Here is a 57,671-nt window from a genome sequence, read left to right as displayed (position 1 = left end):
GAGCGGTTCGTCGGTCGGCTGTATGACTTCGCCGTATTCGGATAGCGTGCGCAGGAATTCGGCCGCTCCGACGTCGGCTGCGTTGGGTAAGAAGACGATGACCGCTCCGAGCTCGCTGATGCGTTGCGCTGCGGCCGCGTAGGCCTCGTGGGACAAGTAGTGCGTGCTGGAGTGGGCACCAGCGGAGGCTGCGTGCACGCGGAGCATGTCACGGACGAGCGGTGTGGCATCCGGAGCCTCGGGGTTCGCTACCGAGCCCAAGGTGCGCGACGCTGCAGCCAACGCCTCGGCGGTAATGGGTTGGTCTGAAACACCTGCGAACACACCCGGGTCGTCGATGAGTACCTTCTGCACGGAGGCATCCAGCAGCGGAAACGGTAGCGCCAGTCTGGGTGACAGGGCAGGTGCTGCGAGCTTGGCGACAGCAAGATCCACAGTAAGAACCCGGACGTTGGCGACGCCGCCGTGTCGTGCGAGGTGTTGGATGACGTCACGTATCGCGCCGCGGGTGGGGACGATTATCGTGACCTGCGCCAGCGGTGCCTCGGCTTTCGCCCTAGACACCGCTCCGGAAAGTCGCAAGTAAAGGTCGCGACTCATTGTTGATTCCTCACCTGAAACGCGACTCAGAACCCGCTCGCGGCCGCCACGAGGCTGTCATCCTTGATGCAGGTGAACCCTGCGGCGTTCATCTCGGCAACGATCTTCTTTTCGTCGGCTGCGTCGAATTCGAGAAACTGTCCGTTCAAGACGCTGTCGACTTTTTTGCCGTATTTTTCGACGATCGAATTAGGTACTAGCGTCAGCATCAACTGAGCCGGCCATTCGGGCCAGTCTCCGTCCAAGTGCCCGGGAATGTCGTCCAGTGCGAACAACTGATCATCGTCCGGCACAGAAATTTCGACGTCGGCCAGCTTCTCGGTAATTTGCTGCCAACGGGTTGAGTTCAGTTTTGCCTTTGCCTCTCCCCAGGTTGCGACCCCGGTGCGAAGCAAGACGAGCTCTTCGGCAAGAGACTGCTCGACGAAGACGAGCTGATCGGCTTGAACTCCGTAGGTGACGTCAGGATTGGTAATTTGTGGGCTCCTAGGTCGACTCGACATGTGCGTACTTGGTTATCTTCACCAAGCTGCAAAGTGTTTCATCGCGCCATGCGGCGGCGGGCTGTGACGGCTGCGATCAGCGACTACCGAACTGCTTCACGCATGAGCCCACAAAACCGATGCTCAAAATTGATACCTAGCTCGCGGGCGACTTCGGCGATGGTGCGGCCCGAATCGATCACCCGACGTGCGGCCTCGACTTTGCTTTCGGTCGTGAACGACCTGCGTTTGCGGGACGACATGAGAACATCCTTCCAGCGGAACCATAGATCCCGCTATCTCGGTGTCCACCATCCGGGGTCAACCTCATATCGCGCCTGACGGGTCCGACGCACGAGCGATTGGAGGTAGTCATAGATCTGGGAGTCAGCCGAGGACTATTGATCAAGATTGCTGAGATATATCGAGCTGGTTCATAATGGATGCCTCCGAGCGGCGTATATGCCCCCGGTGTCGGAAACGGTCCGACTGGGGAATCGAGATGTGTCGCAGGTGTTATAAAGCAACGAAGGTCGAGCGTAAAGCGACGTTGCAACGACGGTTGCTTGACAACGCGCAAGAATTGGGAATTACTGCTTCGGCAGCAAAACCGATCGGACGCAGACCGCCGAAGGAGCCACCCAGCGACGCAGTCCGACCGGCTGAACGTGGAACCGCGGTAAAGCCACTCTCGCCGAGGATTTCGCACCACTCCAGGATTCAGTTAGCGCGAGAGTCGATCCTCGCCCGGTTGGGCGGTCTGGAAACACGTACTCCAGTCAGGACTCTGCGCGATCAGGTGGGAACGATTGCCCGTGACTACCTGGCCTCACTGTCCGACGACCAAAGACAGCAACTGCTCGACGAGCTCGCTGAGAAGGGCGATCGAGGGCCGAACACAATCGGTGCCCTCGCACAGTCCGTTGCTACCCGAATCATCATGAGCAGATCGTCTTTTCACAGCATCACGTCGGGCGGGCTACAAGGAGGATAGGGTCAAATTCTCCATCCCATGTCACAAAGAGATGAAAGGAAATTCACAATCCATGGCCCGTATCAGATCAATTGAACCCGGAAAACAGCGGATTCAGGCACACACGACGGAGGTTGACTGCCACTTCGCGGTCGTCGATGATGGCGATGGCTCCCGGCTTCTTCATCTGACCACCTTTGGGTCCGACCACAGAAGGTCTGCTCCGAAAAGCAGCCAATCGATCCAACTCAGCCTCGAGATGGCGAAGAAACTCATCGACGTCATCAACGAAGCCTTTCCCGAAACGCTAACGCGGAGACCACAGCGACCCTGAGCTGCCGATGTCCCGGTTCATCGGCAGCCAAAGAAGTTGACGTGCATAAGTTCAGGCCGTAATCAGCAGCGGCACCAACTCGTCGGCCGTGGTGTTCTCGACCCCGACGACGGTAAAACCTTCGACTGCCAAACCGCTGTCTCGGTCGTCGTCGCTACCTTCGACCAGCACAACCTTGGGGTCATTCCACAGGGCCTCGACCGGCCAATAGTGTTCTCCAAGGTCGATTCCGAGCTCCGGTTTCACGACGCCGCGAAGAGATAGCTCCAACAGTAGCTCGATGACAGACTGCGAGGTACACGGGAGGGTCTCCCCCCAGGGGCCGTCGACAACCTCTGGCGTCGCCTCAACCTTGAGTTCGGCGAAGATCGAAAGCGCACCCTTCCGCGACAACTGATCGTGGTAACGCTCGTTGCGGAATGACCGCAGGCAGCCGTAGCACGACGTCTCCTCACCACAGTCGCATCTGGTGACGCGATCGACCGCGAACAGGATGACCTTTTCAAGATTCTCTGCAATCTTCTTCGTGGCGCCGGCGCCGGCGGGAACCGTATCGAACAAGACAAAACTCCTGCGGCCATCTGGTGTCCACGACAGTGTTCCATCGATATCGTCACGGCTGATTTCCAGCGCTTCTGAGGCACCCTCGAGAAGCGCGTACAGGACGGACAACCAACGACCGACCGAGTCGTTGTCGTAAGCAATTGATCCGAACGAGAATTCTGCGACGTCCGTCTCGTAGCGGTGAGCCAACGAGACTATGCGAGTAGTGCCCTCGCACGATTTGTCTGTGACTGGGTGCTTATGGACGCTCTTGCTCGACTTCTTGTCCATCGGAGCTGCCCAGCCGCACCAGCCACAGAGTTGGAAACCGACTCCGCCACCATCGGAAATGACCACCATCTGAGCACGTGTGCCTGCCCGGGCCAGCACCTCGACTCCTCCCGTGGAATGCCAGGGGAACGGATCACTGATGTCGCCGAGATTCTCGACGTAGCTACTCCCCCCCCAACGTCGCTGCGGTGGTTCGGGTTTTACATCCTCGACCCTGCGATCGGCAACGAAGCCGAACTCGGGTACAACGAATCGCCGAATCTTTCCGAATTGCTGTTGGCAGCTCGGACACACCTCCTCAACGTCAAGTTCGTTGCCGCACTGAAACTGCTGACATGCCGCGCATGTGCGGTACTTGAGTTCGACGAGTTCGCGTTTTGGAAGTTTCTGCAGGCCGCGCGAAGTCCAGAGTTTACCGCCTGCGACCACCTGGTTGCCCGGAGCGTAGTCGTAGATCGCTTGGCTTAGATCACGAGAGAGCTGGAGCGACGCACCCACATCACCCTCGCAGTGGGTGGTACGCAATTCGACCGTGTCAACGGGAAACCCGTACTTCGGCAAAATATTCTTGTTCGCCAGGTACCCAAGAAGCTGACGGCTCTCGATGGTTTTCAACGTTCGCTGAAGGCGGGCACCGAGTCCAAGATTCTTCGACCCAATCGCCTGGTCGATGAGTTCCTGGTACGTGTCGATGTCGTTACGCATTTCTTGCTCGGCAAACGACAAGCGTTCACACAACCGATCCACCCAGCTGTCGTCTTCGATCCCGACCACTGACGCGATCGACGGCGGGATGACTTCCTCAATTGCAGATTTCACGCGGTCTGGAACCGGGGTCAGGAACATCCGTACTTGTGCTCCCGGGGAATCCTGGCCGTCACTGCTCGGCGAAAAGAACTCACCCGCGTACTTCCAGGTCACGTCATCGTTCTCATAGCGGTGTCGGAAGTACGCCGCCAGGGCGATCGAATGTGCGTGGCGCCTAGCGATCCTCTCGTTCTCGATGGGAATCCACGGGATCCGCATCTCACCGGCGATCATCGACTCCGGGTTCTGATATTTCGAGAGATCGTGGGAACTGCGCTTAGCGTAGGTCAGAACGAGTGCCGCCGAGGCGGCACGACGACCCGCGCGGCCGGCGCGCTGCACGTAGTTCGCCGTCCTCGGCGGCATGTTACGCAATACCACTGCTTGCAGGTCACCTACGTCGACACCAAGTTCGAACGTCGTCGAGCACGAGAGCACGTTCACCTTTCCATCGATGAAGTCCTTCTGAATTGCGGCTGCTTTCTTGGATTCCCACTGCGCGGTGTGTTCCATTGCAGACAGTGGCGCCGGACGCAGCGTTCGGTACATGTTCCGGTAATGGTTCGTGTCGTCTTCCGGTGCCGGCACCACGAACTTCCGCAAAGTTCCGTCACATCCGCCGAACGGGCAGACGCCCCGGACATTGTTGATGGTGAGACGCCGACACGCCGAGCACTGATGCCACTCGCAGTCATCTCCGGCGACGATACGGAGCTTCTCGTGGTCTACCTGGTAGACATCCCCTGCAGTCTTGTGCGGAACCAGGCGGATGTAGCCCTCATCAAGCAGAAATCTCCAGCAGCCTCCTAGGAACTTCTCGACAGGCATTGTCGTATCCAGCGCGGCGAGGACCTTGCGAGCCAGCAAAATTCGGTTGTTCGTTGTTCCGGGTCGACCGGCCGGCAACCAACTAATGATTCGTTTGGTTGCATCGGAATTCATCGACCGGACGTAGATCTGGGTGTTCCGGGGTTCAAATATTTCTTGCTTGATGTCGACGCTGTCGAGAAGGGTCATTGCGCCCTGCAAGCGAACGGCTTTGAGCAGTTCGCTTAGAAAGCCCCATGCTTCTTTTGGGTTCATTCCGAGCTTCTCGAAAGCTGGAGGCAGCTCCGTGCGGCGAGAACGAAACATTCGCACACCCATCAATCCGAGGCCTTCCAGCGACTGGCGCGTGTCCAGTGCCATCAACTCGGCCATCACCCACGGGTTGACTGTGCGTTCGATTGTCCGACGGGTGACTGATTCCTCGAAATGATAAGCGTCGCGCGCCTTTTTGGAGGCGTAGTCCGCAAGGTCCTCCGCTGACAACTCGTCGTCGCGGTATCTCGGATCGGTAAGCACCATGGTCAAGTAACGGCGTTCGAGCATACGGCCGTAAGTTTTTTCGAGGTACGGCGCAGCGAATGCAGCCGCTTGGCGGGAGTCCGAGAACATCAGGAGCTTGCGCCCTTCGCCGACCTCCTTAACGGTCTTGTCGACCGCCGCTGGAATGTGTTGGTAGAGCGCCGTGGTGATTACTGCCGGAGCCGCGTTCGTGTCGGTACGGAGCCGACGGATCACCTGACGCGACCGGGCACCACATTCGGTGCATTTGCTCATGACCGCCGATGTTCTCGTGTGTTCACGCACACCAAGCGACGGTCCACCCGGGCATTTCGTATCGATGCACGCACCGGTGCCGAGTGCACCGCACCCAGCGCACAAACGCCGAATACTGGTTTCAGTCTCCTCGGCACCATCCTCCGAAAGGGTGGCTTCGTCTTCGTCGATGAGTCCGTCACCTGTGGTGTCTGTCAATACAAGCCACCGGACGCGGTCTTCACGCTTCACCGGACGAAAATACTCACGCCCTTTGACGGTTTCGCGGTCTCCTGCCAGGTGGACTGCACCGCATCGCTGGCAGGTTCCGAACTCGAACACCGCGCGACCAGTATCCGGGTCGACCTCGTGACGACCCAAAACTACAGAGGGCCCGTCATCGGTGAACACCACGAACGCACCCTCCGTCGCGCGGACGAACAGGTGATATCGAGCGGACAACACGGGGTTACCGCTTCTGTCGTGCACGCGCGAGCCGAGTGCAACCAGCGCCTCCAATTTCCGAATGGCATTGGGATCACCCGGCCACATGCGACTTTCCAGCTCGCGCACGGCAACAGGCCCACGCGCGAGTATCGACTGGAGATCAGCTGTGCGATGTTCAGCGTGCAATGCGGTAGCAGGATCACCATTCGAGTGATGTGCAGCAACTGCGTCCAATGGGGCGTCGGGGTCAACGAGGCCAAGAAGGAGTTGGTCGTCGATCGTCCAGTCGGGTGTGTCCCGGCGCTTCAGCCGGGTTGGGGTGACAAGGTCCTGACGGCTGGATTCGCCATCGATGAACTCGAACGGAACATCGAATAGGTTGTGGGCGAATGTCGTCGCTTCGATGCCCTGGGTCTCGGGCGTCCGGCCAGTGAGTGATGCAGAAGTTGCGATGCACTGCAGCGGTCGCGCTCGGCCGACCCGCTCACGCAGCCGCCGAAGTAACAACGCAACCTCTGCACCCTGTGCACCGTCGTACACGTGTGCCTCGTCGAGGGCAATGAATTTCCATGTGCCCGAGTGTTCACCGTCGAAGAGTTCGAGGTCGGCCGGCCGTAAGAGCAGGTACTCGAGCATCGCGTAGTTGGTTAGCAAGATATGCGGGGGCGCGATGCGCATCTGGTCGCGGCTGAGCATTTCGTTCGGCAGCGGTTCCTGGCCTGGGTTCGAGGATCGGAACCCCGATTCGGCATCTCTTGTGCTTTGCAGTGTTTCACCGGTATAGCGGCCGAAGGTAATATCGGGCATGCCGGTGAGCAGTCCGCGTAGGCGCTTGAGCTGATCATTGGCGAGTGCATTCATCGGATACAGCAATAGCGCGCGCACCCCCGGACCAAGCGTGCCGTTGGCCCGTTCCTGCATCAGGGAGTTGAGGATTGGCAACAGGAAGCTCTCTGTCTTGCCGGATCCGGTTCCAGTGCTGACGACGAGGTTACGACCAGCAACCACCTTTCGAATCGCGGCCTCCTGATGCTTATAGAGGGGCCGATCCATCGGGAGGGCATCACTTGCCAGCTGTGGGAAGTCGCGATGCAAGGTGCCGTCTGCAACAAGATCCGCAAGTGAGACGCCGGGCGCGTACGGCGGCGTCAACTCCAGAAGTGGGCCTTTGGTCAGCAGTGTCGACTCGTCGATCGCAGTGTCGAATGCTGCTGCTAGCGCTGGATCACGTGGTGCAAGAAGCGTTTTGAGATACCGCTTGTATCCCGCTTCGATTGCGGCACCGGCAGCGAGTGGGTCGAGCCGATCTGTCATGCTGTTTCTCCGATCAGATCTCCGTAAGCGAGATGCGCAGCAAGCGCCTCCGCAACCAACAGGTCTCCGGCGACCATCGCCGGGAAGTACTCGGCCATCACAGCCCACGCGTCCCGAATCTCCGCGGTCATCGGCGAGTACTCGAACTCACCTAGCGCTTCCAGGCGCGCGACGCCGGCAAGCGCGAGAGACTGCATCGACAGCAGCATCCACGGGTGGGCGGCGGTGTCGACACCGTGCAAAACCTCGTTGCGCGCCACAACAATGTCGTACAAGGCCGGGGACGCCTTCTTCAACGCACGTAGAACACGGCTGACGTGACCAGGCAGATCTCGACATGCGTCTTCGAGCATCCAATCAGCTCGTCGATGAAATGCATCCACGGTGGCGCTGGTGCGGGTGTCGACGTCGAGCAATGCGCCGGGCACAAGCCGAAAGTACTCGAACAGCTCCTCGACCTGTTCTGGCGTCATTCCATGCACCGTAAGGACATTCGGATCGAAGACTCCGGATCGCGGGTCGGTCATCTTCCCGGCGCGTAGCAAATCCATGAGCTCTTGCCCACCCTGTGTCTCGAGGTAGGCCAAGGTTTCGGCCTTCTCGCCCGCAACCGCACGACCACGATCTCGCAAGGACGGCAGGTCAGAGATTTCGATCATGCAGCCGACCCACGCGTTCGGGTGTAAGTCGTTGAGGGTCTCGCTCGACGAGAATGGGCGGTCGACAAGTTGCGTGCGAATGAGCAACGCCATCATCTCGTTCTGGGGAATCGTGCTGCTACCTAGCGCCTCCAACGCGGCCCGTGGATGGCGACCAAGAATCCGGAATAGGCCGCTGCGAATCCGCTGCGAGGTGGAATCGGAGGCGTTCCATGGCAGTGTCGCGAGCGCTGCCCAACCCCCGTCAGTCGCTCTTTTCATAAGTGGCGGTTCCCCGGCACCCGACAAGAATCGTGCCAAACCGTCGAGACCGGGATCGGTATCCCGCATCCAGCCGGCTTGCGTCACTCGAAGCGCATCAAGGTCGGGGCGGTTAGGTCGGGTAATAACGGCAAAGGGATCGTCTGCGAATACCGTGACAAGTAGGTCTCCAGAGTTTTGGAGTCCCTCCGGCAGAGCGGCCTTTCCACCTTTTATGTTGAGCCTCGAAACCGGCTGCCATGGCGCGGTTGCCGCCCACACCCATACGCCCGGGTCGTCGAGTTCCGCTATTTGCTCGAAGACCAATTCTGTGCTCTCGAGCCGAACCCGCTCGCACAATCGTGCGGGTCTCACATCGGCGATGGTGATTCGCCGATTCTCGCCGGTTTCATCGACGACGAAGGCGACCAGACTGCACACACCCACTCGACGCGCGGTGTCTACGAACCGCCGACTAGAGACTTGGAAGACGTTATTCGAAGGGCTTTCCGGTTCTTCTTGCTGTACCGGTTGCTCGCGTTCGTCGAGCAGAGAAATTGTGGCGCGGACTGCCCCGGGAACCCGAACCGCGACGATCGCGTGTTCCTCGAGGTCCCGCGGGCTCACCGCGCGGGGCGAGGTGCGCCACTGTGTGGGTGTACCCACCTTGTCGATGCGCGTCTCAGCGTACGGCGGGCGCACTACCAGCTTCTGAGCACGATCGCCTGAGCGCACGCGAATTTCACGCTCCCGATCGGAAATATCAAACGCGAGCCTGGTCGTATCGACGATGAGCCCGTGCTCGGACGTCAACTCGGTCACGCTGCTGGCGAGACCGCCGCTAACCGGAAGACGGAAGGCATTTCCGTGATCGACTCCAATGCCTTCGGCTAGCAATATTGTGAACTGTTGATTCGAACCGTGCCCATTACCTACTTCGATTTCGAAAAGGCCTAGAAGGCCCTGCTCTACACCGTCGAATGGGTCGAGTGTCGTCTCCTCCGTACCGGACTCCCACTCACAGTCGACCAGCAACCGCCTATCGCCGGACCTGTGCGCGCGCACCTGCCACAAAACAGGCTCGTCCCCGACGTACGCCGGCAAGTCCACACACGGTCGTTCGGCGTATACACGCAAGCCATTCGGGGTGAACAGACCGGGAATAGGATCCGATGGCACAAAACTCGGTGAACCCAGCGACCGAATGCCTCGCACTGGACCGTCCGGACGGCCGCTGCGCCGCAACAGAATTGAGTCGTGCCCTGTCAGATCGACAGTCTCGACGCGCCACCCGGTCCATCCGGACGGCACCCTCGGGTCGTCGACCTCGCGTACGACAGCATTCGATACAGCATCGACGACCTGCGCGTCTCTAGGGTGCATTGCAAGAACGAGCCCCCGAGGCAAGGTAGCGGAACGTCGCAGTAACCTGCCGTCGACTGTGAAGAGCAACAGCGGGTCAGCAGAATCGAAGACTGGAACATTGTGGTTGGCGCCGGAAACATCGTGGACGAGCAGTACCTCGCGGGCTGGTGTTGTAACGGCAGCGGGAGTCGCGGGGTGCTCACCGTCGTCGACGCCCCATCCGCTCTCTGCATACACGTCACGGGTACTTCCACCGACGGTGAGCTTCCACGGCTCGTCGGCGCCCATGTCGGGGTATGGGACGCCGATGAGAATCTCGTCATCCTGCACCGAATAGCTGACCAGGGGAATACGCCGATGACGTATCCCGCGCGGTGTCGCAACTCCATCTCCGGCCGCAAGAAACGGCCGTTCGTGCAAGTGCTCGATCAGTCCACTGAGGAGGACGCTCGGCAACCCGGTAGTCGACGTGTCAAGTTCGAGGTCGTTCCAAGAGTCAGGGTGCTCAAGCGTGTACGCCAGAAAATCAATGATTCGGTCGAGTACGTCTACGGCGATCTCACCGCCGTACGTGAGGAAGTTGCGGACCGGTACATCGAGGCGGTTCAGACGATAAGCCATACCCGGTGCAGTCATCCACTCGACCAGCGCCGCGCCAGTTGCGTCGCGGCCCTGCCGGATGTGTCCCTCGATGGTCTCAACGAGATCTCCGAGGCAGTGCACCGGGATTCCGGCGTGCATAGCCATCGTCATGACGTAGTTACGACCTCGAAATTCTGGAAAATCGCGAAGGCGAAATTTGTCCAGAAGGGAAGCGAGAGCCTTCCGAAGTGCGTTCTCGAAATCCTGGTCCCGTTCGAGACCGAGCTCCTCCCAAAAGCTCTCCCAATACCGGCCCTGTTCGTACGCCAGACCTGCATGTCCGACGAGAGTAGCGAGCGTGAGAGCTGGGTATCGCTTGATAAGCCTGGAGGAGTCATCCACCCGTATGGCGTGAACAGCGACGCGGCCGAACAGCTCTTGGCATCGTCGCAGCTCGTCTTCGTCGAGATTGAACTCGAAGAACAGATCTACCTTCTTAAGGCCTTGACGGATTCGGAACTCCTCGTCATCCGCCTGTTCCTTCAGGAACGATCCCACGTCAATCCTCTCGGTGTCCGAATCCTGACTGTGCCACAGACCTCGGACATTAAGGTGAGGGATGCTTTCTGTGGTCATCCCACTTGAATGACCACAGGCGCAAAGGCAGGACCTACGTCACATATCGCCCTCAACGGACGATAACGTTTCAAAGCACACACAATTAATCGGAGGGCCGCACGATTTCTGCACCGATCACCGAATTGAACGTCGCCCCTGGATCGATCGTGGTGGTACGTGACGAGGAGTGGCTTGTCACGTCCGCCGAGCAGGGTTCGGACGGCTGGTTGGTCAAAGCCCGTGGCCTCACTGAGTTGGTGAAGGACACGACCGCGTCGTTCTATTCGAGCCTCGACCGAATCGAGGTGCAGAACCCGCGGGATGCCGAGGTCATCGCCGACGCGTCGTCGGGCTACCGTGATTCGCGGCTGTGGCTGGAGTCGCTGTTGCGGAAGACCCCTTTCCCTTACGGCGACCAGACCTTGACGGTCTCGACGCAGATGCTGGCCGACTCGCTCGGCTATCAGCGCGCTGCGGTTGCGAAGGCCCTCGATCCACGGCACATTCGGCCCCGAATCTTGATCGCGGACGCTGTGGGTCTCGGCAAGACCCTCGAGATCGGCATGATCCTGTCGGAGCTTGTCCGGCGAGGCCGCGGCGAGCGCATCTTGATCGTGACGCCAAAGCATGTACTCGAGCAGATGCAACATGAGCTGTGGTGCCGGTTCGCGTTGCCATTTGTTCGTCTGGATTCGGCGGGCATCCAGAAGGTGCGGCAGAAGCTGCCTGCTACCCGTAACCCGTTCACTTACTTCAAGCGGGCGATCATCTCGATCGATACTCTGAAGAGTCCCCGGTACAAAGCGCACCTGCAGCGGCATCACTGGGACGCGGTGGTGATCGACGAGTCGCACAACTTGACGAACGTCGGCACCCAGAACAACGAGCTGGCCCGTGTCCTGGCCCCCAACACCGAGGCGTTGATCCTCGCCTCTGCGACGCCGCACAACGGCAAAGAAGAATCCTTCGCGGAGCTACTTCGCTTACTCGATCCGACAGCGGTTGCACCGGACGGCACCTTCACTAAAGAAGATGTCGACTCACTACTGATTCGCCGCCATCGTCACCACCCCGAGGTCGCGGCCGAGGTCGGTAGCGACTGGGCCGAGCGTGCAGAGCCGATACACAAGCTCGTTGCCCCATCGATAGCGGAAGATGCTGTTGCTCAGGAGCTCTCGCAAGTGTGGTTGCACCCCGCTGACGGCGGCTCTCCATACTCGGGTGAGACCAAGGCATTGTTTCCATGGACGCTGGCGAAGGCGTTCCTCTCCTCCCCCGCGGCGCTTGCGGAGTCGATCAAGCTGCGTCGCGCCAAGCTCGATGCCGGTGTCCCGGCCCAGGCTCGCGAGTTGACCGCACTGACTACCTTGGGCGAGCTGAACGCACAGGCCATGGGCGAATCCGCCGGCAAGCAGGCCGCCCTTGTGGAGCGTTTGAAAGAAATCGGCGTGGGGGCAAGGTCGTCGACGCGGGCTGTGGTGTTCGCCGAACGCGTGGCGACATTGCGCTGGTTGAAGGAGCATTTGCCGAAGGCGCTGGGCCTCAAAGCCGAAAACGTGGCAATGTTGCATGGCGGGTTGTCCGATGTGGAACAACAAGAAATAGTGGACAGCTTCAAACTGCAGACTTCCCCGATCCGGGTGCTGGTGACTGGGGACGTTGCGTCCGAGGGAGTGAACCTTCATGCGCAGTGCCATCACCTGATCCACTTCGACATACCGTGGTCGCTGATTCGAATCGAGCAGCGTAACGGCCGTATCGACCGCTACGGGCAAAAGCACCCTCCAGTGATCTCGTCACTCATCCTCGAACCGTCGGACCCGGACTTCTCCGGCGACCTCAGGGTGCTGTCACGGCTTCTCGAGCGAGAGAACCTGGCACACGGCACCCTCGGTGACGTCGCGTCGCTGATGGGCAAGCATTCGGTGACCGACGAGGAGAATGCCATCCGCGATGTCCTGATCGGGAAGTCAACCCTCGACGATCACATTCGCGACGTCGATGATCTGACCGCCGGTGACGACCTGGACGCATTTTTCGCCCAGTTCGACTTGGACGAGACCACGAAGGACGCGCCGAAAGCCGGACTGCCGCAAGCCCCTCGGCAAAGCCTCTACGTCGATGACATGACCTTTCTCGACGAGGCCCTCAGGGCTGCTTTCCACGACGTTCCACATGCCACGCTTAAAGCCGGCGGAGTCGGCTGGAAAATACATGCGAATCATGCAGTGGCGGAACTGACGCCACCACCTGACCTGCGCCAGCGCCTCGGGCAACTGCCGCAGAACTACCTCCAACACGGCAAAGTTCTGGAACGCCTGACTCTTGCGACGTCGCTGGAAGTAGGCAATGCACAGCTCTCGGCCGCCCGAGAAGGCAAGGGCGTGGCCGGGACGACGTGGCCCGAGGCGCACTATCTCGGTCCGTTGCATCCAGTTCTGGATTGGGCGAGTGATCGCGCGTTGAGCGCTTTGGGCCGAAACCAGATCTTCGCAATCCTCGGCGACGTCGACTACCCTACGGTGTTGCTGATGGGCACGTTGATGAACCGTCGAGGACAGCTAATTTCGCGCGTGTTCTCGACAGCCGAGTTCCCGAACCCGAACAACCCATCGTTCTGTGTAGTGGAGACCCGCGCGGAACTCGACTTCCTCACATCCACCACAGGACTGAAGCCAGGTTCCGCCAATCCCGGGCAAATACACGCGGCCGCGCAGTATCGCGCACTTGTGCCGATTGCCGTAGACGAGGCGAAATCAGCAATGCAGATGGTCCTCGATGCGCAGGAGTCCGCTGCGACCGAGCGGCTGGACCGTTGGGGTCAGCGCGCAGACCGATGGTACAAAGGCGCCGAACAGCTCGAATTGTTCGGCGGAGAACGCAAGAAAGTTGATTCGCTCTCCCGTCGGATCGCGGAGGAGCAGCGTCTCGCTGAGACCCTTGCCCCCACTCAGCAGCTTGTTCGTCCACTGCTTGTTATCGTTCCCGCTGTTCAGAGCTCAGGAAAGGAACACTAGGTCGTGGCGTCTTTCGATTCCATCGTCATCGGCGAGGACTGGATCAGCGAGCACTACTTCACCACCGATTCCGTGAAAGAGTCGTTCCACGGCAAGGTCATCGAGCTTCGCAAGTATTGGGATACGGAGAAGAAGGAGGGTCGGACAACGGTCCGCGACGACGTGCTCGCAGCGGCAGGGACTCTCCAAACGACGCTTGCCGGACTATCGGAGAATGCGGACGCAACACCTGCAGCCCACGCCTTGACCCGGACCACATTCGGATACCCAACTGAGCTTTCTACGTTCACCGCAGAGCGCGCTGGCTCGGAGCTTCAGATACCCAGCGCTCAGCTCGACGGCATTGCGAATGTGCTCTTCTTACAATCTATTCCCGTCGCTTCGATCGAGGATCTTCTCGATGCGGAGACCGGACTGCTGATCGCGCCGGCCACCGAGGACGGCAAGCTAGTCGAGTCAGCATCGAAAGCTGTCTCCGCAGCATTTCGCTCGGATACACCGCCCGCGTTCATAGTCGTGCAGGCCGGACAATGGCTATTGCTCGCAGAGGCCGAGCGTTGGGCCGAAGGCCGGTACCTTGCCGTCGATTTGCTGGTCGTCGCGGAACGTCGACACGAGGCGCGGGGTGGCGAAATTGATCGCGTTGCAGCGATGTTCGGCCGCCACGCCCTGCTTCCAGACGCCGATGGCAACATCTGGTGGACCGGAGTGCTGGAAGATTCGGTCAAACACACTGTCGGGGTCTCGAAAGATCTGCGCGAGGGTATCCGGTTGTCGATCGAGATCATCGCCAACGAAGTGGTGCGGCGACGTACCACTTCCGGCTTCACACTCGACGGCATCGACGGACAAGACCTCGCCAAACATTCCCTTCGGTTCCTGTATCGGATCTTGTTCCTGCTCTACGCAGAAGCGTCGCCGGAAATGCGTGTTCTCCCAACGGGTGCCGCCGAGTACGAGGAAGGCTACGGCCTCGACAGGCTGCGCGAGCTGACGCTCACCGAGCTAGTATCTGAGCAGGCCCGTACCGGAACTCACCTGTACGAATCACTGGCGACACTGTTCCGGCTCGTAGACCTAGGCCATGTCCCGGCAGTCCGTGAGCACGTTGCGGACGACGCAGCGCCCGGTCTCGAATTTCAGCCGTTACGAGCAGATCTATTCTCTCCCGCCTCGACTGCGCTGATCGACGAAGTCGGTCTGGGCAACGAGGCTACACAGCGAGTCCTCGAACACCTGCTTCTGTCGAAGAAATCCAAGGGCCGCCGCAAAGGTGCCGATCGTGGCTTTATCTCGTACGCGGAGCTCGGCATCAACCAACTTGGCGCGGTCTACGAGGGACTGATGTCGTACACCGGTTTCTTTGCCAAGGATGATCTGTACGAGGTCGCGAAGAACGGCGACCCGGGGAAGGGCTCGTGGGTAGTTCCAGTGCATCGCGCCGATCACCTGGATGCGAACGATTTCGTGCGCTTGGTTGACGACGCGACTGGTGAGGACAAGCCAGTGCTGCACCAGAAGGGCACGTTCGTGTTCCGCCTCGCCGGTCGCGAGCGTCAACAGTCGGCGTCGTACTACACACCAGAGGTATTGACGAAGTTCGTGGTCTCGCAGGCCCTTGAGGAGTTGCTGGATCAGAACGACGATCGGACGACACCTGAGCAGATCCTGGAGCTGAGTATCTGCGAGCCGGCCCTCGGCTCGGGTGCGTTCGCGATCGAGGCAGTTCGGCAGCTCGCCGCCGAGTATCTGAAGCGCAAGCAAGAGGATCTGGGCGAGCTGATCGACGCCGACCAGTACCCAGTCGAACTGCAGAAAGTGAAGGCGCACATTGCGCTTCATCAGGTGTACGGTGTCGACCTCAATGCAACCGCTGTCGAGCTAGCGGAAATCACGCTGTGGCTCGACACAATGGTCGCTGGCCTGCAGGCCCCGTGGTTCGGCTTGCACTTGCGTCGCGGCAACTCGCTGATCGGCGCGCGGCGGTCGGTGTACGCACCGAGCATTCTCGCAAAGAAGCAGTGGCTAAAGGAGCCTTCGAAGGACGTGCCGCTGGGTGAGGAGATCGGCGCCGGCATCCACCACTTCCTGCTCCCCTCGGAGGGCTGGGGCGCGGTGATCGACACCGCCGAGGCGAAAACGTATGCGCCGGAGAAGCGTGAACAGTTGCGGCTCTGGCGTAACGAGATCCGCAAATCGCCGAGCAAAGCAATCGTGAAGCGTTTGCAGGCGTTGGCGCGGCGGGTGGAGGCGCTATGGGACTTCACTCTGCGGCGTCTGACGATCGCGGAGTCGGAGATCCGCCGCGACATCCATCTGTGGGGCTCGGATCCGGTTGAGCACACCCCGGTGGTGACGCGCGAGGAGATCGAGAACGTTTTGAGCAACCCGAACGGTGCGTACCAGCGGCTTCGTCGAGTGATGGATGCCTGGTGCGCAATCTGGTCGTGGCCGCTCACGACGGATGTTGAACCGCCGGATTGGGATCAGTGGGTCGGCGGACTCGAGTTGGTGCTCGGCGTCGCAGTGAAGGAAACTGCAGCCGAGCGTCGCGGTCAGATGAGCATCGGTCGCGACACCAGTTGGCAGGAACTCGGCTTCGCCGAACAGAACGACCTGCTGCTGTCGCGGACGATGCCTGTCCGCTATGCGTACCACCAGTTCCCATGGTTAGACGTCGCGCAGCAAATCTCCAAGCAGCAGGGATTCTTCCATTGGGAGCTCGACTTCGCGCCGATTTTCAAAGCAAGCGGTTTCGACCTGCAGGTTGGTAATCCACCGTGGGTCCGCCCCGACTGGGACGAGGCCGGAGTACTGGCCGAGTTTGATCCCTGGTGGCGACTCACAGACAAGCCCGCCGAGTCGATCCGACGGCCAAAACGCGCTGAAACCTTGTCCGTCACCGTAACGAAGGCAGCATTCCTAGACGAACGAGCCGAGCAAGCAGGCGTAAAAGAGCACCTCGGATCCGGCATAGACCGGCCTGCCCTGACAGGGCTACAACCAGACCTGTATCGCTGCTTCATGGAGCGCACATGGAGAGCAATGGCAAGCAATGGCATCGCTGCACTCATTCATCCCGAAAGCCACTTCACCGAGATTCGAGCAAGAAGGCTTCGTGGGGAGACGTATCGAAGATTGCGACAGCACTGGCAGTTCCGAAACGAGAAGCGGCTTTTCGAGATTCACAACGCCAAGGAGTACGGCGTCCACGTATATGGCGCCGCGTCCAATGTCCGATTTCTGCAAGGGTCTTCGCTGTACCATCCGGAAACGGTAAGCCGGTCGCTCAGCCACGACGGATCAGGCGCCGCGCCGGGTGTGAAGGATGACGAAGGCAATTGGGATGTGCGACCCCACGCCCAGCGTGTCATCACGGTGACCGACGAGGAATTGGCAACCTGGGCAGCACTCATTGATGAGCCGGGGACCCCACCAAGCGAGGCTCGTATGCTGTACCCAGTGAATCGTGCGAGCGCAGCGGTGCTCAATGGAATTGCGGCAGCCCCGCGGCTCGGCGATATCAGTTTCCAATGGACTCGTGGTTGGGAGGAAGACCGCGATCGTGAACTCGGCTACTTCGAATCTCGCTCGGGCATACCGAGAGAATGGGACGAGACCATTCTCCAGGGCCCCCATCTAACGGTGGCGACACCTCTTAATCAGCAGCCGAACGAATCGATGCGGAGCAACAAGGATTACTCTCAGGTCGACCTCGACTCGATCCCCGCAGACTTCATCCCCCGCACCAACTACCAAGTGGCCAAGCCGCTCGACCAGTACATTGCTGCATACCCGCAGTGGAGCGGCCAGCCAAGCTCAAATTACTTTCGCCTTGCTTGGCGAGCGATGGCAGATTCCGCCACTGTCCGAACCCTCCATTCTGCGCTTCTTCCACCTGGTCCCACTCACATCTCAGGACTGTTCTCCATGACAACATCGGATCCATGTGATCTGGTCCGAGCCGCAGCGTTCACCTCGTCGCTCGCAGCGGACTTTCTGACAAAAGTCATGGGGGTCGCCAACATCAAGATCGGTGTGATCGAGAAGATGCCCGTAATCCGCGACCATCCACTCGAACGCCAACTTATCCTCCGCACCCTCCGATTGAACTGCGTCGTAAGCGCTTACGCGCGACTATGGGAGGAGCTATACGCGCCGGAGTGGCAACGGGATTCGTGGGTTCCAGGCGCAGGAGTTGTCTACTCCGGTCGCGAACCGCTCGGGGTTGTTGTCCCTGAATGGCAATGGACAACGCCTCTCCGTCGCGCTATCGACCGCCGCCAGGCCCTCGTCGAGATCGACGCGATCGTCGCGATCATGCTCGGCATCACAGCGGAGGAGCTGCTGACGATCTACCGCACCCAGTTCCCGGTTCTGCAGAAGTACGAGCGCGAAGCCGTATACGACGCAACCGGCCGCCAGCTCCCGACGAAGCTCGCGTCCGAGTACCGCAAGAAGGGCTCCCTCAAGCTGGCCGAACTCACTCTCGACGGCATCACCTACCACGAGCCCTTCACCGGCGTCGACCGCGAACGCGACATGATGGTCTCCCACGAACACTTCACGAAGCTTCTGCCCGGATGATGCCGAGCACCCTACACACTTCGGACAATCACACTCTGACAAAGGAACGTAGTGAGCAATAACGTCAGCCTTGATGGCCTGGCACCACATACGGCCGAGATGCCCGCAGTCGCCCTGTCGGATCCAGCAATAATCGTTCTTGCTGAGGGGGATTCGACTTCTGCTGTCAACAATGCGCGTGGACACATTTTTGAGAAGTTCGTTGCTCAGCTACTTCATGCGTTTGGATACTCTAAGCCCACTCGCGAGAGCCTGAATGTAACTGCGAATGGTATCGAAATCGATGTCGTCGCAACCCATGAACTCTCTGCACACACGGCACTTGCAGAGTGCAAGGCCTACACCAGCGCAGTCAGCGCCGCCATGCTTGGGACGTTCCACAGCAAGGTCGTCACACGTCGATACACAGATCCAGCCACACAAGGGTTCTTTGTTGCCATCCCCCGCCTAACATCGAATGGACAACAGCTTGCCGACCTGATCACAAAGAATGACAATAGTTTTCGCTGCCTCACCTCAAGATCCATCGTTGCATTCCTGAAGGAACGCCGGACGATCGTCGACTGCCCAATTGACGGTATTCTGCAAAGCGACCCTGCGGTTATCGTTAGTGCTCATGGTGTCTACTCCGCCTGCATCGAGTTAGACAGGGACAAGCGTACGCCACTCCGCGTACTCGTCTGGGGAACCAACGGAACCGTTCCAGAACCGCTCACAACTGCCCTGTCAATCGATCCGTACTCTCAAGAGAGACCCGTCGTAGACGCTCACGGGCCATCAGAGGCACAAGAGCCAGCTCAGGAACCCGTTGATATGATCGTCACGGTCAACGGGAGTCAATCAGACTTCGAATATCAGTTGCCGGCTTCGCCAAGGTTCTTTGTCGGACGCAAATCACTAGTCCGCCAGCTTGAGAATGCGATTGACGACAAAGCGGGCGTAGTGGTGCTGAATGCGCAATCGGGATGGGGGAAGAGTTCGGCCGCACTTCGACTCCAATCTATCGCATCAGAGCGCTCCGGCTGCTCGCTAATTATTGATTCGCGGACCGCAACACACCGCAGATTTGTCACTGATTCTTTACGAGTTGCCGCACAGAAAGCCCATACCGAAGGCGTTCTCATGTTACCCGCCAACGCTAGTTGGGGCAGTCTATCAAGCGCGGCGAAGACACTAGCCGACGCCGCATGGACGGGCGGTCCGCTAATCGTATTCTTCGACCAGTTCGAGAATGTCTTCAGAGACGAAAGCCTTACCCGGGAATTTCGCGACCTCGCACTTACCGCACGTGATCTATCCGATCGAATCCTGATCGGATTTGCCTGGAAGACCGATCTCGTCGGCTGGACGGAGAGTCATCCTTACCAACTTCGAGACGACATTCGATCAAACGCGACAGTACTTACGATCGGTCCTTTAGGCGCGTCCGAAATTGACACGCTTCTTCGGCGTCTTGAGAAAGAAATTGATAAACCGCTTGCGAAAGACCTAAAGACTCGCCTTCGCGAATACAGCCAGGGCCTCCCATGGCTGTTCAAAAAACTAGCTGGACACTTGATCCGCGAAATAAAGTCTGGAGCATCACAAGAAAGGCTTGCGAGTGAGGCACTTAACGTCCAGGGATTATTCGACGCAGATCTCGCCGAATTAGGTCCAACTGAACAAGAAGCTCTTCGACATATAGCCCGGTACGCACCGATCGCCATTAGCGAGGTAATGGAGCGAGTGACTGCGCCCGTAGTGGAATCGCTTGTAAACAGGAGATTGGTTGTACAAGTCGGCGAGCGCCTTGATACTTACTGGGACATTTTTCGCGACTATCTAAATAACGGTCGGATTCCTGTAGAGGACTCGTACATTCTTCGACAGAGCCCCAACTCAGTTGCAAGGTTGCTCCGCGAGGTTCGTAGAGACGACGGGGACAGTAGTGTGCCCGATATTGCTGGTCGACTGGGCACCAGCGAGAATGCCGTCTTTAACCTGAGTCGTGAGCTTCGACTTCTAGGTACAACGACCTATGAGCCAAACCGGGTCCAGCTGCTTTCTGAAATTTGGAACTCGGCGGACCAAGAAGCCGAGCTTCGCCGCCGCGTCTCTTCATCTCTGCGCCGTCACCGTTCCTACTCAGCTTTTCTTTCACTGGCAGAACGACTTGGAAACGTTTCAATCAGCTCCTTCTCGAAGGAGCTACCCAGTGCATTTCCCGCCGTAGAAGTATCAGAATCGACGTGGACTTCGTACGCACGAGTGCATCTTCAGTGGTTTGAGTATTCCGGCCTAGCGGAGACCAAGTCTGGAATCTCGTGGACTGCACCGCCTGAAGGGACTTCGGGAAGTGGCAGCCTACTCGGAGCCAAACTTGGCCGAAGATCGCGCGGCGGATTCCCCCATGATGCCCCGCGCCCATCAATGGAGCTGCTTCTTGAGGTCTCGAGCGGCGTCGTTGTAGTGGAAGAGTCTCGAAAACGGGCACTCAGGCCGCTGCTGGTTCTAAACGCTGTTGAAGTGGCAGAGGACGGAACTATCACGCTCGCCAAACCCAGCCTCATAGAAGACGGCAGGATCGATTCGGGTGAACTGCTGGCATTGATGAAAGCGGTCCCCGGCGTTCAAGCTGGCTTGAACGTTCTCGAGCAGAACCCATCAGCGCCTGGCTTCGCAGTAGGCAGCGCCGTCCGCTCCACGATATCCGCTCAGTGGACAGACTCCACGACAAAGGGTCTTGGTGGTCACCTCCGGAGCTGGGCACGATTCGCGGGTGTAAAGACGTTGCCCGTTCCGCGAAAGTCGAGCAAGGATGCCTGATCACGCTCCAGCCTGACCCAACCAGCTCCGTGTGCGTTTGGACGAGATTAAGAGATTCGACAGATCGACAGGAGAAGTTGAGCGTGGGAGCACTACTACCGACCATTCAAGCCAACAACCTGCGCGAAGGATTGACCGACTACCTCGCGACGACGTTCGCCTTGACGGACCCCGACGCCCAGGGCACCCTGTCCGACTTTGTCGGCCATTCCGACACTGGCATGTTCAAAGGCCCCTACGTGCGGCTCCGACTCCCCTTTGCCCCAGCTGTGGGCAACTGGGGCATGCACCTTGATTGGTGCCCAGCCGGATTCATCCCCTACGGCCATCAGGCCTTCGCATTCGAACGGTTGTCCACGAAGTTCCAAACGCGTCCCCAACCAACGCTTGTGACTACAGGCACCGGATCTGGAAAGACCGAGGCCTTCCTGTATCCGATCCTCGACCACGTTCTGCGCGCCAAGGCTGCCGGCGTCACCGGCATGAAGGCCCTCATTCTCTACCCAATGAATGCGCTCGCCAACGACCAAGCCGAACGCCTTGCCAGTGTGATTGCCGAGAATTCTGAACTATCAGGTGTGTCCGCCGGCCTCTACACCGGCGAACAGTCAACCGGCGGCCGAACTAAGGTCAGCGACGAAGGCCTTATCACCGACCGCTCTTTGATGCACTCCGCTCCACCTGACGTCCTGCTTACCAACTACAAGATGCTTGACCACCTCCTTCTGCATCCTGATCGTTCCGACATCTGGCGACTCTCAACCGAATCGTTGCAATACGTGGTCCTCGACGAGTTCCACACTTACGACGGCGCGCAAGGTACCGACGTGGCCATGCTTCTGCGCCGGCTCGGCCTCACAGTCAAGGCGCACTGGACAGATTCATCACCCGTCACCGACAAAGACCGAGCCCGCCCGCTCGGGCGGATTACCCCCGTCGCGACATCCGCCACGCTCGGCTCCAGGGCCGAGCCAAGAGCGATGCTGAGCTTTGCGCGCACTGTATTCGGCGAACCGTTCGAACCCGACGCTGTCATCGGCGAGACGCGCCTCACCGTTGCGGAATGGTTGAGCGACCGCGACACGTCCCTCGATCGGTTATTCGAGGCGAAGGCCCCGGAATTGGTCGAATCCGCGGAACGTCTCGACGCGTTCACGTCCGGGTCACCAAGCAACGCGGCCGTGACTGCGGCAGTGCTCGCCGAGCTGTTCCAGCGAGCCGAGGTGTTCGAACGCACCGAACTGTTCACCACTGCAAATGACCTGGACACAGATCGCCGCCTCAGCGTCAACGACGTACGCCGCCTGAGTTCGGACGAACAGCTACATCTCCTCAAGGGCCATCCGCTGCTGGCCCAACTGCTCACTCACGCGAGCATTGCAGTTTCGCTTGCCGATCTTGCAGCAGCCGTGTTCGATATTCCGGCAATCGAACGCGACACGCGCCGTATTCGAACGGCGCAACAACGATTCCTCGATTATCTATTCGCGGCGCTATCCCACCTGCGCGCTGAAGTGGGGCGCTCGGCACTGAACGTAGATGTGCATCTATGGATCCGGGAGCTCTCCCGCATCGACCGTGCCGTTGCCACCAACACTTCCTATCGCTGGTCCGATGACGGAGTGCAAGAAGACGGCGACGTCATGCACCTTCCGGCGCTGTACTGCCGACACTGCGGCCGCTCAGGGTGGGGTGCTCGCCTGGCCCCCACTGGCCATACCCTCGATGTAACCGACGAGTCGATTCGCGCCGACCACGCCTCGGGCGCCTCGCGCTTCCGCGCTTTGATTTCCGCGCCTGCCGAAGCGCTGCGCGTCCAAACCCGTCCCGACGAACAAATCGAAGGACTTCGTTGGTTCCGCATCGACGACCGCGAAATCTCCGATAACGCACCCGGGGCCGACAGCACCGACGACCTCGAGGGAAGAGTTCTCCCGGTTCTCGTCCTGACGGGCGAGAACGTCGAAGAAGGATCCAAGAATGACACCTGCCCCGCCTGCGGCGTCGCCGACGGCATCAGATTTCTCGGAAGCGCCGTCGCCACGCAACTCTCGGTTACGTTGTCGAACCTTTTCGGTGATGCCCGCCTCGACGCTGACGAAAAGAAGGCGTTGATGTTCACCGACAGCGTGCAGGACGCCGCCCATCGCGCCGGCTTTGTCCAAGCGCGCTCCCACACTCTCAGCTTCCGCTCAACCCTGCGCAGCGCTATCGCTGGCTCGTCGCTGACCCTGCCAGAAGTCTGCGAAGCACTTATCGCACGCGCCGGTGAGGATCCCGCCCGGCGCTACCACCTCCTCGCACCCGACATCGTCGACCACGACGAGTTCGCACCGTTCTGGAAGCCTGGTTCACCCACTTCGGCGCGAACCAAGGCAACCGCAAAGGTGCTGCGGCGGCTTGAGTTTGACATCGACCTAGAGTTCGGTTTGCAGTCCAGGCTTGGCCGAACACTCGAACTCACTGGCAGCGCGGTCGCCGAAGTCGGATTGGGTGGTCCCGACCGCCCCGTCCGCCTTGGACGGGCCGCTCTAAACGCCACAGAGCATCAGCTGACGCTCAGCACGCCAGATTCAGCGGCAGTAGCCCGCTGGGTTCGCGGTACCGTCGAACGTGTCCGTACCCGTGGTGCAATACATCACCCGTGGTTGCGCAAGTTCGTCGAGAAAGACGCGAACCGCCGCTGGGTGTGGGGCGCTCGCCCGAAGGGCGAGGGCATGCCTGCATTCCCCAAGGGGCGGCCTGCCCCCGCGTTTCCAGCAGTCGGATCACGTTCTGTGCCTGAAGGATTCGATGCGTTTACGTCAGCATCGTCCTGGTACGCCCGATGGGCGTCGCAGTGCCTGGGGGTGTCGCCGTTTGACGGCAGCTTCCTAGCCCGCTCGTTGTTTTCGGTCCTTGCCGAGCAACGGGTACTCACGGCAATACTGACCGAGAGCGGCCTCACCGCATATGCACTCCCTGCAGCCGCCGTGATTGTCTCCGCGCCCGCCGACGCCGATCTCGCCGATAAGCGTCATCTGCTGGTCTGCAGCGTCTGTCAGACCCCGACCCCCGGCAGCATAATCGTCGTCGATGAGCTGGATGGTGCACCTTGCCTGCTCGTGCGCTGTCCAGGCACGCTCGCCCGCGCACCAAAGGCGCAGAACTTCTATCGGCGGCTCTACGACAGCGCCGAGATGAAACGCGTCGTTGCTCGTGAGCACACATCGCTCCTACCCACCGCAACCCGACTGGGCTACGAGACCGCGTTCAAGCGTGGCGGTGCAGACCCACAGGCTCCGAACGTTCTTGTCGCCACGCCCACGTTGGAGATGGGCATCGACATCGGCGACCTCTCTACCGTGATGCTTGGATCGCTGCCGCGCACCGTCGCCTCATACCTTCAGCGGGTGGGCCGTGCGGGGCGTCTTACCGGAAACTCGTTGGTCCTCGCCTTCGTCCGCGGCCGTGGTGAGCACCTACCCAAACTGTATGACCCGACCTCGGTGATCCAGGGCGAAGTTCGCCCGCCAGCAACCTTTCTCACTGCCGAAGAGATCCTGCAACGCCAGTACGTTGCCCACGTGATCGACCGCCTTGCCAGAGATTCGAGCACCGTTGCGCCGCGCGGCGCACGCGCCGTGCTCGGAAGTTTCGACCAGGGGAGCTGGATGGCAGAGCTACTCGCTGCCGTGGACCTCGACGCCAAATCGCTCGTCGACGGGTTCCTGGCGCAGTTCGACGAGGTGCTCGACGAACACACCCGTATGTCGTTGCGCGCATGGGCAACACCAAGCGACGGTGGAGGCCCAGGCGGACTTGTAACCAGTTTGCAGGATGCGGTACATCGCTGGAACCGTGACCTCACCGAGCTGACCGCCCGGCGTGATGCTGTTGATGCGGAGATGGACGAGTTCGAGCGTCGTGCGTCTTCCCCCGCCGCCACGGACGACGACCTCCGCGACCTACGAACCGCCAAGGGCTCTCTTCGGTTGGTCGGCGGACAAATCCACGATCTCACCGACGACTACTGGATCAGTGTCCTCGAACGCTACGGCGTGCTGCCCAACTACACATTGCTCGACGACGCTGTCACCCTCGACGTCGGCGTCACTTGGATCGACCCCGATACCAACCAGTACATGGGCGAAGCCACTAGCTACCAAAGGGGTTCTCGGGTTGCCCTGACAGAATTGGCACCAGGCGCCACGTTCTACGCACAGGGGTTGGCTGCTCGGATCGATGCCGTAGACCTGGGCGCCGGCGAATCCAACATCCACACCTGGCGACTGTGCCCCCAGTGCGGTTGGGCAGGCATCACACTTGCAGGCGAGGAACCACCGTCGGTGACGGCATGCCCGCGATGCGGCACCGGTGCGATCGCGGACGTGAGCCAGCAGCTTCAGGTGGTTGAGATGGCCCGCGTCTCTGCCGAGGTCCGCCGGGACGAGGCGTCAATCAACGATGCACGCGACGAGCGGCACAAGGAGTCGTTCACGGTCGTCACCGCCGCGGATATCGATCCCGTCAACGTCGAGCGCGCGTGGTTCGTCGACAATCACGAGTTCGGCGCGGAGTACCTGCGTCGCATAGACGTTCGGTGGCTCAACATGGGACGCCGGACTTCTCAGGGCGGCACCCGCACCATAGCTGGGCAGGACACAACTACAGGCTTGTTCCGAGTGTGCTCGTCATGCGGGCAGCTGGATCGGTCGGCGGGCCGCAATAGTCGTTACGAGCACCGAAGCTGGTGCCGGCACCGGAACGCAGCAACCGAGCATGTCCGCGAAATCGCGTTGGCACGTACTCTCCGCACGCAGGGTGTGCTGCTGCACCTACCCAAGTCGCTGGAGTATGACCTCTTCGCTCACCCCAGCCTCAGTGCGGCAATTCTGTTGGGCCTGCGACAGGTCATCGGCGGCTCCCCCGAACACCTCGACGTCGCGACTATCACTGACGCCCTGTACGCCCCCAGCCAGCGGGCTCTGCTGATCCACGACACTGTTCCGGGCGGCACCGGATATCTCGCCGAGTTCGCCGATCCGGCGAAGGTCTGGGCGGTACTCGACGCAGCCCGGGCGGTAGTGCGAGATTGCGATTGCGCCGGACACGACCGGCTCGCCTGCCACAAGTGCCTGCTGCCGTTCTCGCCGCCACATGAGCTGGACAAGGTATCCCGCATGACCGCGCTGCGTGTGCTGAACGATCTTCTCGATGTGGATGACGACGTCGAACCGAATCGCGATGAGTGGGTCAAATCGGTCAGGGAAGGACCTCGCGGGAAGCCGATCGGCGGCGACGAGTCACCGCTGGAGAAAGAGTTCTATGTTGCGTTCGTCGAGCGTTTGCGCACGATGGGTGCGACCGTCAAGGAAACCCCTGGCACCTACGGACCGTCGGCGACGATTGTTTTGCCTGGCAAGAAGATTCGTACATGGAAACTCACTCCCCAGGTGCATATGGCCAACTCGAAGCCCGACTTCGAGCTCGCGACAAATGATTCCGATGTTCCCCGCATCGCGATCTTCGCGGACGGCCGAAAGTTTCACGCCACGCCTGGCCACAACCGTGTCGCCGACGACGCCACCAAGCGAGCAATTCTGCGCGACAGTGGACATCTCGTGTGGTCGTTCGGCCACGAAGACTTGCAACGCTTCAAGACCCATGAATTGGTCCAGCCCCCATGGCTGACCGACAGTGGCTCGTCGACTGCAATGAAGGCTGGTGCGCTGCGCCCGGCCATCGTCAAACAGCTCGCTGCAGACCCCGTCACCACACTGGTTGCTTTCATCACGGACCCTGACCTCGACGCGTGGGAGTCGGTAGGCAAATGGTTGCCAATGGCGCTGGTGCGATCGGACAACCGTGTCAAAGGTGACGGTGAGACTGTCACCGCAAATGCCGTCAGACTTCTTGATGGCGCCTCCGCCGCGTTCGGGGACGGAGTCGATATGTGCTGGTTCCACGTTGACGGGCCACTTTCAATAACAGCCGCAATGCATCATGACTCGCGAAAGATCAAAGCTGTGCTCGTCGTCGACGACCGGGATGAGAAGCTTGAGGTTCACGACGGCCGTGCGTGGAAGGAGTGGCTCCGGTTGTCGAATTGGCTGGGGCTGAGCAGAAATCACCACATCACAACGCGCAGTCTCGTCGAGGCTGGCGCTAGCGCGCCTGCTGCGGCCCCGGTAGCCGAACTAACGGCAGAGTGGCAGGCGGTCTACGACTCGACTGTCTCCGATGCTGAGAAGAAGTTCGTGATCGAACTCGCAGCGACAGACTTGCCTGTGCCGATCGTTGGGTTCGAGACCGACGACGGCGAGGTCGTCGATTTCGCGTGGCGCGACATGCGCATCGGCGTGCTGTTTGCTCCGGACGACGCGACTACAAATACGATGTCTGAGGCGGGTTGGACCCTGTGCACACCTGATATAGAACAGATTGCGGTAGCTCTGCGGAGCGCGTCATAGTCGGGTCACATCGTCATTGCGACGCCGTAGGAGCAATGCAGGACTGAGAGAAGAGGTAAGCAGTGCAGGGCAGCATCAGTCGAGTCACCGAACTGTTCGATGGCAACAGCAAACACCTCTGGATTCCTGTCTACCAGCGCAACTACGACTGGAAGCTCAAGCACTGCGCCAGACTATTCGACGACCTGATCGACATCATCCGCGAGGACCGCAAAACGCACTTCTTCGGCGCGATTGTGGGCAACCCGGAGACATCGTTCAAATACGTTGTGATCGACGGTCAACAACGGCTGACCACCACCAGCCTGCTGATGCTGGCACTGGTCCACGCGCTGGACGACGGCATTACTTCCTCCCAGGATCCAAACCTGGCGTCCGACATCCGCGACAGTTATCTCGTCCTCAAGGCCAGGAACGACGCGGTAAAGTTCAAGCTCAAGCCGGTCAAGAACGACAACGATGCCTATAGCCGACTCCTGCGCGGAGACACCCTGATCGAGACGTCCGCTATCACCGCCAATTACCGATACTTTCGCCAGCGGATCGCCGAGGGAGAACTCGACGGGGACCAGATCTGGACAGCCATATTCCGTCTGCAAGTTATGGCGCTGGACTTAGAGCAGCAGGACGATCCCCAGCGAATCTTTGAGAGCATCAACTCCACTGGCCTTGAGCTCAGTGAAGCCGACAAGATCCGCAACGTGGTGTTGATGCACCAACCAAGTCATGAACAAGAAGATTTGTACGAGAACTACTGGAACCGTGTCGAGAAGGCCGTCGAATACCGCACCGACTGGTTCATCCGCTTCTATCTAGTTTCTAAGACCGGCAAGACGCCTCGACAGGATGGCGTTTACGAGGCGTTCCGCGAATACCAGAAGAACTCTGTGTCCACTACTCGCGAAATCCTATCGGAGATGCGCGATTACGCCGACTACAGTCATGAGCTCAACAACGCATGCACGGGCATCGCCCATGCCGACAGTCGGCTGCGCCGATTCAACATGGTGAAACATGACGTCACGCTGCCATTGACCATGCCGCTTCTCGGCGAGGTGAAGACCGGAGCGGTGTCACCTGAGGACTTCACGAGGGTAATCGCGATCCTTGACTCCTACCTTTTTAGACGTTTCATCAGCGGAGTCCTTACCAGCGCCCTCAACAAGATCTTTGCAACCCTGTACTCCGAAATTCATCGCCTTCGCGGCGAAGGTGACCGGTTCTCAGACGTGCTGGCATATTCTCTGCGACGAAGGGCCGCCTCTGGTCGATTTCCTACTGACGCCGAGTTCAAGGAATCCTTCGCCACTCGCAACCTCTATAACATCAACCGCGAGAACCGCAACTACCTGTTCGAGTGCCTTGAGAACAACTGGTCCAACGACACCCACGACATCGCCGGAGCATTGGAGAGCCAGTCGATCAGCATTGAACACATCATGCCCCAAACACTGACCGCTGCGTGGCGTCACGACCTCGGTGTCGACGCCGACGCGATACACGCCACCTGGTGCAATCGCATCGGCAACCTGACGGTTACCGGATACAACTCTAGTTACTCGAACTCCACGTTTGCGGAAAAGAAGAAGCGCGACAACGGGTTCGATGACTCGCCGTACAGGCTTAATTCACTGCTGAAGAACTCTGATGTGTGGACGGAAGCGCAGCTCAAGGAGCGCACGCAAGCACTGACCGACGTCGCGCTCGCTTACTGGCCGCTGCCGTCTACGGTTTTCGAACCTTACGTGCCGCCGCTGCCCTCCCTGCCAATGGGCGACGACGAATCCTTCACCAACCGCACAATCGTGTCGTTCGAGTTCGGGGATGCTAACAAGACTGTAACGAGCTGGAAGGACGCGTTCGTCGAGGTCATCCGGACCCTCGTGGACCTACGCCGCGAAGAGATCTTTGCTTATTCGGGCGAGTCAAGCGACTTTGCAATAGCTGAGTATCCGAACGAGATCTCCCCCAGGGACTCTTTGGTAGTGCCAGGGTTGACGGTCGTGACCGCGACCTCTACTCGCGCAAAGCTTGCGGTTTTGCGGAAGCTGTTCGACCACCTCGACGTGGATACCGACGACTTGGTCTTCACACTACGCAACACTGACGCTGCCGAACCCGAGGACGAAACAACTGAAGCCAGCCCGTTTGCGGAGTTAATCAAGTTCTTGCCCAAGATGGAAGAACTTGCGTCAACCGCCGTGACAGAAGAAGACACTCGTCATCTTCGAGACGAATTCACCCAAGCGTTCGCCGCCTTCACTATAAGCAACCCCCAGGCCACGATACCGGGCAAGAACCTTACACACCTGGAATCGGCAGACTTCATCGAGGCCGCAACGACCGACGAAGTCCTCGCGGCGCTGAGCATGATGCTTCAGATCGAGACCATGATGCCTCAGTTCCACCGGCTGATCGCCGCAGGAACAACCGTGAAATGGCTGACCACATTGACCTCGAATGGAGTGCACTAATGGCGAACTTGGTCATCGCGTCGAACACCAAGGCGATGCGAAAGCTCGACAAGGGCACTAAGGACAAGGTGTGGGCCTTCATCGAGAAGCTCTCCGTCAACCACACCACTCCGGGCCTGCATATCGAACCGCTCAACGCTGCGGTCGATCCGCGCGTCCGCACCGGACGAGTGGACCAACATTTCCGTGCAATTCTCTTCAAGGTCGATGACAAGCTCGGCGACGACCCAACATTCATCTACATGGGGACATGGCCGCACGACGAGGCCAACAAGCTGGCGGAGAGATCTCGGCTACGTGTAAACCCGATCAACGGCGTTCTCGAGGGCATCATCGGCGAACTCGACGGTGAGGACGATCGCAAGAAGCGCACAGTTGTTCCCGACCCGCGGGGTGAGCTGGACCGCGCGCTGAAAGCTCAGGCCAAGGGGTACCTCGCAGAACGATTCAGTCTCAGCGATCTCACGGATCGACTCGGTCTGGAACAAGAGCTTGCGGAGCGCGCACATGCCGCTGCAAATGAAGACGTCCTCCTGGACATCGCGGCAAACGCCGTCGGTTGGCAAGGCAGTGCACTTCTCGACTTGGCAACCGGCCTACACATCGACACCATCCGCGAAAAGCATGGCTTCACAGAGAACCCCATCGACGAAAACCTCGACGAAGACGAGAAGATCCTCAAGGCTCTCGAACAACCCGCGTCGAAGATGCAGTTCACCTTCGTCGAAGACGACGAGGAACTACGACGCGTTATCGAGGGCGGCGACTTCGCCGCGTGGCGCACGTTCCTGCACCCCGAGCAGCGAAAGTACGTCGAGCAGAACCACAATGGCGCCTTCAGGCTCTCCGGTGGAGCCGGGACGGGCAAGACCGTCGTGGCGATCCATCGCGCTCATCGCATCGCCAAGACTGATCCGACTGCCAGGATTGTCTTGACAACCTACAACAAGACGCTGGCCGCCGACCTCAAGACTGCCCTTCAAAGTCTCGACCCCAACGTCGTGATCGCAAACCGTCTCGGCGACCCAGGAATTTACGTCGGTGGAATCGACGCTCTAGGAAACGCCGCCATCAATCAGGCCGGTGATATAGCAGATGCTGCCGAGTACGTTCTCGGTTACCGCGGCGTGGAACTGACCAACAATCGAACCAACACCGACAAAGTCTGGCGAGATGTGGTCCAAACAGTCAGTAGCGGCCTAGACGTCAAACTTGCAACACCGGGATTCCTGGAAAACGAGTATGTCGCAGTAATTCTCGCAAACAAGGTGACGACACTCGAGCAGTATGCGAAAGTCGCCCGCCCTGGCCGCGGGGTTCGACTCAGCCGTCCGCAACGGATCGCGGTCTGGAAAGTAGTCGAGGCGTTCCGTCGACAGAGCCGGATGGACGGCAGCCTCAGCTTCCCTGAGATTTTGGCACTAGCCGCGGAGCAGCTTCGACTTCGTGCCCAGACAGGTAAGGGCTTTTTCGCCGATCACGTACTCGTCGACGAGGCACAGGACTTGCACGCCACACACTGGGCGTTGCTGCGAAACCTCGTCGCCGAGGGCACAAACGACCTGTTCATCGCGGAGGATTCACACCAGCGCATTTACGGTCAGCCGATTGTGTTGTCGCGGTTCGGGATCAAGATCGTGGGACGGTCGCGGCGCCTGACATTGAACTACCGGACCACCGCACAAAACCTTCACTTTGCAGTCAGCATTCTGTCCGGCGCTAATTACAGGGACCTCGAGCAGGGTGAGGAGTCGACCGATGAGTATCGGTCGGCTCGCCTCGGCCCCAACCCCGAGCTTGTCGAATGCTCGGACGCTGCTGATGAACTCGACAAAGTGGCGGGCTTAGTCCGGAACTGGATCACACCACAGGAGGGCACTGATTTGCCCGCAGTCGCCCCTTCAACGATCGCAGTCCTCACTCGAGGAGTCAACGACCGCAGCCAATTCGTACGCGCCTTGGGAGAACGCGGAGTTGAGGCCCGCGCTCTCGACAACAACCCCGCATCCCCCGATCACGTGCAGGTACTCACCATGCACCGAGCAAAGGGGATGGAGTTCTCGCGGGTCGTCCTCGCCGGAATCGACAACACTCACGTCCCGTCTGCGGCAACTCTTCGTTCGGTTCCGACAGAGGAACGTGATGAAGCTATGTTGCGAGAGCGCTCACTCCTGTACGTCGCCGCAAGCCGGGCGCGGGATGAGCTCGTGGTGACCTGGAGTGGCCGCAGGTCGGAGCTATTGAATTCGTCGACGATCGAGTGAGAGTGCGACGTCAGTCATCCAATAGTCGCGTTCTTACGGAAAGGTGCTCGTGGCTTGGATTTGCGGTAGCGATTGACCACAGAAGCTAGGAACGACAACGGGTGAGGTTCACCCAGGACGGTGGACACCAAGATAGCGAGACCACGGGTTCTGCTGGAAGTATGTCCTCATGTCCCGCAAACGCAGGTCGTTCACGACCGAGTACAAGGTCGAGGCCGCCCACCCGGGGGGAAAGATTCCGGCCGGACAATCGCCGAAGTCGCCCGTGAACAGGTCATCAACGAAGCACTGCATGGGCGTTGGGTCGCCAATGAGCGCCGACGTATGGACGCCGCAACTGCCACCGGCGACGAACCGTTGACTGCTGCCGAGCGCACCGAACTTTCCCGTCTCCGCAAGCAGGTCGCTGAGTAGGAGAAAGACATCTCGTTCCTGAAAAAAGCACCCTTACAATCAAAGGGTTAGCGCAACAGCGCCGGTGAAGGACGACAAGGGTATCGAAGATCGGTATGAGGTTCCCCCCGAAAAGTGGACAGTGGTCACGCGGCCATGATGGGCGCGATCAGTGACTGTTCGTACGTGGTGGGGCTGAGCATCCCGATCGTGGAGTGCCTACGGCGAGTGTTGTAGAAGTTCATCCAGTTGTCAACTGCAGCAACCAATTCAGTGGCATGAACGAAGGTGTGCCGGTAGTAGTACTCGTGCTTGAACGTCGACCACAGACTTTCGGCGCCGGCGTTGTCCCAGCATTGACCGGTTTCACCCATCGAACGCCGCAACCCGTATCGTTCACACGCCTGCTTCATGATGCCAGCTGTGTATTGAGATCCTCTGTCCGAGTGCATGATTGTGCCCGCAACATCGCCGCCACGTTCGGCGACCGCCATCTCCAACGCTTCGACAACCAGCTCGGTGCGCATGTGATCGGCCACGGCCCATCCGAGAACCTTCTTCGAGTGCTCGTCCTTGATCGCGCACAGGTACATATCCCCCTCCCCGCAGGTCAGATACGTTATGTCCGAAGTCCACACCGCATCGAGTTCACCCTGATCGAAACGGCGCTGGACCAGATCATCAGGGAACGAGGCGAACGGATCGACCACGGTGGTGCGGACCTTGAACGTGCGCGGACTGATGCCGACGACACCGAGCGATCGCATGATCTTGGCGACAGTTTTCTCGGTGATCACCTCGCCTCGGTCGTGGAGTTCGGCGGTGATGCGCGGTGCCCCGTACACGCCTTTCGACTCCTGGTGGATCGCGAGGATCTTGATCTCCAGATCGGCTCTACGCTGCTCTCGCTCTGCCAATCGGGTTGTCACACTGCGTCCTTGGTTCTTGTAGAAGCCGGAGGTCGACACCTCGAGCAGGCGCGCCATCCGGTGAACTGCGGAGTTCGCGTACTCCGCGGCCATCAACGTGTAGAGCTCTACTTTTGTTGATTGGCTGCGAAGTACGCGGACGCTTTTTTCAGGAACGCGATGTCTTTCTCCTGCTCGGAGACCTGCTTGCGCAACCTGGCGAGTTCGGTGCGCTCGGCGGCGGTGAGCGGTTGATCGCCGGATGCTGCGGCGGCTTCGATTCGCCGGCGCTCATCGGCGACCCACCGACCGAGTAGGCCTTCGTTGATACCCAACTCGCGGGCGACCTCGGCGATGGTGCGGCCGGAATCGATCACCCTGCGGGCGGCCTCGACCTTGTACTCGGTCGTGAAAGACCTGCGTTTGCGGGACATGCGGACATCCTTCCAGCGGAACCATCGATCCCGCTATCTCGGTGTCCACCATCCGGGGGGAGCCTCAGTAGACCGGGAATGCCGGATGAGAAGAAGACGGAGTTGTGAAGCCGGTGGCGTTCCGGGGAGTCGATCAGCGTCATATCCCGCGCAGTCGGGAAGGCGCCGGGATCGGTATCCACCCCCTTCTGAAGTATCACGGCGGCATTGCGCCACAGCCACGACGGGAGCGGGTTAACTCATTGACTGTTGTTGAGCGTGACGTTATTTCGCGGCCGAAAGTCGTCAAATTGCGAGGAACGATGGTCGTGGCAGCTATCGCGCTGCTGCTGCGCAAGATCGTGCTGGTATGCGGGCCAAGAGGCCCGAACAGTGCCTGCTGCAACGGCACCCACTCCTACGCGCACGGGTCGTGTCGATGCTCGAAGACGAGTGGTCACCTGAGCAATTCGTGGGACACCTGAGACTGCTCCACGGGGGGTAACAACGAGCTGGCGATCAGCCATGAAATGATTTACCGCTCGATCTACATCACTCGCTGGGGTGTGATTCCCCAGAAGTTGCGCAAACGCTTGGGAACGCGACGTCCGATACGAAAGAACAAGCGATACAGCGTCAAAGGCCACTGGCGCTCGCAAATTATTGATGCGCGGTCGATCGAGGATCGACCCGCTGATGCAGAGGATCGCAGCGTCAGCGGTCACGTGGAAGGGGACTTCGTAATAGGTTCGAAGAATGGTCAGGTTGCCACACTGGTGGACAGCAAGGCCCGCTATCTGACGGTTGTTCAAACACCGACCCGACACACAACCTCGGTCATTCCTGCGCTGGTGAGGGAGTATGGGCGGAATGAATCCAGCGTTTTGTCGGACTCTAACCTGGGACCGCGGGATGGGGTTGGTCGGTCACAAGCTGCTGAGCGCCGCGACCGGCATCGAGATATTCTTCGCTGCGCCCGCAGTCCGTGGCAGTGGGGTAGCAGTGAGAACACCAATAAGCTGTTGCGCCGATATCTTCCGAAGGGAATGTACGTAAGAAATCTGAGTCCAGCGCCTCGGTCATCGACTCAAGCCGCATGTGGTCCGCCACCGACCACCTCAGCACTTTCTTGGAACGCTCATCCTTGATCGCGCACAGGTACATGTCGCCGTGTTCAAAGGTGAGAGAGTGATAGGCGAAGTCAATACGGCATCGAGCTGGCCCCGATAGAACCGACCTTGCAACAAATAGTCGGCAAATGAGGAATGGATCGACCGCGATGGTCCGTACTCTGAACGTCCGCAGACTGATCACGACGATACCGATCGCGCGCATGAGCTGGTCGACCGCCATCACTTGCGGACCGAGCTCGTCGCTGCGCCGTTGACGAATACCCCTGCAGCACCCTTCGTCGAGCCGGAAGCGATTTTTCACTCCGACCTGGACAGCGTGTACAAATTTGGGCTTAGCGGTCTCCCTTGAGCCTCCGGGCCTGCTGTCCTCGATCGGACGAACCGGTCAATGTGATCGGCCCAGGGATTTCGGACAGTGGACCCGCTTAGAATAAGGGATCTACCGAAATGAGCCAGTCCAGCATGAGCAGATCGCGTCGATCGTTCAGTCCCGAGTTCAAGGACGAACTGTGCCGAGAGGTCATCGACTCCTCCAAGCCGATCAGCCAAGTCGCCAAGGCCTACAACGTCGGTGACGACAGTCTGCGCCGATGGTTGGTGAAGTACCGTGACACCCACGGCGGCGGCCCGGACACCGAACTCACCCTCACCGAACGAGCCCGCCTCGCCCAACTCGAACGGGAGAATCGAGAACTTCGAGCCGAGGCAGCCTTCCTGAAAAAAGCAGCCTCGTACTTTGCACGGGGAGCCACGGTAGTGGCGAAGTACGAGTTCATCGATTCCTATGTCGCGGACGACTCCGCGGTAGTACCGATCACCTACCGCTGCCGCTCGCTCGAGGTCTCCACCTCCGGGTTCTACCACTGGAAAAGCCGGCCACAATCAGCAACCGCAATCCGCAGAGATACTCTAGCACAACGCATTCGGGTGTTCTTCAGGCTCTCGCACGGCACGTACGGATACCGCCGCATCCACGCAGATCTGCGAGCAGCCGGCATCCAGTGCTCCCCGGAACTGGTCCGATCGATCATGCGCGACGAGGACCTCGCGCCGTGCCAACCGCGGCCGTTCCGGGTCACTACCGACTCCGACCCGAACAGCGCACCGGCAGTGCCGGATCTGCTCATGCGCGACTTCTCCGCTAATCGCCCAGGAGCGAAGTTCGTCGGCGACATCACCTACATCCACACCTGGCAGGGGTTCGTATATCTCGCGACGGTCATCGACTGCTACTCCCGCAAAGTCGTGGGCTGGTCGATCGCAGACCATATGCGCACCGAACTCGTCGCGGCGGCGTTGACGAATGCGGCATCGACGACCCTGATCGAGTCGGGAGCGATTTTCCACTCCGATCGCGGCACTTGCCGTCTACACATCGCGGGCCTACCGGGCTTTGGTGAGCTCGCTGCGGATGCGGTCGTCCATGGGGCGGACCGGGGTGTGTTGGGACAACAGTATGGCGGAAAGTTTCTTCGCGGCCCTCAAGAACGAGTGCGTCTACCGAACGATCTATCCCACGAAAGACAAAGCGCGACAAGATATCATCAGATATATCGAAGGGTTCTACAATCCACGACGCCGGCATTCGGCAATCGGGTACCGATCCCCGAACGACGTCCACTACAGTTATCTGCAGCCCGCGATCGCGGCCTGAGAATAGTCATCTCCATTGTCCGAAATCCTCGCGGCAGATCAATGCTCGCACAACTGCATAGCCGAAAGCTTCTTCCCCGCAACGAAGGAAATTCGTATACCTCACCGCGTAATCCGCCAAATATCCAGCACCACAGGACATGAACCCATACCAACGAGAATTCCTACAATCCGCGACGGGGGACATCAGCACTCAACTATTAGGCCCCAAACGACGTCCGCTACTGTTATCGGCATCACGTCACTGAGTCCTGAAATTGGCCATCTCCAGTGTACGAAATCCCCGCGGCAGATCAGCATTCTTCTACGCCGAGAATCAATGCCAATTGAAGGATGTCACCCACATCGGGACAGATCTACATCTATGCCCGGTACTCCCGGTCGAGGAGGACATGCCACTGGGACCGAGGTGGTCGGCAGCATGGAACCAGCAAGCTGTCACCCCACATCGATACGCTCGACAGGTTGCGGTGAGTCAACCGCGACGTAAGACAGTTAGAACGGACGCGAAATGAAGTTCAAGAGCGAGCAGTCCTACGACAAACTGCGGGGCGGGTACTACACGCCCGACCATGTCGCCCGGTACCTGACACGGTGGGCTTTGGCCGACGGTGCCACCTCGGTTCTAGAACCTAGCTGCGGCGACGGTGCATTCCTCAAAGCCGTCGTGGAGCTCGACCAGCCACCCGCCACTGTCCATGGTGTCGAACTCGACCCATCAGAGGCAGCCAAAGCGCAGAAAGTCCTTGGTCGCCCCAGTAAAGCACGTAAAGTCTTCGCAATGGACTTTCTGTCCTACGCGCAGATGCCAGGACGTTCGCGATATGACGCAGCAGTCGGCAACCCGCCGTTCATCCGCTACCAGTTTCTCGAACCCGAAACACAGATCCTGGCGCGCGACTTGTATGCACGTCACGGACTCCCCTTCACTAAGCACCTCAACGCGTGGGCTCCATTCGTCGTCAACAGTCTCGACCTCACGGCTCCCGGCGGCCGAATCGCAATGGTCATCCCAGCCGAGCTGTTGAACGTCATACACGCCGGCGGTCTTCGGTTATTCCTGCTCCAGCAATGCGCCAAAGTACTCCTGATCGATCCTCAAGAACTGATCTTCGACGCGGCACTCCAAGGCACCGTCCTGCTGATGGCGACAAAGCGCTCTGAGGAGACGGATGGCTGCGGACTAGCCGTTGAGCATGAGCCAACCAACGATTTTCTCGACCGCGACCCCGGTGCTAGGTTCGATGCAGCACGCTTCATCCAGACTCCTCCTACAACCACGAAGTGGATGTCGTCGCTGCTCACCGCTGAGGAGCAAGAGACTCTTGCTCGGGTGCGCGCCCTGCCGGCTGTGCACAGATTCGACGAGGTCGCCACGGTCAGTGTCGGAATTGTTACCGGAGCAAACAAGTTCTTTCTCGTGCCAGACTCAGTGGTCAAGGAGTTCGACCTCTACCAGTACGTCAAGCCGATGTTCGGTCGCAGCTATCACGTGCCGGGTGTTATTTATGACACCACCACCCACGCTGCTAACACAAGCAAAGGACTCGCTACAAACTTCTTGCACTTCGGTTCAACTACCTTTGATGATCTGCCAAGTGGGGCTCAGAGGTATATCCAGAAGGGCGAAGCAGAGGAACTGCACCTGCGGTACAAGTGCCGCATCCGCGACCCCTGGTACGACGTACCCTCAGTACGGTCCGCCACCATGAGTCTGTTGAAACGGTGCCACGAGGCGCCGCGCCTCATCAGCAATACAATGAACGCTTACACGACCGATACGGCCTACCGTGTCGCGAGTGAATACCCACCCGAGGTACTAGCCGTTGGATTCTTCAACTCTTTGACCGCATTGACCGCTGAGATGTCCGGCCGCGCGTACGGCGGTGGGGTGCTCGAACTCGTGCCATCCGAGATCAGGTCGTTGGCGGTTCCAGTCATCGACATACAACCTGATGTGCTCCGACAACTCGATCGACGCTTCCGCGATGGCGACAGCGTGGAACAGATATTCAGGGCCCAGGACGAAACCGTACTCGGGCAAGCAGGTGTCTCGAGCGACGACATACGCGTCATCCAAAACGCTCGTCTGCGTCTGATGAACCGTCGACTCCGCGAGGTGACTACCGCATGAGGTTCGATAGCACTGCGGTCGTCGAGCAGTTGGTTGGAAAGTTTGCGTCTAGCGTTGACCAGTACACGGCCACCCACGGACACTATCTTGAGGCGGATGCACGGAGTGAGTTCATCGACCCGTTCCTTCGGGCTCTCGGTTGGGATGTCGAGAACCTCCAAGCACTAATTCCATCTCAACGAGAAGTTGTCCGCGAGCAAAGTCTGCCGCAGGAGGTTGGCGCCAGTAAACGGCCCGATTACACCCTCCGGGCAAGCGGAATCAGCAAGTTGTATGTGGAGGCAAAAAAGCCGTCGGTCAACATACTTACCGACATGGAGTCGATTCGGCAGACGCGAGCGTACGGCTGGACCAAGCAGCACCCCATCGCCGTGCTTACCAACTTTCGACATATCCGCATCTTTAGCACTGTTGTGCCAATCAGCCTCAGCGATATTTCGACGACAGCACTACTTTTCGAGTGCGAGTACCTGGACCTGGCCACGAACCTCGGAAAGATCGCAAGCTTGATCGGCCGCAGCGCAGTCAATGAGACCGGCTGGGAGGCGCAGTTCGGCACGCCACTCGCCACAGCACCACTCGCAGCGGACAAACGATTCATCGAGCAATTTAACGGGTGGCGGCTTCAAGTGGGCCACGACCTCGTAACCAACAGTGCGGCGATGACAGAGGACGAGGTCAACGACGCAGCACAGCGGATCCTCAACCGGCTAGTGTTCGTCCGGATGTGCGAGGACCGCGGCATCGAGGGTGAAGGCGTACTACGCGAAGCATTCAATGGAACAATTACTGACGTCGTCGAACTCTTCAAGCGGCTGAACGACCGTTACAACACCGGCATCTTCCGTACCGCCGCCCTAGCCAACGACCCCGTGGTCCTGATAAATGCCGCCACGCTCAAAGCAATCGTCGAGAACCTCTACGCGCCCTTCTCCCCATTCTCATTCGCCGTACTCGACGCTGACTTCCTGGGGCTCGTCTATGAATCGTCGCTCGCCGAGCACCTGAGCATCCGAACCACAGAAGGTAAGCGAACCGTTCGCCTCAACAAAAAGCGCGAATACGCGAATCGCGACGTAGTGACGACGCCGCAAGAACTCGTCGACAGCACTGTGCGCGCCGCGATCGATGAAGTGGACGTCAGCCTTCCAAAGACCCTTGACTTCGCAGTCGGATCGGGACGCTTTTTACTGTCCGTGTTCAACGTTCTCGTCGAGCGTGAGGTCCTGCGCAGAACCAACCTCCCTGGGAAGCCAGGTCTATTAAAGATCGGCAAAGATACCTACCGGCTGTCCTTCGCGGAGAAATGCGCCCTGCTCGCAGAACACCTTTTCGGAATAGACATTGACTTCCACGCCGTCGAAGTTGCCCGGTTCAGTCTGCTGGTCCGCCTCCTCGAAGATGAGGTCCGCGACACTCTCCCCTCTCGCCGGGGTGGCATTCTGCCCGACCTCGCCGTGAACATCGCCCACGGCAATACCCTAGTCCGAAAGATGCCTGCAAATGCTCTCTCAGGAGCCGAAGAAGTTACACGGCCCCTCGACCTCGCACAGGTAGGGCTTCCGACTGCCTTCGACCTCATCGTCGGCAACCCGCCGTACGTCAGCACCGAGAATATGCGCAAGCTTGACAGACTCGAATTCGAGTACGCCAAGCAAAATTACGTCACCGCCCACCAGCAATTCGACAAGTACTTCCTGTTCGTCGAGTTCGCCGTGGATCACCTTCTCCCGGGAGGCGTACTCGGCGTAGTCATCGCAAACAAGTGGATGACCGTCGAGGCGGCAGCTAAACTCCGGGCAATGCTGCGCACAAAAGTAGCGGTTCGACGCCTGACCAACTTTCGCCACGTGCAGGTGTTCGTAGACAAGGAAATCTACGTCTGCTCGCTGGTCGCCAAGCGAGCCGAGGCGTTGGACTTCGAGTATGCCGAGCCGGACTCCATGAGTCACCACGCCGACGGCGCGAGTACGCACCGCACACTGAAATATCAGCTACTCCCCGCGGAAGATCACGCCGCATGGGTTTTGCCCGCCAATACCAACGAAGAGCACGTACTTGTACTCATTCAACGCAATTCAATCCCGTTGAAGGACATCGTTCACGTACGAAACGGCGTCCAAACGAGCCTCAACCGCATCTACCTGATTAAAGAATCCTCCCTTCTGGACGGCATCGTCGAGTTCGCTTTCGCCGGCGAGCTATGGCACATTGAGGAAGCAATCACCAGGCCATATTTGGATGACTCCACCAGGCTGCGTTCTCACTTTGAAGTGAAGGCTGACGCACGCATTATCTACCCATATCGCAAGACTACGTTGGCACAAAACCGTTCCGGGTTCGAAGTGATCCCTGAGTCCGTAATGCACGCGAGTTATCCTCTTGCCGACAAGTTTTTGAAGGCACACAGAAGCGACATCGAAGGCCGTGGAGACGTCTCCGCGCGCGAGCGCAAAAAAGCGTTCTACGTCTACGGACGTACTCAGGCGATCGGTTACGCCGACCTTGCTCCGAAGATCGTCTACACGGTGAATCAGCGCGGGGAGAAATACGGACTTGACACTACGGGTATCGCCTTTCAGTCCGGCGGAACCGCTGGCGAGGTCGCCATATACCCTCGGGACCTTGGTTATTCATTAGATTTTGTACTCGCACTGCTCGATCAGCCTGCAATCGAGTTCTTCTTGCGCAAGCGGGGCAGCCCGTTCCTCGGCGGGTACTACGCCCGTGGTTCTGCGGTCATGAACGATGTACCTGTTCCGAAGCTCGACTTCGCCAATGAGTCTGACGTCGAGTTTCACGATAAGGTGTCCGAGTTGATGGTCGAGCTCCGAAAGCTGCATGCCAAGACTGCCACGACGTCAGAGCGTCGCATGACCCAGCATCAAGCTCGCATCGACTCGGCAGCTCACGAGGTCGAGGCCCTCTTCCAGGACCGGTGGGGCCTGTCAGCGAACACTGTGGCGAAATTGAAAGCCTGAGAGGGCCTGCGCTTTCTTAGCTACATGGCCGATATATCAAAGACGGAATTTCGTTGTTTTCGGCAAAATTCATCTTTTTGGCTCCGCATACCCGGAGAAACGACAATCTAAGGCGTTACGCACATATTTAAGGCGGATACTCCGAGTGAGCTGGACTCCCTTGTAGGAGATGGCATGTCCTCAGTGAACGAGGCCGCTTTTTAAGTCTTGCTGCTTTGAGCTGGGAGGATAGACCACTAAATGTTGTGGGTATGAACGTTGCTAACGTGGGACTGAGGTAGACGGGCTGGTCCTCCGCCGCGGAATGGGAGTTGCAAACCGACCATTAACAGCGAAAGGACCAGCTCTGTGACATACCGTAATATTGCACTGACTGTCGAAGGAACACGACGCCTGATGATGGCTTTGGCAGGTCCCCGATAGTCGGACCACCGCGTTCTAGAGCCACGGTGTGATTGATGTCAGTCGATCTCGCAGCCCACGGGTTGGTGCGTGTGGGTGCATTGGGCAGCATACTCAGCGGGTGTCAGGTAACCCAGGGACGAGTGCCGGTGCCGATTATTGTGGTCGTCCTTGAAGTCCTCGATCACGACCCTCGCTTCGAGCAGGCTGGTCCAGTGATTGCGGTTGAGGCATTCCTTTCGTAGTCGGTTGTTGAAAGATTCGATGTGTCCGTTGTTCCATGGTGTGCCCGGCGGGATGTAGGCGATACCGATCCTGTCCCGGCAGAACTGTTGCAGTACAGAGGAAATGAACTCCGGCCCGTTGTCCATTCGCAGCACTTGAGGCGGCCCTCCCCACAGCGCGAACGCCTTACCAACTCCTCGGTCAGCCGCTGGGCGGTGATCGAGCGCTCCACGATGTTGAGCACCGACAGTCTGGTGTGTTCGTCGATCATCGACGCAATCTTGATGGCCTTCCCATCGACGGTCGAGTCGAACTGGAAATCCATAGCCCACACCACTTTCGGGGCGTCGGCTTCGATCTGCGGGCACGAGCTGATGCCGGCGCGTTTGCGGGGATGGTAGATCCGAACCTGCAGGCCCTCTTCCTTCCAGAGTCGGTGAACCTTCTTTTTGTTCACCGTCATGCCTACGTCGTACCTCAGATGCGCCCAGGCGCGACGAAAACCGTGCACTGGATGCGTGCCTGCATATTTGCGGAGTGCGGCTCTGAGTGTGGCGTCAGGGTCGGCGGGTGTCTGCGCGATCGGAGTCCGGGCGTAGGTGGATCGGGCGAGCCCAACTGCTTTGCACGCCAGTCGTTTCGACATGCTCATCGTGGTCACGAGCATGTCGACGGCGCGGCGCTTGTCAGCTGGGCTCAAAATTTTCCAGTAATAATAGGATCAACCCGCTGACGAGGTGGCCTGACTCCGAATTTTCCTGGCCCACCCGGTGCCTTTCGAAGGACCCGTCGACCGCCTCGCCCGCAGGCCACCACAACACTGTGGAGCACGCGAAGTCCGTGACCTCATAGGAGCCTGCCGCCCCACCTCGGCCCGTCACTGGCCCGTCCGAACCTCGCGCACACCACCCGAGGAAAGGCCGGACCACGTGACACCGAAACGCACACCACCACGCATCTACTGCGGCGTCGACACCCACGCCGACACCCATCACGCCGCCGTCATCACCGACACCGGAATCCTCATCGAAAGTCGCCAATTCGACACCACCACAGATGGATACCGCGAGCTACACACATGGATCCTCGGCCACGGAGCGCCCATCGCCGTCGGCATCGAAGGCACTGCCTCCTACGGCGCCGGCCTCACCCGGCATCTCCGCTCCCGCGCCGTCGCGGTCGTGGAAGTTCCGCGCCCGAACCGCAAACTCCGCCGCAACGTCGGCAAAAGCGACCCGATCGACGCAGAAGCAGCAGCCCGCGCCGTCCTGGCCCGCAACCAACTCTCCGAACCCAAACACGGCGACGGACCCATCGAGGCAATCCGAGCACTGCGCGTCGCGAGATCGAGCGCAGTCAAAGCCGCCACCGCATCGATGAACGCCGTCCGATCGATGATCGTCACCGCACCAGAAACACTGCGCACCCACCTGCGCGGACGCACCACCACAGCACTGCTCGATGCGTGCATCGCACTCGAACCCGACCTCGGCGCTCTCACCGACCCGACAAACGCCACCATCGTCGCACTCCGCTCGCTCGCCGGGCGGTGCCGCGAATTGCGCAGAGAAGCAAAAGAACTCAAGAAATACCTCACAGCACTCGTCAAGCAGAGCGCACCACGAACTTCGGAAATCCTGGGACTAGGACCCGACACCGCAGCCGCGCTACTGATCACCGTCGGCGACAACCCCGACCGGCTACGGTCGGAATCGTCGTTCGCTCACCTGTGCGGAGTAGCGCCGATCCCCGCGTCGTTGGGCAAGACCACACGGCACCGGCTACATCGCGGCGGCGACCGACGCGCCAACCAAGCCCTACACACCGCCGTCGTCGTCCGCCTCAAATACAGCGACGAGGCACGCGCCTACGCCAATCGCCGCACAGCAGAAGGGAAATCGATGCCCGAGATCCTCCGATGCCAAAAACGCTACCTCGCGCGTGAGGTGTTCAGCGCACTGCGCGCAGATTACAGTGCGCTGACTGCTTGACATCTATAGGAGCGTCCCGCGCCACCTCCCGCAGCGCGTCCTTCTCCAGCTCAGCGTCTGCCAGCAGGCGTTTGAGCCGGCTGTTCTGCTCGCGAAGCTCCTTGAGCTCCTTCGCCGCGTCGGTGTCCATCCCGCCGTACTGGCGGCGCCAGTTGTACAAAGTCGCCGCCGACACCTCGAGCTCTGCCGCGATCTCCTCCTGCGTCTTGCCTGCAGCGGTGAGTTCATCGGCGCGCCGTAGTTTGCGCACGATGTCCTCGGCAGAGTTGCGTTTCCGTCCAGCCATGTTCTCCATCGTCCTATCTGCCCAGCTCATGGGCAACAAGACTCTAAAACAGGGTGGCCCCGTTCACCGGGGACACGCCAGCTTCACGGCCGGTCACCTTGCGGGCGAGCTTGAGTGCGGCTTCGACCGTATTGGTGCCTGTCGGGCCGGGGAACTGCACCTTGTAGTTCAAGCCGCGCGGATCGAGCGCTGCCAGAGTCGTCCGATCGCCCACGTGACCGCCAGAACGCGACTCCACATAGGTCAACCAGTATCGCCAATACGGTGAACTGGGATTACACGACCGCTCCAGCACGCCTAAACCTGAATGCACCGATCCGGTGACGGATGGTCGCGTGCCGTAGACACGAAATGCCCTGCCGTAGTGGAAGAATGAGGTTTCTTGACGACCAAATCCAACCGCCACGAAGGGCATCTCGCAGATGCAACTATCGCACACCCGACCTGTCGCTGCCGCATCCTTCGACGACCCCAATCTGGTGTCCGCGGTCGGGTTGGTTCCAGTGATGGCGCTGGCTCACAGGTCAGGGCTGCACGCCCTGGTCGATGAGCATCTGAGCGTGCCGACGGACAAAGGCGCGAACGCCGGCCGCAAGATCGGAGCCCTCGTCGCGGGCATGGTCGCGGGTGCGGACAGCATCTCCAACATGGCGATCCTGCGGCACGGGGCGATGCACATCCTGTTCGAGCGGCCCTACGCACCCTCGACGTTGGGATCGTTTCTTCGCCAGTTCCGGTTCGGGCACGTCCGACAGCTCGACGCCGTCGCCTCCCGGCTACTGCAGGCTCTCACTGAGCGCACCCCGCTGCTGGCAGGTATCGGCACCGGCCCGGTGATGATCGACATCGACGACTCCATCATCGAAGTCCACGGACACGGCAAACAAGGCTCCGGCTACGGCTACTCCGGCGTCCGCGGCCTCAACTCCCTGATCACCACCGTCACCACCGAGACCGCGGCGCCGGTCATCACCGCCCAACGGCTCCGCAAAGGTGCCTGCGGGTCCGCCCGCGGAGCAGCACGCATGATCGCCGACACCCTCACCACCCTCGACCGACTCCGCACGAATGCAGCGGCCGGCGACACCGGCAACCCCGGGGCACCACCGAAGCCGTTGCTGCGGGCCGATTCGGCGTATTTCGGATACCCGAGCATCGGCGCAGCGATCCGAGGCGGGGCGGACGTTTCGATCACCACTGGACTGAACTCGGTGATCAAGACCGCAATCAGCTCGATCGACGACGGCGCCTGGACACCGATCCGATACACCAACGCCCTCTACGACGACACCACCGCGCAGTGGATCTCCGTCGCGGAAGTCGCCGAGATACCGTTCACCGCGTTCGCCTCCCAGAAGAAAGCTCATCACGTTCCCGGCCGGCTCGTCGTGCGCCGCATCCCCGATCTACGCCCGAAGAAAGACCAGGGCCAAGGCGAGTTGTTCGACGTGTGGCGCTTCCACGCTTTCTTCACCACCACCGACCCTGCCGACCTCGATACCGTCGCCGCCGACCAAACCCATCGCCGGCACGCGGTCATCGAACAGGTCCACGCCGACCTGAAGAACTCCGCCCTCGCCCACATGCCCTCAGGTCACTTCAACGCCAACGCCGCTTGGCTGGTCTGCGCGGTGATGGCGTTCAATCTCACCCGCGCCGCCGCGACATTGACCGGCGAAGACAAGCTCGCGAAAGCTACGACCGGGACCATCCGGCGCACGCTGATCTCGGTGCCCGCACGGATCGCCTCCTCGGCCCGGAAAATCACCCTGCACCTACCGGAGAAGTGGCCCTGGGAAGCAAGCTGGACTGCGTTGTTCGACAGCATGTTCGGCCGCAACGCTTACATCCTCGCCTAACCGAACAGATCCAGCCCGCCCACAACGCGAAAGATCCAGTGGAACAACCCGACACCCGAGATCGGGCACTCCGCCACGCCCATAGCCAAGCCCACACTGCGCAACATGATTCAAGGTCACGCACTCAGCCCATCGGTGAATTCAGGCTAAACGCCACCGCACCGCCACTGCGAAAAGCTCGGCACTACCGCATCAAGCCGTACACACTGAAATACAACGGGAGAGTCGAACGCTACAACCGCTTCCTCACCGAAGAACTGCTCTACTCCCGCGAGTACACCAGCGAACAGCAACGGCGCAACGCCGCCGAAATCTGGAACATCGACTACAACCACCATTGACCGCATCCAGCACGTAGAGGAGGACGGCCTGCCGCTTACCGCCGGCACCACGTCCTAACGTCCGTGCCCGATACATCTAGCTCGGATGCGCGACCACACGGAATTGGAGGACGGTGCACCCTCGGTAGAACGCTTGTTAGCAGAATCCGGCTACGGCCGCAGGTCGATACGCCACGAGTCCGCCTGCTCGGCCGTCACTCCCGAGGAGCGCAACAACTCCAGCAAGTCTTCCTGCCGCGGCTGTCCAAACGTCAAGCGATACAACGCCACCCGCTCGTGAGTTCGCTTGAGGCGCTCCGCATCCACACTCAGCTGATACGGCAGCACGTCGCGAATTACTTTGTGCTGGCCTGGGTAAATCCAGTCTGGTGCAAGGCCCGCTATTTCCGCGTTCGGCGCGTCCTGAGCGGCGAGACGGTATGCCTCCTGCCACGGGTTGTCAGCAGCAAGCATCTTCGAGCCATGCTTGTCTGCGATGTTCCGCCGAACTGCATGCCCCCGGAATCGGTTAACTCGACCATCTCGCTGCTCGAAGTCCACTGGACTTCCGGGCACATTCCAGTGCACCAAGTTGTGGCACCAAGGGTGAAAGTCGATCCCCTCCTGCCCGACGCTGGTGGACACCAGGACGAAAGGCCAAAAGGGAGAGTTGAATGCCTCTCTGATTTCGCCAGGCCGGGCCGATTCTTCGTTCTGCCGCGCGTCGCCGTAGCGGAGGGCGAATCGGCTCGAAAAGTCGATGTCATTGCCCTGCTGCAACGGATCTTTGGCCTTGTAGATGGCGGGCTTGAGCTTGAGCGCATCGGCAGCGCGCCACGCAAATGCAACAAGGGCCTCGTCATCGAATTCGCTGTTGCCCTCGACCTGGACGAGATGAAAGAGGTGCTCATCGAGTACCGCTTGTAAGTTCCCGTCGGCGCAGTATCGAAGTACTTTCTGCCAATATGACAACTCGACTTCGTAAAGGTGGTCGAGCACGAGTGCTGACTCCCACCTGTTGAACAGAGTGCGCAGGCCTGAAGCAAGGATCGCCGCGGCACGCCATCGCCCACCTGTCGTGACCTGAGACGTGTTCACCGATAGGCGACCGAACGCACGCCACGCACAATTGGCGGGCGAATGCATCGCCAGCCGTGCTGTCTGCGTCGTCAGCTCGGGAGGAATAACGGACAGATCCAGTGTTTCTCGCTGACGATGCACCTCGATCGCAGCCGAGACGTACTCATCGATGACCGTTGACTGATCGGCGCGGTCATCGTCGCTCTCGATGCCCTCTTGTGCGCCTCGCCCAGCGATTGCGTCGGCCGGCGTCAAGTTCGCCACGATGCCGCTCAACGCTTCGTCTAGTTTCTCATCACTCAGCGCGAGCGGCCATTGCCACACCAGCGACGCTACCTCGCCCGCACCGGACTCACGCGCACCCTGTGGAAGCTTCCCAGACAGCTCTCCTGCGATCCGCGATTCCGCATACTCACGATCGAACGGTCTTCCCGCCGCCCCTGCGCGCCGAAGGGGGTCAGCCATGTCGGCCAGCCCCGGCATCGGGAAGAACGGAATGAAGCTTGCCATTGCCGTCAATTGCTCACCGCGACGACTGAATCGAAGCCTTGGCGGAATATGCCGCGATGCGGTGACGTCCCGTCCAGTCGCGACTCCTGACCGTGCAATACGGCGATTCGCATCGTGACTCAACAACGATGCGACGGCCGTCGGCGTTGCTGTCCATTGAGAGAACACCAACTTCTTCGTCATTCGAGCAGCCTCCGGTGCCGCGAAAGGACCGCCCGGCTTCAAGTAGGGCAGAGATGGAGGCAACCACAACATTGTCTGCCAGTTGCGCCCTGTTGTCTGGCCTATCAAGGCTTCGAGTCGAGGATTCCGAACCGTCAGCGGATCGAAGTTCTCGACGGCTGCGGGGTCGAGTCGGTCGAGCGAAGCAACAAGGGCCCTCACGTCCTCATCCTCGATTGCCTCGCCCACAAACCGGCCGAGTTGGTAGGATTCGAAGAAATGCACCAGCTCCGGTACGGACTTCCAGACATCCATCGGGAACCGAGCACCCACGAGGTCGGCAAGCTCGCTGAACTTCTTGTACTGAGTGACAGCCTCGGACGAGATCGAAGGCGCTGATGTTCGCCGCTCTTCCACCATCGACTCGTTCTGGCGCGGGGGGCGCTCCGTTCGGCACATCACGGTAAGAAGCTCCGCCCGGATGCGATCACGCAGCACTCCCGGGTCTTGCCGATTTTTGACCGCCTGGCGATACTCATCCAGCAGCTTGGCGATGCCTTGTGCACCCTCACCTTTCGCTCCTCGGGCTAGGAAGTCCAGTACCCCCAAAAATTGTGATTGATGGGTGCCATCCCCTTCAGGTCCATCATCGATCGGCTTGTACGGCGTCGCGGACAGCAGTAGCACCTTGGCGTGACGATAGTTGAAGAGTTCCTGGGCGAGTTCGCTCACTGGGCTGTCGGTTTCGAGCAGCTCAGTAAAACGTTGGAACTCGTCGAGGATCACCAGATCGGGTTCCAGTGCTTCGACTCCGGCCCGCGACAGAACTTTTCTGAGTTCGCTAATGACCGCAGACGCGGCAGAATACCCACCCGGAACAGCCGGGCGTCCTGTTGTTTGCTCGACAAGATCGCGGAAGCGCTGCAGGGCCGAGCCATCGTCGGAAGTTCGTTCTTCGGCAAGCTCCAGGAATTTGGCGACAATCTGCTGATCAAGCCTTTTAACTGCGTGACCTGGTGAAGCACCAATGCCTTCTTCGAAACCTGCGACGCGTTGCTTGAATCGGTCCAGGCTTTGCACGGTACCTTGCAACACTCTGTACGCGGCTGTCTTGGCTGCACCAGACAGCTGCAGATAATCGCACAGAATCACGAACAGGAGCGCACGTTCCCGCGCAGTACCTGAGCGCCAACCCTTGTCCGGGAACGATGTTTTCGGTGTCAACGAGACCAAGTTGACCGGCTTTCCAGCAAATCCGCTCCCGGTCTTCAACTGGTCCGTCGAGGTCGCCAACAAACTCAGTCGCGTCGACATGCTGATCTTGCTGCCAAGGATGTCGAGGCGCTGGATGTTCTGGCGAGCGACGTCGGTGTTCGAACAGATATAGATAACGTCGATGCGTCTGACGTCGGGGTTGTCTTGAAGGGCTTCAATGGCCCGCGCGATCACACCGCGCGCAACCATTGTTTTGCCAAGTCCGGTTTCGTCGGCGACAAGAAACCGTGTACCGGTCCGTTTTCCGTACAGTACGTCCGATACATGGTCGACCGTGGCGCGTTGGAACGGTCGAAGGGTCTTGAGGTGCGGTTCAGCCTCGAACCTAATAAAGTCAGACATCTACTGTTACCTCTGCTTTGGTTGCGGTGGATATCGCAGACCACAGCTGACGAAACCCCTCCGGTAGAACGCCGTTCGGGTCATCTTGGTCAATGATGCTTTCGACAACTCCGGCTAGGTGGTTAAGAATCTGCAGGTTGGAGGTCGATACCCGAAGCAGCTGCTCGAAGAGACCGTTCTCCAACGCATCCCACCGGCCGGAAGTAAGAGCTACATCGCCCCCGTCATCGCCGCCATCGCTAGCGGCACTCGGCGCACCGAAAGCCAGTAACAATGCCAAGAAACGACGGAAAGCATCGGGAGTGCTGATTTCACGAGTCACGATCGAGCTCATGCGTCCGGGGACGTCGTTCACCAAATCTGCTTTTACTACCGTTGAACTAGTGCGCCCACCGTTATCCGAGATGGTAAGCACCACAAATGCGGTCACATCGGAGAGGGTCAGCCCTTCGAACGGTACGTCGATTCGGCTGCCAGTCAAGACGTTCGCAGCAATGGCCTTGTCGGTGAGAAGTGAGACCATCAGCGTCACTTCTTGTTTGGTCGAAACGGCCGCCTCGCTCGTCAGGTGAAGCGTATACGCCTCGTCCGTTTCGCTGAGTTCTGCGCGAAGTGACACCGCGGAAACAAGTTGCCGAAGCTGACCGTCCAAAATGGCCTGTTGATCCTCAGCCTCCTCCCCTGATGGCTCGATCGTCGTCGATTGGAGGATCGACATGAACCCTCCCTTGCCCAGCAATGCGTCGACGCCCAGCACGCCTGTCTTCCCGGTGAGTTCGACAAGTATCTCGACGTTGCCGCGGAAGGCATTTCGAGTTGCATTTGCGGAACCTATAAACAGGTGCGCCTTTCGGGCCCTCTCGACGCAGTACAACTTCGCGTGGAGTCCCGACAGCGCTGGCGATCCACTCGACTCCGCGTCATCGGCCGGGATTCCTGCCGTAGGCGAAAGCACAAACGGGTCGGTGATCCACTCGGCAAACTCAGCCGACAAGGAGTTGAGCGATTCCTGCCGGGAGACGACCGAGACTGGTCCGCTCGAATACTCGGCAATCTTGGCAAGTCCGTCGTCGGTAAGAAATGGCGATATCAGCAGGTGCTTATACCCCGAGAAGTCTGGTTTTGGGGATCGAGGGCCAGGCACACCGAACACGTGGAAATCGAGATCGGTGGCCCCCGTCGGCAGCGTCCACCTTGCTCGTCGAATTTCTTCAGCGAGTGCTGAAATGCGATCAGCTCGCTCTTGCGACAGACTCGGTCGCACCGCCGAAGTCAGATACCTGAGCAGATCGACGATCGGCTTGTTTTGAGCCCTCGGCGCACCGCCGATTTCTCCGTCAAGGGTGAGTGCGACGTCCCACGAGCGTCCACGAGCAAGGTTACGACTCATCACGATAAGCCGCGTGGTCACCTGACCGGTGGACTGGTCTTCAAAACGTACAACCCAGATCTTTGGGTGAAATAAAAAATTTGATGAAAGCTGAACGGCATGGAGTGCGGGCTCGAGCAACGTGTGAAGCCTTGACCGGTGCGGGGGAACTGCGATCATCCCGCGCTGATGAAAAATATCGACCTTGTGAATGCTCGCTTGCACTGCGGCGATGATCTCGAGCGGGTCCGCCGAATCGGCTGCAGCGCTGTGCGACAACGCTAGCGAAGGAAGCAAAGCGCTACCGAGATCGAGCGTGAAGGTGGTACCGACGACATGGGAGACAACATGCCCCTCCGGTGGTATAAGTCGCTCGAGGAGCGTGATCCTGCTGTCAGGAGGCAGCACTATTGAGACCTTCCTTGATATCGCCCACCAAAGTGCGCACGTTGAACCAGCGGTATGCCAGACGGCTTGCCCCGGAAGAACCCGACCATTGCTTCAGCAATCGATCGTTGTTCAAGCGCGACTGCTCGCCCTTGTTCGCCCGCTCACGATCCGCCACCAGTCGGCACAATTCTCTGGAAGCTGCAGGGTCGGTAGCATCGCCCGAACGTACGGCCGTGAGCCACGCATCCACGAACATGCGGGTTCCGAGCGGAATCGGTGTGGTTCTCGAGCTGTTGACGGTCTTCCAGAAGTCGACCACATTCCAATTCAGAATTTCTTGCGAATTGTCAGCAAGCTCGGCCGACCATGACTTCAATTCCTCACGGTAGTCGTCGGCGTAGGAAGCCCCACTGGCCGTCATGACCGCGGCGTATTTCTCCGCAAGAAGCAAATTGTAGAGCAGGCCAGCTCCGTGGATGGCCAGAGAAAACAGCCTGGCATGCTCGACAAGAGATCTGATCTCCTCGGAGGCGATCTGCAGCGCAGGATGATCCCACGGCCTCTCAACCGCTGCGATATCGACATCCAAGCCATCTCGAACCAAATGCGCCAGGTAAGAGGTCGGTGCCGACATCAAGATTCGTTCTTGCAACCAACTCGCCTCGGCATGAGACAGTGAGAAGCCGTCTTCGAAGTGCGAGGGAAAGCCCTGCGGCGCATCAATGCTGATGTTCCATGAACTCGTCAGCTGGTTGTCGACCCGTATACCCAGTCTTTTCAGCGCCGCCCAGTAGAGGTTGGAGGGCAGCGTATTCACGCTGACACCGGCAACGCGGCCGATCAGTCCTTCGGTGTGACCGGACTTTCGCATGACCTCGATTAGCTTGCGCTCCGCGTCCCGAGCCTTGGTCCTTACGGCAGTTCCGGAGTGCTTTCGTGCCGCCTCCGCATAAATCCACGGGACGAAGAGAAAGTACTTCGCGCGTGTGTGCACAGTTGATGTCGCTGGAAAAAGCTGGTCGGCCAGAGTGTCTCGTACCTGACCGATCCCGATGTCATCGAGCGTTCCCGAGTCGGAAAACAGCTTGACCAGCTCCCGCATTCGGCGTTCCTCATCAGGTGAGGTGTCAAGCCAAGCGATCTCCGACACGAACACTCCTCTTCGTAAACTTAGTTGAGCTACCGATCGTGCCAGATGGACGACTGAGATGGGGTCGGACGACAAGCAATCGAATCGATCCAAGCCACAGTGCACTCCTACAGCGTGCGCGCAACATCAGCTGCTTTTCTCGTAGCTTTCACGATTCCCTGGCCGAAGAAAAGGTTGCCGCCGGCACCGATAGCAGCTCCGATACCGAACGGGGCGGCGCGGCCAAGCACCAGAATCCCTTGGCGTGTGCCATATTTGGTGACGAAATTGACCCCGAGCACACGGTTGATCGACCGGATCGTAGTCATCGGGACGTTCTTCGTAAGCAGAGCGCCCAGATGGGATCCAGTTCGGCTTGCAGCCTTGCCCGCGAACGTCGATCCTCCCCCACCTGCTAACACCGTCAACACGATTGCCTTCTGATGCTCGAGATCAGTGATGACTACCCCGTGAACCTTCAGCACCGAGAGGATGTGACCGGCTGCCGCGGTCATGAACCACGACACATCGCCGGCTGTCATAGCCAGAGCTGCTGCAGTACCCGCGCCTGGAACGGCGGCGGCTCCACCTGTCGCAGCGCCAGCCGCTGTCACCGACGACAGGAAGGTAGTCTCGAGCTTCTTCACCAGCTGGTCAGCCGTGGCATTTGGGTGCCGGTCGTAAAGACGCTCCACACGCACATCGACCAATTTATTCGACGCCAGCAGCGCTTTATCGAACAGCGCCATAACTTTTGACGTACTCGGCTTATCACGGGAGCCGACTTCAGAATCCGAAACCACTGTGGATGTCCCTTTCACGTGCACTAAGCTTGCTTATTGCATCCTTCTCGAGCTGACTAACTCGCCCTGTCGAGACACCGAGCTGAGCGGAAATTTGCGGGTTCGTCTTCGGGCCGTCTCCGTCGCGTCGTAGCGATCGATGACGGTCGCAACCTCACGCTCGTCGAGGACCGCCAGACTACGCAGGACAGAGGCGACCTCATGCATCGTCGGTTGCGCTGTGAACTACCAGCATGTCCACTTGGTTGACACTGTCATCACGGGAGCCGTTTAAACTGCGTGTGCTGCTGAACTGCAAAACCGGACTGGTACGCGACTCTACGATCTCATGGAGGAGCTGCATCAGGCGCTTCACGCGCCCCGTGGGTTCTGGACTAGCCCAATGCCAACTGCAAATTCGACGCGCGTGGTGACGATGACTTAATCCCTCGTCAATGTATCGGTCGAATCGGATATATGTTTCGCTAGCCAAGAAAAAGCTACATAGGAGCTTCGTGAACTGGCGGTTTACAGCGTTCGTTCGATCGATCGAATGAACGAACTCGCCAGTCAGGACATGCCGCGGTTCTGGGTGTCGGAACGATGGTGCACAGTGTCACAACAGACCACCTAGGTCAGAAGCTGTGTGAGCAAAGCCGGAAGGCACCGTAGATGAGAATCGTATACATGCACGGCATCGGTGACGGAGACCCCAAAATGGGATGGCTGGACGGTCTTAACCGAGGACTCGTGCAGGCCGGACACCCGTCAGTCGACCCCGACAGAGTTATCGCGCCTCGCTATCGGTCACTGCTGAACACGTCGGGTATTTCAGCGAAGATTCCTCCCGTCACCTACAAGCCAAAGGACGACGCCAGCGGCCGTCGTGGATTCGAAAGGCGACAGGCAAAGGTACAGCGAAAGCTCGTGCTCGAACCCGGAGTCCGGTCGTTCGGATTCAATCGCATTCCGGAAGGGCCGCTGTCCGTGCTGCAGCAGGCGGCAATCAACGCGATCCCCTGGTACGACCTCCCCCAGGTGAAGCGCTACATGCAGAGCGAGGCAACACGGGGAGCCATACTGCAACACATTCTTGACTACTTGCCCACGTCTGGGGACATCCTCCTCATCGGCCATAGCTTGGGTAGCGTCATCGCAATAGATCTTCTCGACAATCTCCACGATGGTCTTCATGTCCGCAGATTCGTAACCATCGGCAGTCCGGCGAGTTCCCGTCCATTGCATGAGAACAGCGATCGGCTCCTGAAAAAATTTCCATATGAGCGTGTGGACGACTGGACTAACTTCTTCGACGTTCGCGACGTCGTGACTGGTGGCCGCGGCCTCGCATCGACGTTCCCCGGTGCCCAAGATTTCGCGATCGATATCGGCGGACAGCATGGCGCAGACACCTATCTAGGAAACGCCTCGATATCCGGCGTGATTGCGGACGTTCTGTACCCGACCAAGACCGTTGCCCTGCGCGAATCCGGGATAGCAGTCAGGTTGGGTGACAGCGAAGCCACGGTCTTGTTGTCACTTCACTTCGGCCGAGCTGTGCAGCGACACATCAAAGACAAGAACTCAGCAGCACGGTACGCCGACGCGCTAGGCGCTCAGCAAGACGAAGTGGTGACGCAGATCGAGTCGGCAGCCATGGCGTCGAACATCGCGATCGCGCCCGAACTATTCGAGCTTGCACAGGGGACGCTCCCCCGCCTTCCACATCGCTGGGAACTGCACGAAGCCGTCAGCGAGCTCGTCGTACTCGCGATGACCAACTTGATCGAGCCATACGAGATCAACGTCGACCGCGCGCCCAAGGACGCACTCGCAGATATGACTGTCGAACTGGGCTTTCAACGCTCCACCGGAACCAAAATTGGCGTCGCGATAGAAGACGTTCAGAACTACGTCAGCCGCAAAGGTGGCGTTCCGTGGGGTCGTGTGCTCACCGCAGCGGCTGGAGTAGCGATCGTTGCAGCTGGGCCTGTTGGACTGCTGGTTGCGGCGCCTGCCGGTGTCTTCGGTGCAGCCGCTTTGACCGGCGGACTCGCAGCCCTGGGGCCAGGTGGGATGGTCGGCGGTCTCGCAATGCTCGGCGGACTTGCGGGCACCGGTGCGGCCGTAGCAACGACCGCAGCAACAGCGAGCGGCGGAGCTGCTCAACCTGTCAGTGATTCCAACACACTAGTTCTTCGGGTAGCCGTGGAACATGCTCGCAAGCGCCTCGACCTTCCCTACGATGAAACACTCTGGTACCAGATCACCGACCTGGAAACACAACTCTCGGCACGAATCAACAGGTTGTCGGTCTACAGCGACCCCAAGTCGTCGGCGTTGGAAACTCTGCGCGTCGGGCAGTACACGGTCACACGACTGCTCGCGTTCATGCTCGATAAGGGTTTGGGTCCGAAAGCCCTGGTAGCAGCCGAATCCGAGACGGACCGTCTCCTCGAGGAAGAGGCGAGGGCGATCGAGACTTCAGCCGAAAGGCAACGCAGCAGCTAGCGTCTACTAGCACGATGGTCTCTCAAGCTGCGCGCTAGCGCTTCTCCGCTTCTCCGCGTCTCCGAGTATCCGTAGAGAAGCCGAATGGACCAACCCCTAGGTTTCGTCGCACCCCTGCGTGTCAGACATCCCATGCCGCTTGTTGTCAAGCGACCGCGGCGATGGGTGATCGGCCCAGGGATTTCGGACAGTGGACCCGCTTAGAATTGGGATCTACTGAAATGAGTCCGACCAGCATGAGCAGATCACGGCGATCGTTCTCGGCCGAGTTCAAGGATGAACTGTGCCGTGAGGTGATCGAGTTGTCCAAGCCGATCAGTGAAGTCGCCAAGGTGTACGGGGTCGGCGACGACAGCCTGCGCCGGTGGCTGGCGAAGTATCGCGACACCCACGGCGGCAGTGTGGACAGTGAACTCACTCTGACCGAACGAGCACGACTGAACCAACTCGAACGAGAAGTTCGTGAACTTCGTTCCGAGGCAGCGTTTTTGAAAAAAGCAGCCTTAGAATCAAAGGGTCAGCGCAACAATGCAGTTGAAGGAGGGTGTGGGTGTCGAAGATCGGCCGGCCGGGAATGTCGGATAAGGAGAAGGTGGAGTTGTGGAGGCGGTGGCGATCCGGCGAATCGATCAGCGTCATATCCCGCGGACTACGCAAGCCGCCGGGATCTGTCTTCACGGTACTGAAGTATCACGGCGGTATCGCGCCGGCGGAGTCCACAGCGCGGGCTGGTTCATTGACTCTTGTTGAGCGTGAGGCTATCTCACGGGCAATTGTCACAGGTGACACAGTTCGATCGATCGCCTCTGCACTCGACCGTGCGCCCTCGACGGTGAGCCGTGAAATCAACAGAAATGGCGGGCGTGGCAGCTATCGTGCCGCCGCTGCGCAGGACCGTGCTGGCGTGCAGGCGAAGCGACCCAAACTGTGCTTGCTGAAACGGAATCCGGTACTGCGCGACAAGGTCGTGTCGATGCTCGACGACGAG

General features: G+C 59.5%; 27 protein-coding genes and 5 pseudogenes (2 of these 32 only partly in view). 18 read left to right on the top strand and 14 right to left on the bottom strand.

Annotated elements, in window-relative coordinates; translation table 11 throughout:
* The 4 genes from E5720_RS16510 to E5720_RS16490 form a co-directional block, all read right to left on the bottom strand.
* A protein-coding gene (locus tag E5720_RS16510) for a PD-(D/E)XK nuclease family protein (protein WP_136171541.1) crosses the window boundary here: on the bottom strand, nt 1-600 show its beginning. It extends 2,214 nt beyond the left edge of the window; the window shows 600 of its 2,814 coding nt (coding positions 1-600); its start codon is at nt 598-600; its stop codon lies off the left edge, out of view.
* Between the two features lie 26 nt (nt 601-626).
* Nucleotides 627-1,103, bottom strand: coding sequence for a hypothetical protein (locus E5720_RS16505; protein ID WP_136171540.1), 477 nt, complete (start codon nt 1,101-1,103; stop codon nt 627-629).
* Nucleotides 1,104-2,440: 1,337 nt separating this feature from the next.
* Nucleotides 2,441-7,372, bottom strand: a complete 4,932-nt coding sequence (locus E5720_RS16495) for a DEAD/DEAH box helicase (RefSeq protein WP_136171538.1) — start codon at nt 7,370-7,372, stop codon at nt 2,441-2,443.
* Entirely contained in the window at nt 7,369-10,092 is a 2,724-nt protein-coding gene (locus E5720_RS16490) for a hypothetical protein (protein WP_247596005.1), read from the bottom strand. Before E5720_RS16490 ends, E5720_RS16495 begins: the two co-directional genes overlap by 4 nt.
* A 45-nt stretch (nt 10,093-10,137) precedes the next feature.
* Here E5720_RS16490 and E5720_RS22105 point away from each other — a divergent pair, with 45 nt between their 5' ends.
* The 8 genes from E5720_RS22105 (at nt 10,138) to E5720_RS16455 (ending at nt 32,849) form a co-directional block, all read left to right on the top strand.
* Nucleotides 10,138-10,863 carry a hypothetical protein gene (locus tag E5720_RS22105; RefSeq protein ID WP_247596004.1) on the top strand — a complete coding sequence of 242 codons (726 nt, stop codon included), beginning with the start codon at nt 10,138-10,140 and terminating at the stop codon, nt 10,861-10,863.
* A 107-nt stretch (nt 10,864-10,970) separates the two neighbouring features.
* Nucleotides 10,971-13,853 (top strand): helicase-related protein, encoded by a 2,883-nt coding sequence (locus tag E5720_RS16485; RefSeq protein ID WP_348769858.1) that lies wholly within the window; start codon nt 10,971-10,973, stop codon nt 13,851-13,853.
* Between the two features lie 3 nt (nt 13,854-13,856).
* Nucleotides 13,857-18,440: a DNA methyltransferase gene (locus tag E5720_RS16480; protein WP_136171536.1), complete on the top strand. Its 4,584-nt coding sequence runs from the start codon at nt 13,857-13,859 to the stop codon at nt 18,438-18,440.
* 51 nt (nt 18,441-18,491) lie between these two features.
* The gene (locus E5720_RS16475; RefSeq protein ID WP_136171535.1) at nt 18,492-21,245 is read left to right on the top strand and encodes a restriction endonuclease; all 2,754 of its coding nucleotides are present in this window, start codon (nt 18,492-18,494) and stop codon (nt 21,243-21,245) included.
* 83 nt (nt 21,246-21,328) lie between these two features.
* Nucleotides 21,329-27,697 carry a DEAD/DEAH box helicase gene (locus tag E5720_RS16470; RefSeq protein ID WP_136172758.1) on the top strand — a complete coding sequence of 2,123 codons (6,369 nt, stop codon included), beginning with the start codon at nt 21,329-21,331 and terminating at the stop codon, nt 27,695-27,697.
* A gap of 62 nt (nt 27,698-27,759) precedes the next feature.
* Nucleotides 27,760-30,171 (top strand): DUF262 domain-containing protein, encoded by a 2,412-nt coding sequence (locus E5720_RS16465; protein ID WP_136171534.1) that lies wholly within the window; start codon nt 27,760-27,762, stop codon nt 30,169-30,171.
* On the top strand, nt 30,171-32,435 hold the full coding sequence (locus tag E5720_RS16460; RefSeq protein ID WP_136172757.1) for a 3'-5' exonuclease: 2,265 nt from the start codon (nt 30,171-30,173) through the stop codon (nt 32,433-32,435). Before E5720_RS16465 ends, E5720_RS16460 begins: the two co-directional genes overlap by 1 nt.
* A 120-nt stretch (nt 32,436-32,555) precedes the next feature.
* Nucleotides 32,556-32,849: a transposase gene (locus E5720_RS16455; RefSeq protein ID WP_136171533.1), complete on the top strand. Its 294-nt coding sequence runs from the start codon at nt 32,556-32,558 to the stop codon at nt 32,847-32,849.
* A 125-nt stretch (nt 32,850-32,974) separates the two neighbouring features.
* Here the strand turns inward: E5720_RS16455 and E5720_RS16450 are convergent, their stop codons facing one another.
* From E5720_RS16450 to E5720_RS16440, 3 genes and pseudogenes are all read right to left on the bottom strand, one after another.
* Nucleotides 32,975-34,000: an IS3 family transposase gene (locus tag E5720_RS16450; RefSeq protein WP_136171532.1), complete on the bottom strand. Its 1,026-nt coding sequence runs from the start codon at nt 33,998-34,000 to the stop codon at nt 32,975-32,977.
* A pseudogene (locus tag E5720_RS22100) lies at nt 33,997-34,170 on the bottom strand (transposase); the annotation flags it as partial. The gene E5720_RS16450 and the pseudogene E5720_RS22100, both read right to left, overlap by 4 nt.
* Nucleotides 34,171-35,043: 873 nt before the next feature.
* Nucleotides 35,044-35,583 (bottom strand): hypothetical protein, encoded by a 540-nt coding sequence (locus E5720_RS16440; protein WP_136171530.1) that lies wholly within the window; start codon nt 35,581-35,583, stop codon nt 35,044-35,046.
* A 161-nt stretch (nt 35,584-35,744) separates the two neighbouring features.
* On the opposite strand from E5720_RS16440, the pseudogene E5720_RS16435 reads away from it, so the two are divergent.
* From E5720_RS16435 to E5720_RS16425, 3 genes and pseudogenes are all read left to right on the top strand, one after another.
* A pseudogene (locus tag E5720_RS16435) lies at nt 35,745-36,936 on the top strand (IS3 family transposase).
* 510 nt (nt 36,937-37,446) lie between these two features.
* Nucleotides 37,447-39,069, top strand: coding sequence for an N-6 DNA methylase (locus tag E5720_RS16430; protein ID WP_136171529.1), 1,623 nt, complete (start codon nt 37,447-37,449; stop codon nt 39,067-39,069).
* On the top strand, nt 39,066-42,050 hold the full coding sequence (locus tag E5720_RS16425; RefSeq protein WP_136171528.1) for a type I restriction enzyme HsdR N-terminal domain-containing protein: 2,985 nt from the start codon (nt 39,066-39,068) through the stop codon (nt 42,048-42,050). The genes E5720_RS16430 and E5720_RS16425 overlap by 4 nt, the downstream gene beginning before the upstream one ends.
* 586 nt (nt 42,051-42,636) lie before the next feature.
* On the opposite strand, the gene E5720_RS16420 is transcribed toward E5720_RS16425, so the two are convergent.
* Nucleotides 42,637-43,377 (bottom strand): IS3 family transposase, encoded by a 741-nt coding sequence (locus E5720_RS16420; RefSeq protein WP_136171527.1) that lies wholly within the window; start codon nt 43,375-43,377, stop codon nt 42,637-42,639.
* A 229-nt stretch (nt 43,378-43,606) separates the two neighbouring features.
* Here E5720_RS16420 and E5720_RS16415 point away from each other — a divergent pair, with 229 nt between their 5' ends.
* A complete protein-coding gene (locus E5720_RS16415) occupies nt 43,607-44,668 on the top strand; it encodes an IS110 family transposase (RefSeq protein ID WP_247596002.1) in 1,062 nt (353 codons plus the stop codon).
* 16 nt (nt 44,669-44,684) lie between these two features.
* Here the strand turns inward: E5720_RS16415 and E5720_RS22095 are convergent.
* Together E5720_RS22095 and E5720_RS16405 are read right to left on the bottom strand one after the other, a co-directional pair.
* A pseudogene (locus tag E5720_RS22095) lies at nt 44,685-44,954 on the bottom strand (transposase); the annotation flags it as partial.
* A gap of 43 nt (nt 44,955-44,997) precedes the next feature.
* Entirely contained in the window at nt 44,998-45,369 is a 372-nt protein-coding gene (locus E5720_RS16405) for a hypothetical protein (protein WP_136171526.1), read from the bottom strand.
* Nucleotides 45,370-45,376: 7 nt separating this feature from the next.
* On the opposite strand from E5720_RS16405, the gene E5720_RS16400 reads away from it, so the two are divergent.
* Nucleotides 45,377-46,813, top strand: coding sequence for an IS1380 family transposase (locus tag E5720_RS16400; protein WP_136171525.1), 1,437 nt, complete (start codon nt 45,377-45,379; stop codon nt 46,811-46,813).
* Nucleotides 46,814-46,851: 38 nt separating this feature from the next.
* On the top strand, nt 46,852-47,154 hold the full coding sequence (locus E5720_RS21825) for an integrase core domain-containing protein (RefSeq protein ID WP_210729886.1): 303 nt from the start codon (nt 46,852-46,854) through the stop codon (nt 47,152-47,154).
* Nucleotides 47,155-47,304: 150 nt separating this feature from the next.
* On the opposite strand, the gene E5720_RS16390 is transcribed toward E5720_RS21825, so the two are convergent.
* The 4 genes from E5720_RS16390 to E5720_RS16375 all read right to left on the bottom strand — a co-directional run bounded on the left by E5720_RS16390 (nt 47,305) and on the right by E5720_RS16375 (nt 54,139).
* The gene (locus E5720_RS16390) at nt 47,305-50,502 is read right to left on the bottom strand and encodes a helicase-related protein (RefSeq protein WP_136171524.1); all 3,198 of its coding nucleotides are present in this window, start codon (nt 50,500-50,502) and stop codon (nt 47,305-47,307) included.
* On the bottom strand, nt 50,495-52,150 hold the full coding sequence (locus E5720_RS16385) for a phospholipase D family protein (protein WP_247596001.1): 1,656 nt from the start codon (nt 52,148-52,150) through the stop codon (nt 50,495-50,497). Before E5720_RS16385 ends, E5720_RS16390 begins: the two co-directional genes overlap by 8 nt.
* Before the next feature lie 115 nt (nt 52,151-52,265).
* Nucleotides 52,266-53,411: a DUF6361 family protein gene (locus E5720_RS16380; protein WP_136171522.1), complete on the bottom strand. Its 1,146-nt coding sequence runs from the start codon at nt 53,409-53,411 to the stop codon at nt 52,266-52,268.
* Nucleotides 53,412-53,518: 107 nt separating this feature from the next.
* Nucleotides 53,519-54,139 carry a hypothetical protein gene (locus E5720_RS16375; protein ID WP_136172755.1) on the bottom strand — a complete coding sequence of 207 codons (621 nt, stop codon included), beginning with the start codon at nt 54,137-54,139 and terminating at the stop codon, nt 53,519-53,521.
* 705 nt (nt 54,140-54,844) lie between these two features.
* On the opposite strand from E5720_RS16375, the gene E5720_RS16365 reads away from it, so the two are divergent.
* From E5720_RS16365 to E5720_RS22080, 4 genes and pseudogenes are all read left to right on the top strand, one after another.
* Nucleotides 54,845-56,683: a hypothetical protein gene (locus E5720_RS16365; protein WP_136171521.1), complete on the top strand. Its 1,839-nt coding sequence runs from the start codon at nt 54,845-54,847 to the stop codon at nt 56,681-56,683.
* A gap of 236 nt (nt 56,684-56,919) precedes the next feature.
* Nucleotides 56,920-57,183: pseudogene (locus E5720_RS22090) on the top strand (transposase); the annotation flags it as partial.
* A gap of 74 nt (nt 57,184-57,257) precedes the next feature.
* A pseudogene (locus tag E5720_RS22085) lies at nt 57,258-57,482 on the top strand (IS30 family transposase); the annotation flags it as partial.
* A 33-nt stretch (nt 57,483-57,515) separates the two neighbouring features.
* On the top strand, nt 57,516-57,671 hold the beginning of the coding sequence (locus E5720_RS22080; protein ID WP_247596343.1) for an IS30 family transposase. It continues 540 nt past the right edge of the window; the window shows 156 of its 696 coding nt (coding positions 1-156); it begins with the start codon at nt 57,516-57,518; the stop codon falls past the right edge of the window.

This window comes from Rhodococcus sp. PAMC28707 (genome assembly GCF_004795915.1).
Taxonomy (GTDB): domain Bacteria; phylum Actinomycetota; class Actinomycetes; order Mycobacteriales; family Mycobacteriaceae; genus Rhodococcoides.
This window is presented reverse-complemented; position numbering and strand designations above follow the sequence as displayed.

Excerpts from the sequence above, each read along its gene's own strand:
- E5720_RS16365 (WP_136171521.1), top strand. The coding sequence starts at position 54,845 with ATGAGAATCGTATACATGCACGGCATCGGTGACGGAGACCCCAAAATG.
- E5720_RS16430 (WP_136171529.1), top strand. The coding sequence starts at position 37,447 with ATGAAGTTCAAGAGCGAGCAGTCCTACGACAAACTGCGGGGCGGGTAC.
- E5720_RS16375 (WP_136172755.1), bottom strand. The coding sequence starts at position 54,139 with ATGGCGCTGTTCGATAAAGCGCTGCTGGCGTCGAATAAATTGGTCGAT.
- E5720_RS16460 (WP_136172757.1), top strand. The coding sequence starts at position 30,171 with ATGGCGAACTTGGTCATCGCGTCGAACACCAAGGCGATGCGAAAGCTC.
- E5720_RS16405 (WP_136171526.1), bottom strand. The coding sequence starts at position 45,369 with ATGCCCTTCGTGGCGGTTGGATTTGGTCGTCAAGAAACCTCATTCTTC.
- E5720_RS16495 (WP_136171538.1), bottom strand. The coding sequence starts at position 7,372 with ATGACAGATCGGCTCGACCCACTCGCTGCCGGTGCCGCAATCGAAGCG.
- E5720_RS16425 (WP_136171528.1), top strand. The coding sequence starts at position 39,066 with ATGAGGTTCGATAGCACTGCGGTCGTCGAGCAGTTGGTTGGAAAGTTT.
- E5720_RS16400 (WP_136171525.1), top strand. The coding sequence starts at position 45,377 with ATGCAACTATCGCACACCCGACCTGTCGCTGCCGCATCCTTCGACGAC.
- E5720_RS16505 (WP_136171540.1), bottom strand. The coding sequence starts at position 1,103 with ATGTCGAGTCGACCTAGGAGCCCACAAATTACCAATCCTGACGTCACC.
- E5720_RS16390 (WP_136171524.1), bottom strand. The coding sequence starts at position 50,502 with ATGTCTGACTTTATTAGGTTCGAGGCTGAACCGCACCTCAAGACCCTT.